This is a genomic window from Bacteroidales bacterium (genome assembly GCA_014860585.1).
Lineage (GTDB): Bacteria > Bacteroidota > Bacteroidia > Bacteroidales > 4484-276 > RZYY01.
The window spans coordinates 1-54,976 of the sequence record JACZJL010000089.1 but is presented as its reverse complement, the minus strand read 5'-3'; the positions used below and the strand labels follow the sequence as shown (position 1 = coordinate 54,976).

The window sequence follows — 54,976 nt, the reverse complement described above, 5'->3', positions numbered from 1 at the left end:
AAAAAAGGAAAACAGATCGCAGTGGAAGGCCGTCTGGAAACCAACACCTACGATGACAAAGAAGGCAACCGGAAGTTCTACACACAGATATTGGTTAATGACCTGATGATGCTGGGAAAAGAGAACAACTAACCCAGACATCCCTGAAAACCAAAGCCCGTTGGAGCAATCCGGTGGGCTTTTTTCATTTTTTTTAATTCTTGTAAATCACCCCGTGAGTAGCTCGCAAGTAACAACCAAAATTGAAAACTCAGTGATTGGCTGAAAAAACTCACGGGGTGATTTGGAAATCTCTCAAGCCCTCGTTAATCAGGGTATTAATTTCATCCCTCAATTTTGGTATATGCTTGATCACAATCCCCCAAATGTTTTCATCAGAAATGCTGTCGTAAGCATGGATGATCTGATTTCTCAAACCAATAATTCGATGCGCATTAGAAATTGAAAAATCCGGATTATCTTTAAGAATGCGATTTGTTGCCTCGCCAATGATTTCAAGATTTCTCTCGATTGCCCGCTTTAGCATTGTGTCATTTGAATAATCCCGGAATGATTTTGGTTTTATGATAAAGAATGAATCAATTTCATCAATTGCAAGTTTCATATCATACAAAGACTTCAGCACTCTTTCCGTCATAGACAAGTATTTTATCGCGATCAACAACCTTCCTGAAAACCGGGTTTTTGATCGCATTATTCTCGACAAGATCAACAGGTCTGCTAAACAAAATTTCCAACTGTTCTTTCAAATCCATGTAGTTATCAAAATAATCTTCCAACTTCACATTTTCAAATGTTATCAGCAAATCAACATCGCTGTTTTCAGCAAGTTTGTTTTTTGAAGCAGAGCCAAATAGATATAATTCGCTGACATTATGATTTTTACATAATTCAACCAGTTTGTCCTTATGTTGCATAATGATATTCATGTCGCAAAAATACTGCAATTTTAATATCCTTTTCAAAAATCCAAATTTCCTTTAAACCTTAATCTCTGCTTTAATCACAATCAAATACCCGTTTACAAACGCTTACACCCGATTAAGTCCGTTTACAAACGCAAGTAAATGTTTATTAACCGAATCACCCCAATCCCCCACCCTATCTTTGCTCCATAATTTTTTACTTAATGTTTAACAATAAATTTTAAATGTCATGAAAAGCTTAAGAAACAGTGTTCAGTTGATTGGAAACCTCGGAATGGATCCGGAAGTAAAGCAAGTATCGAACGGTAACAAGATGGCCCGCTTCTCCCTGGCCACCAGCGAAACTTACAAGAATGAGAAAGGTGAGAAAGTAACCGACACCCAGTGGCACAACCTCATCATCTGGGGCGGGCTGGCCGAAGTAGCCGAGAAGTACCTGAAAAAAGGGAAACAGATCGCCGTGGAAGGCCGTCTCGAAACCAACACCTACGACGACAAGGAAGGCAACCGCAAGTTCTACACACAGATTGTTGTAAACGACCTGGTGATGCTGGACGGAAAGACGAACTGATTCTATGTCCACATTTTTAGCAAAAGCCTGCCTGAAAAATCTCGCAGGCTTTTGTTTTATGCGGCCCGGCTTAACATTTTATTAAGCATATCTTAATATTAAGCTAAATAGTTTGAAAATGCTGAGTTTTACTTTTGCCGCAAATTACAGACTTAAGAATGGCCTTCTACAAAACTATTGTCATTTCTGATGTTCATCTTGGTACAAAAGACTCAAAATCGAAGGAATTATCAAAGTTCTTGAAATATAATCATTGCCGGAGGTTAATTCTCAATGGCGACATTGTTGACGCCTGGAATCTGCAACGCTACGGCAAATGGACAAAAAAGGATACCCGTGTCTTCCGGCGAATCATTCAAATGATCGAGCGTTACGACACCGAAGTGATTTACGTAAGAGGGAACCATGATGATTTTCTGGATAAACTGATACCGTTTTCGTTTGGAAAAATCAAATTTGTAAATCAATTTGAGCTTTTACAAAAAAATATGCGATATCTTGTCATTCACGGAGATATATTCGACATGATCAGTTCTCGATTTATCCTGCTGGCTAAAATCGGAGATATTGGTTATAAAGTTTTACTTTGGATGAGCCGGAAAAGGAACCACCAAAGAGCGATCAGGGGATTGCCTTACCAATCATTCTCGCAGAAAATTAAAAGCAGCGTAAAATTGGCAGTCGGCTATATTTCGGATTACGAACAAACCATGACAAAGTATGCAAGGGAAAATGGTTTTCGCGGGGTGATCTGTGGGCATATTCATGAACCTAAAAACAAATATATCGGTGAAATTCATTATCTCAATTCCGGTGACTGGGTAGAGAGCATGTCAGCCCTGGTTGAACATGAAGATGAATCGTGGGAGGTAGTTTATTATCAGGATCAGGTGCACAACAAATTTCAGAAAATGCAATGCTCAGAAGATTTTTCTAATGAAACTGATGAAGATGATGAAGATGACGACAAAAAAGTTGAAGAATGGGACATTATGAAAACTTTTGTTTAAAAACTTAATATTCAGCTTACTATGGAAAAAGACAAAGTCGTTAAATCACTCAGACAACTGTTTCCCTCAGCGCATAATATTTATGTTGACGAGAGGATGAAGTTGTGCGAAGTAAATATTTTTGTAGATGATTTCAGGGGAATTATTCATGAAAAGTTACTTGAGAAAGAGGTCTTGTTCGAGATGGAGGATTATTGGGACAATTTTCCGTTTAAATATGTTTTTAGTTACAGGATACGGTGACAACAGTTTGGTAAACTGAGCTAAAATAAGAATCGGTTTCCGGAAAAAGGTTTTATGTTTGCACACAAAAACAACCAGTACAATTCGTGAAATCATTTCTTGAGCATCCGGTTTTTGACTTGTTGTCAGCTGTTGCTACCAGTCAAGGGATAAAAGCCTTTGTCATTGGTGGTTATGTTCGTGACCATTTCATGGGCAGGCCGTCAAAGGATGTAGATGTTGTGGTGGAAGGGGAAGGAATTGAATTTGCCAAAGCTGTTGCAAGCCAGGCTGGGATCAGGAACCTCCAGGTTTTTAAAAACTTCGGAACAGCTATGTTGCATTTTGACGATTGGCAGGTGGAGTTTGTCGGGGCCAGACAGGAGTCCTACCGCTCAAATTCACGCAAACCTGTAGTTGAAAACGGAACCATCGAGGATGACCAGAAGCGGCGCGATTTCACCATCAATGCCATGAGCCTGAGCCTGAATAAGGAAGACTTTGGGGAACTAATCGACCCATTTGGCGGTATTCGCGACCTTGACAACAAAATTATCCGGACACCGCAAAATCCTGACATCACATACTCTGATGATCCATTGCGAATGATGCGGGCAATCCGCTTTGCTTCAACATTAAATTTTACCATCGAGGCAGCCAGCTTAGAGGCCATCCGGAAAAATGTTGACAGGATAAAAATCGTATCGCAGGAACGGATCACAGATGAACTGAATAAAATTATTCTGTCTGAAAAGCCTTCAGTGGGGTTTAAACTCCTGCACAGCACGGGGCTGCTTAAAATCATCTTTCCTGAAATGGCTGCCCTCCAGGGCGCTGAATTCAAGGAAGGCAAAGGTCACAAAGACAACTTTTTTCATACGCTGATCGTACTTGACAATATCTCTCAAAACACTGATAATCTTTGGCTGCGATGGGCTGCAATTCTTCACGACATCGGTAAACCGGCAACCAAAAAGTGGGTCGAAGGGATAGGATGGACATTTCATGCTCACGACTATGTGGGTGCTAAAATGCTTCCCGGAATTTTCAGACGACTTAAACTACCTGCCGGTGATACATTAAAATATTTGCAAAAACTCGTGTTGTTGCACCTTCGCCCGATTGTTCTGGCTGAAGAGATTGTGACTGATTCGGCAATCCGTCGTCTGCTGTTTGATGCAGGCGATGATATCGACGACCTGATGACCCTTTGTTCAGCAGATATGTCGTCGAAAATACCGGAAAAAATTAAACGATACAAAGCCAACTTCGAGCTTGTCAAGCAAAAATTGGTGGAGATTGAAGAAAAGGATAAATTACGCAACTGGCAACCTCCCATTACAGGCGAAACAATAATGGGAACTTTTAACCTGCCCCCCTGCAAAGAAGTTGGGGTAATTAAAACGGCTATACGTGAAGCCATTCTGGATGGCGAAATAGCCAATGAATTTGAACCAGCTTACGCTTTTATGCTCGAAGCAGGAAAAAAAATCGGGTTGATGCCAAAAAAATAATGGATTTTTTAATCAGTTTTTTGTTTTAATATAAATTTGACTTTTCAATTTCAAGTAAAAACAAATTAAAGATCAACCACCATGGATGTTTTTAAATTGAGAATAGAGACTGATGAGAACCCCGGTTTCGTGCTTGATGTCGAAATAAGGGCTGACCAGACCTTCTTCGACCTGCATGAGTTCCTTGTCAAAACCCTGAAGTTGAATGATAAAGAGCTGGCTTCATTTTATGTTGCCGACGAAAACTGGGAAAAATATGAAGAAATTACCTTGCTCGACATGTCGGGTGAAGAGGACAATCGGGCGGAAGAGCACGACGACTTCCACACGATCTTCCTGATGTCGTCAACTTCAATTGATAAATTTATCAGCGGTACAAATCAATACCTTGTTTATGAATACGACTTTCTGCAACTGCATACTTTTTTAATTGAATGTATCAGCGTTAAACAAGTTGATAATCGGGTGAATTACCCTCATGTGGCACAGCAAAAAGGAAGCCTGAAAATCACCAATAAAGTGATGGTTGAAAAAGACCCTGAAAAATTGCGTGAGTCATTGCTGAATGAGTTTAACTCGATGGTTAAAGGCGACATGGATGAAGAAGATGATGACAATGATGGAATTGATGATTATTAACCACACATTAACCGGTTGACATGACTAAACCAACTGGTGAACACTCCATTCACACATTAGTGGTTATTGCAGGCCCGACAGCAGTAGGAAAAACCGGAGTGGCTATCGAGATAGCCCGACACTTCAACACGATCATTATTTCCGGAGATTCACGGCAGTTTTATAATGAACTGAAGATTGGAACCGCAGCGCCTACCCCTGAACAAACCGTTTTAGCACCTCATTTTCTCACCGGACATCTTTCGGTGCATGACTATTACAATGTTTCGAGGTTTGAAAACGATGTGCTTTCTATTTTGAATGAGCAATTCCCACAGCACAAGCCTGTAATTCTTGTTGGGGGTTCCGGACTTTATCTGGATGCAGTTTGCAAAGGCATCGACGATTTGCCAGATCCTGATCCTCACCTGAGGAAACAAATTGAGTTATGGCATCAGGAATCAGGGATTGAGTTTTTAACGGAAAAACTGGAATCACTCGATCCTGATTATTATAAATTGGTTGACAAAAGCAATCCCAGCCGTCTCAAGCGCGCTATCGAGGTGTGCATGATGACTGGAAAAACTTACACTTCATTGCGCATCAATAAAAGGAAATCCAGGGATTTTAAAATAATCAAAATTGGCCTCAACCTTCCCCGCGAAGAACTTAATCATCGGATCGCTTTAAGGACGGATCAAATGATCAGCGATGGTTTGGTGGCTGAGGTAACGTCCCTTTTGAAATATCGTCATCTGAATGCATTGAATACTGTCGGATACAAGGAAATATTCGAATATCTCGATGGAAAAACATCATTGGAACAAGCCATTGAAAACATCAAAACCAACACCCGTCGTTATGCCAAGCGCCAGCTAACCTGGTTTAAACGGGATCAGGAGATGAAATGGTTTTCGCCGGAAGATGCCGGGGGGATGATCAAGTATGTGCGGGATAAACTTTAAATGTCATTTTTTGTCCTGCTTAAAATGTCCAGATGGAACTTGACCAATTCATCAACCGGGTTCTGAATGATGCGGGCCACTTTCAGATTGTATCCTGATGCTGTGTCGTATAACAAATCTTTGAACAACATGGCAATCGAACCAACAAAACCTAAATTATACTGGTTATAATCAGGGTACTTGAGTATGATTTCATTAAAAAAATCACCAAAAGCCTTTCTGACCAACGTTTTAATTACCGGTTCATGCTTATGATCAACCAAAAAGGGGACGAAGGAGGCGATCAGGCTGTTGGGTTTGGGATGGGTGTATAATTGGGTAATAAAAGTTGATAGTCCAATATTGAATTGATCTTGAAATTTTGCGGACAGATCTGATGGCAGCTGATTTTTAAAATACGCGTTTAAAAGAAGCCGTCCCAGTTGTAAACCGCTGCCTTCATCAGCCAGCAGGTAGCCCAACGAAGGAATTGCATAAGCTACTTCTCCTTCCCTGAATATGCAACTGCTGGAGCCTGTTCCAAGGATGGAAGCAATTCCGGTTCCCTGGCCAAACAAAGCCCTGGCAGCTCCGGTCAGATCGTGATTGACTTCTACTATTGCTCCCGTGATCACCTGGTTGATAGCAGAGCGGACGATTTCCTTAGAATGATAAGAAGAACAGCCGGAACCATAAAAATAGACCCTTTCTGCCTCCGTTATTTGTATCTTTTCATTTAATTCGTCAACAAAATCTGTAAGCAAACTCCTGGCGTGATAATTTGGGTTGAAACCTTCGGTGTTGAAGGAGTGCTGAGATGTATCGGAACTGACAATTCTCCAGTCAATTTTTGTGGAGCCACTTTCGGCAATAATGATCATAGCCATAGCAATTCAGTAAAACTTTTGGCGCAAAGATAGATTAACCGGTAGAATGAAATCAGTTGAGCGGCTCGGGGCGATAAAACCACAATTTGCCTTTAGAAACATATCCAAAATTAAACTCGCTTAACCCGACTTTCCGACCAGAAAAATCGGTATTTTGATGAGCAATTTCAAAAATCTTTTTCTCCTGATCAATAATGCGGTAAACGATAGCCGTGTGCTGCCCCATCGTTTCGGTGTAGTGAAGGTTTCCTTCAGAATATTTGAGTTCAACGTTTGAAAATTGAATAAGATCACCCGGTAACACCATTTCGGTTTTAGGATTTATTTGCCGGCCAAACTTGAATTTTCCATCCCATTTTGCATTGTTCCGGTCGAGTGCTTCATAGGCAAGGTCCCAACACTCACCCCTGTTGACCTGTGTGCCAATGGTAGCAGAAACATATTCGACAATGGCTGTATTTATTGCAGGAATTTCCTGCTGGGCATTTATCAATAAAGGAATAAACAGTAAAGTGAACAAAATCGAATTTTTCATCATAATATTTTTCTGCTGAAACTAACGTCGAATTGTTGTGACTGTTTTGTTAACATCAAATTTTGACCAGGATAAAAATGGGGAAAAGTGATTGGATAGTTATCCTTTAAAGGACAAATCTTTTTGAATAATGAATCTAACAGCATGGTAAAACCTTTGAACAAAATAAAATTTGGTAAATAATTAGTTGTACTTTTGCCATTCAATAGAATTTATACAATTCATTTATTCATTAACATTCAATTTAATTACTATGAAAAATGTTACTTACAAAGTCCCTGGAGGCAAATACCTGATGAGCCTGGTATTCTTTACCTTTTTGGGATTACTCGTGAACCAGCGTGCTGTAGCGCAGGAGTTTGCCATTGATTTTGGCCGTTCAACTCCCGAGGTTGTCGTTGCTGAAGACAATTTACAGCAGCTCAATCTCCATTTCTCCTACAAAGGAATTCAGACGTTTACAGTTGAAACCGAAAAAGGGCTTCAATTTAACGAGATTTTCATTCCCGGTGCTTACGCAATTGGCGGATTGGGTACACCAAAGTTACCGGCTTCCAAAAAATTGATCGAAATTCCATTTGGCGCCGAAGTAACGGTTTCCGTAAAAAATTATACGATGACCGAATATCAGTTGTCGGAATATGGAATCAACTTTCCAATTATACCTAATCAGCCTTCCATCCGCAAAGATCAGGATGTTTCTGAGGTTCCGTTTGAATATGATGAGCAGATGTATAAAAAGGACTTTTTTATCGAGCATGAAATGGCTTCGGTAGAAGTTCTCGGTGTATTGAGAGGATATCGAATTGCACGTGTAACTGCAGCTCCCGTTAGCTATAATCCTGCAAAGGGGATATTGAGGGTATACAATGATATTGAAGTTGAAATCAGTTATTCCAATGTTGATGCGGCATTGACTGATTATGTCAAAGCATCCACCTGGTCGCCTTATTTCCAGGTTATCGAAAAAAGCCTGATTAACAATTTGACTGGTGGCGGCGGATATCCCAGCCACCCTGATCTTACCAAATACCCGGTGAAGTACCTGATCGTATCGCACAGAATGTTTGAAAATGATCTCCAGCCTTTTATCGAGTGGAAAACCAAAAAAGGATTTGAGGTGATTGTTGCTTACACCGATGTGATCGGCACTACTTACGCTCAAATCCAAACCTGGGTTCATGGCCAGTATAACCAGGGAACCCCAACCGATCCGGCGCCAAGTTTTGTTCTTTTCGTTGGCGACACGCCGCAAATCCCTGCAACCACCGGATCATCGTCAGGTAAGATGACCGACCTTTATTATGCCAGTGTTGACGGCGACTATTTCCCTGAAATGTATTACGGAAGGTTTTCTGCCACCAATTCGGCCCAATTGGTTTCACAAATTGCTAAGACGCTTTATTACGAAAAATACGAATTTACCGATCCTACTTACCTGGATGGCGTTACACTGATTGCCGGCGCCGACGGTACATGGAATCCCCGGGTTGGTCAGCCCACTGTACATTATGGGACGATCAACTATTTCAATGCCGCACATGGCTATACAAATGTCTATCCTTACCTGACAAGCCCTTATACAGGTTGCTACAGTCCTGAAAAAATTGCTGTAAGTATGATTAACTATACAGCACACTGCAGTGAAACTTCCTGGGGTGATCCCAACCTTTCGATCAGTATGGTTAACGCTTTCACCAACAACGGGAAATATCCGATTGCAATAGGTAATTGCTGTCTTGCAGCGGATTTCGGTTACGGTGAATGTATTGGCGAAGTTTGGCAAAGGTCTGCCAATAAAGGATCAGTTGCTTACTTAGGATCATCCCCCAGCAGCTATTGGTTTGAGGATTTTTACTGGGCAGTAGGCGCCTTCCCGATTCAAGGAACAAACAATGGCTATGTTCCCACCTTTGAAGAAACTACGTGGGGTGCTTACGATGCCCCTTTTGTGAGTGATTATGTAACCACCGGATCGACCAATTTTGTAGGTAACCTCGCAGTTACTGAGGTTCATATTCAGGGGTGGCCCAGCCATTCAAGCCCGACCTATTACTGGCAGGCTTATAACGTTTTGGGTGACCCGTCTTTGGTTCCTTATCACACACAGGGATCTGACAACACTGTATCTCACATGGCCATAGTTCCAATTGGGATGGATTATTATGAAGTAACTGCCGAAGCAGGTTCTTATGTAGGTATTTCAAAAGATGGCGTACTTCACGGCTCTGCGCTTGTTGGTGAAACCGGTGTTGTTGAAGTTCCCCTCGAACCCATCCTTTCCGGTGGCATGGTTGACATTGTTGTTACAAAACCTCAACGCATACCTTACATGGTTCAGATACCCGCTGCCGCTCTCGAAGGACCATACGTTGTGCTCGACAGCTACACAATCAGCGATCTTTCAGGAAATAATAACGGGCTGGCCGATTATGGCGAAAACATCAGTGTAAATGTAACCCTGAAAAACGTTGGCGCTGATCCCTCAGCAGCAGTTGTTGCAACAATTTCCGGCACTGACCAGTATATAACACTTACAAGTGCTGCATCACAAAACTTCGGCCCTATAGCAAACGGTGGAACCGCAACTGTTAACAGTGCTTACAGTTTCTCTGTAACCTCTTTCGTCCCAGATCAACACAAAGCACAATTCACGCTGACAATGACAGACGGAAGTGATACATGGACTTCAAACCTGTTTATTACACTTCAGGCGCCTGTTGTTGTAATTGCCGACTCTTTTATCATAGATGATTCTCAATCAGGAAACAATGACGGCATTCTCGACCCGGGTGAAACAGCTCTGGTAAAAATGAATGTCAATAATACAGGTCACAGTAATATCTCCAATGCAATAATCAGCATTGTATCCAATGATCCGATGCTCACCATCAATACTGCAAGTGTAAACATTGCCAGTATTGCTGCCGGTGGTTCTGAAGAAATCTCGATCAGTGTGAGTGCTGATGCTTCATCTCCTATTGGTTACCCTGTAAATGTTAACCTCTCTGCTACTGCAGGCCCTTCAGGTCTATACACAGATGAACAGACGATTACTGTAGTAATTGGTTTAATCCCTGAATACAACATGTCGAACCAGACGGTCACAACTTGTGTAGGTTTATTCTACGATTCAGGCGGCCCAGGTGGAGAATATGGCAACAACGAAAGTTTGACAATGACCTTCCTACCGGCTTCAACCGATGGAGTGATCAAGGTGAACTTCCTGTCATTTGAAACGGAGTCGAATTATGACTATTTATACATCTACAACGGTCCAAACGCCTCCTCACCGCAGGTTCCGGGAAGCCCATTCCATGGAACTACCAACCCGGGTATAATTTTAGCATTGAATGGCTCCGGTGCTTTGACATTCAAATTTACTTCAGATGGATCAATCACAAAAATCGGATGGGAAGCAGAAGTCAGCTGCCATTATATCACCGGTGTACCGGAATGCGCATCCAATCCCAATCCGGCCGACGAAGCTGTTAATGTTCCTATGAACACAACATTGACCTGGGTTTCGCTTGATGCCACTTTATTTGATGTTTATTTTGGGGTTGTACCAAACCCACCTTTTGTCGAAACAGCCACGATCCCGTCTTATTCACCCACAATGATGCCTAACACCACTTATTACTGGAAGATTGTTCCAAAAAATTCAAACGGCCAGGCAACGAATTGCCCTGTATGGTCGTTCACGACCAGCGGTCCCGAATACATGATGGGTAATGGAAACGTAACTGCTGCCAATGGTATGTTCTACGATTCAGGAGGCCCAGGCGCCAATTATGCAAGCAATGAAAACTTTACAATGACTTTTTTCCCAGCAAACACAGGACAGCCCCTTGAATTTACTTTTACCATATTTGATACTGAAGCCAATTATGATTATCTGCATATTCATAATGGCCCGGATATTTCGGCTCCTGCATTCCCCGGCAGTCCTTTCCATGGAACCACAAGTCCTGTCACTGTGACTTCAACACATGCCTCCGGTGCGATTACTTTCAAATTTACCTCTGACAACTCAGTTGTGAAAGCCGGTTGGGCTGCATCTTTCCAAACTATGGGAACATTAACCTGCAATATTACTTCAGAACCTGAAATGATCTGCCAGGGTGGATCTGCAATGCTATTAGCCAATCCTTCGGGCGGTACAGGAACTTACAACTGCACCTGGTCGCCAGCTGGTTCGCTAAGTAATCCCAACAGCCCAAACCCAATTGCTACCCCCGATGTGACAACCACATATACGGTTTCAATTGACGATGGAGAAACCATTGTAACGGATAGCTACACGCTTGTTGTTAATATCCCGCCACAGGTAAATCTTGGCGAAGACCAAACTGTGTGCGCTGATCAAACCATTACCCTAAATGCCACTACTGCTGGCGCAGTTAGCTACCTTTGGACACCAGGTGGTTACACTACCCCAACCATACAGGTTGACTCAACCGGAGTTGGTTTAGGCTCAGTAACCTATTCAGTAGTTGTTACAGATGCTAACGATTGTGAAGGAGAGGATTCTATCGTGATTACCTTCGATCCATGCATTGGCGTTAGCGAAATTAATGACAACCTGAGTTTGATGATTTTTCCAAATCCGGCCACAAACGTCCTGAATATCACCCTTAGAGGTATATCAGAAAAGCTCGGATATACACTGATGAATTACCAGGGTCAGCATGTTTACAGTCGTCAGATTGGCCAGCTTGATGGCTCGGTTACCCACCAAATTGAACTGGGTGATTTTGCCCGCGGTATTTACTACTTGCGCCTTAACACGAGCGATGATGTAATCATCAGAAAAGTTGTGATTCAATAGCATCACAAACCTTGATAAAAAGAAGCCCGGGTCAGTCAAATGATCCGGGCTTTTTTTATCATTAAATCGAAAAGGTTATAAATCCTTGCGCTTCAGATAGAACCAGATGATTCCTGTAAAGAATACAGCATAAGCAAGGCAAACAGCCAGGTCAGTGAGTGCAATACTCTCTTGCAGTGTAAAATTGATTTCAGGTGTTTTAATCGACACACTCGAAGTATTTACTGACCAAACCAGGTGGTTCATTGCATTCAGCGGCAAAAATTTGTCAAACTGATCAGGAGTGTAATATTGGATTATAGGCTCAACCATAATATAAAAAAGCAAGGCAATGATTGCGAATCCAGTTTTTCTGATTAAAATCCTAATCATCATTGCAAACGTCAGGTAGGTGAAAAGTTCTACAAAATATGCCGGCAGAAAATAAATCCTGCTAAATAACTGGCTGAAAGTAATCGTTGGCGTATTAACAAAACCAAGGTATAATCCTGAAAGAAAAAGGACCAGTGTAGAGAGCAGACTGAGCATAAAAACCAATTCGATTTTGGCAAGTAAAAAATGTTTCCTGCTTAAACCGTTTATGATATTTGACCGAATGGTGAGAAAAGAAAATTCGTTTGAGATCAAAATCACGACAAGAATAGCAAGGACTACTTTGATAAATGCCCTCAAACCAGCAAAAAAGGCAATATTTTGCCATACATCAGGGAAACTCAACAGTAACCTGGTAAACAACTTTGTGACCACTGATGCATTGGTTTTATCGGTCATATAGTTGAAGAATGCCGGCAACCCGATGACCGCAGATATCAAAACAAAAAGATAAAGCGCCACCATGAGCCAGAATGCCCTGTAATTGCGAATTTTCTCCCATTCAATCAACAGCAGTTTCATCATTTTCCCTGTTGTAAAATTTCAAAAAAATGCTGCTCCAGCGATTTACGGCGTTTGCTCAGGTGAGTCAGTACTATTCCTTTTTCCATCAGAAATTCGTTAATATCACCAGGTGAAACCCCTGGCTCAACACTGCAAATCAACAATTTATTATCCAATGTGATCGAAGTAATACCCTGATACTCTTTTAGGGCAACTGCAAGCATTTCGAGGTGATTTGAGGCCAGTTCAACTTTTGTGGATTCACTCAGCACTTCCTCAACACTGCCTGAATAGAGTTTTTTACCCTGATGCATTACTGCAAGATGAGAACAAACTTTCTGCACCTCATCCAGAAGATGGCTTGCCAAAATAATCGTCATGCCCTCACTCCCAATCCGAATAATAAGGTTCCTGATTTCGAAAATGCCCTGTGGATCAAGCCCATTGGTAGGCTCATCCAGTATCAGCACTTCCGGCTTTCCGATTAATACGGAAGCAATGGCCAGGCGCTGCTTCATCCCGAGTGAGTAGGTTCTGAACTTATCATCCTTGCGATGATAAAGGTCAACAATCCTGAGTACTCTTTCAAAATCGTTGAAGGGAATATCTTTAATTCTGGCAATAACCTTCAAATTGTTTACAGCCGAAAGGTAGGGATAAAAAACCGGCTGCTCAAGTGTGGCGCCCAGCCGCCTGCGGATTTGTGCTGTAGGTTCCTGCTCAAACCACCGGAAACTTCCTGCAGTTGGCCTGACGATGTCGAGAATTACTCCGAGGGTGGTAGTTTTCCCGCTTCCATTTGGGCCAAGGAGTCCATGAATTTCACCTTTATTAACCGTAAGATCAAAACCATCAACGGCATGAATGCGTCCGTAATGTTTTGAAAGACCGTTTATTTGAAGAATTGTGGGCAAGATTCAGTTTGATTTTCGTAAGACTATAGTAAGTAGATTTCAAAGGGTTTCAATTTTTCTAATCAAAATCCCTATCCGGGTTAGATGCACTGCATGGTAACAGGCCGAAACTGAAATTAACTTCCTATAGACTCATTTAGCCAGATAAAGTTACAGACTACTTTCCGTATTTTTCCAAAATTTCATCAATCACAGCATCTGTCAGCTCGAAACCAGAGAGGAATGGGAAGCCCTGCCATCTGACAATACCTTTTGGATCAATGATTACGACGTGCGGAATCCCGGAAACCTCGTAAATATTTTTCATCCGCTTCTGAGTGTCAATGGCACTGTAATAGTCTTTTTTTGGGTCTTTCAATGCCAATACTTTTGCTTCAGGCTCATCAGAAACGCCAATGACCACCATCCGGTCTTTGTATTTGTTGTGCCATTCGTTGAATTGGGGGATAGCACGCTTGCAGGGACCACACCAGGTAGCCCAAAAGTCAATCATCACAAATTTTCCTTTTGTATTTGGCTCGTCCGAAAGCCATTTTTCAACTACAAAATCCGGGGCTTTCTGATGATAGAAAGACTTCCCGTACATTTTCTTGCTAGGCGTTATATCTTGTGCCTGAGTGGTTTGAAACAAAAAAGCGAATGCTATAAAAAAAGCTAAAACAAATTTTGATGCGAATTTCATAAAGATTAAATTAAAAAGTTAGTGCGGCAAATTTAGGAATTCATCAATAAACACAAAGAAATTGTTGAAGTTCAAATGTTGGTGATGATTTTCCAATATGACTTCTGATTCTTTGGAAGGAAAAATCATCTTTTGCTTATTTTTCAGTGGGTTAAAAGAAAGAATATCAAGCTGGTGGGATAATCAAAAAAACACCTGAAAAGTTTGATAAAGAGTCTGGCCAGACAATCCTTTTTGTTGAGCGATTGATCAACCTTGTTGGTTGGAGTTGAAGAAGTTCATTTTTTTTTCACCAATTCGAATAAAATAATTATTTTGTAAACATTAATCTGATTAATATCTAATCATTTAAATTTTATCGCTTGATTATCAATGCCCATTCATATTACAGCCTGCGCTACGGAACGATTCCGGTGGAAGAACTGGTTGCGGAAGCGGCAAAAAAGGGAATCGAAACACTGGCTTTAACCGACATCAACAACTCGACCGGAACCATCGATTTTGTGAAGGCATGTAAACAGCAAGGTACTAAACCGGTGGCAGGCATCGAGTTCCGGCGGGATGACCGGCTGATTTACATTGGCATTGCCATGAACAATGAGGGTTTCAGGGAACTGAATGAATTTTTGTCGCAGCACAACCTGGAGCAAACTCCCCTACCCGACCGGCCGCCTGATTTTGCAAACGTTTTCGTAATCTGGCCGTTTTCAACCCCTCCGGAGCACAAACTCCGTGATTATGAATTTATCGGGATCAGGCCGGAGGAAGTGAGGAAAATGGTGACTTCAGCGCTCTGTGCCGATCATTCGAAACTGGTTGTTTTTCATCCGGTTACTTTTCTGAATCAAGAAGGCTTCCTGTTGCATCAAAACCTGCGGGCCATTGATAAAAACACGCTGATCACCAAACTGTCACCACAGGACTTTGCCCTTCCGGACGAATTACTCCTCCCCGTTAATCAGGTCATCAAGCCTTTTGCAGATTTTCCTGAAATTATTGAAAACACTCGAAAGTTGCTGGGTTCGTGCAGCATTGATTTTGAATTCAAAACATCCAAAAACAAACAGATTTTCACCGGCAGCCGCTACGATGACAAGGTGTTGCTCGAAAAGCTGGCGCTAGACGGAATGATTTACCGCTACGGGAAAAATGACAAAACCGCCCTGCAGCGGGTGCAACATGAGTTGGAGATCATTGACCGGCTTGGTTTTTCGTCGTATTTCCTGATGGCGTGGGACATCGTGCGCTATTCGATGGCGCGCGGGTTTTACCATGTTGGTCGCGGCAGCGGCGCCAACAGCGTGGTGGCCTACTGCCTCAAGATCACCGACGTTGACCCCATCGAACTCGACCTCTACTTCGAGCGGTTCATCAACCCGATGCGCACCAGTCCGCCCGACTTCGACATTGACTACTCATGGAAAGAACGCGACGAGGTGATTGACTACATTTTTAAGCGCTACGGACGCCGTCACACCGCGCTGATGGGGACAATTCCGACATTTAAAGACCGTTCGCCTCTACGGGAATTGGGCAAAGTGTACGGCCTCCCAAAATCCGAAATTGACGACCTAGTGGATTTTCCCGAAAAACGTCAAAACCGCGATAGCGTGACTTCACAGGTACTTAAGGTAGCTGCGCAGATGACCGACTTCCCAAATATCCGCAGCATTCACGCCGGCGGGGTATTGATTTCCGAGAAGCCCATCACCTGCTACACCGCCCTTGACCTCCCGCCAAAAGGATTCCCGACAACACAATGGGATATGTACGTGGCCGAAGACATTGGTTTTGAGAAGATGGACATCCTAAGCCAGCGTGGCATTGGGCACATAAAGGAATGTGCCGATATCATCAAATCCAACCGCGGCGAAGAGGTGGATGTCCACAATATTCCAAAATTTAAAAAGGATGCGCAGGTAAAGGCACAACTCAAACGCGCTGAAACCATCGGATGCTTCTATATCGAGAGTCCTGCCATGCGTGGCTTGCTTACCAAATTGCGGTGCGACAACTACCTTACGCTGGTGGCTGCCAGTTCCATCGTGAGGCCGGGTGTGGCGCGCTCGGGGATGATGCGGGAGTATATTCACCGTTTCCACCATCCGAACGACTTTGAATACATCCACCCGGTCATGGAAGAACAGTTGAAAGAGACCTTTGGCGTGATGGTTTACCAGGAGGATGTGCTGAAGGTTTGTCACCATTACGGTGGATTGAACCTGGCGGAGTCGGACGTGCTGCGGCGCGCCATGAGCGGTAAGGTACGCGGTAAGAAAGAGTTCCAGCAGATCGTCGACCGCTTTTTTGAAAAATCGCAACAACTCGGACGCGACGAGGCCATCACCAAAGAAGTATGGCGACAAGTGGAGTCATTCGCCGGATATGCCTTTTCCAAAGCCCATTCGGCCTCCTACGCCGTGGAAAGTTACCAGAGCCTTTACCTCAAAGCCCACTATCCGCTCGAATTCATGACAGCAGTGATTAACAACTTCGGGGGATATTACAAAACCTGGGTTTATTTTAATGAGGCCAAACGCTGTGGCGCCAAAATCGAACTGCCCTGCGTGAACCGCAGCGAGTACAAAACCACCATTTACGGCGACCAGATTTTTGTAGGATTTATTCACATCCAGAACCTCGAGAGTAAGCTTGGACTAAGGATCGTGGAAGAACGCCGCATCCACGGCATGTTTGCCGATCTCGAAGACTTTATCCAGCGCGTGCACCCCGGGCTGGACCAGCTTATTCTGCTTATCCGCACGGGAGCGCTGCGCTTCACCGGTATCAGCAAAAGTCGGCTGCTGTGGGATGCCCACCTCTTTTTTGGGAAAAGCAAACGCGACATCACCCAATCAGCGCTCTTTTTACCTCCAAAAAAGAATTTCACCCTGCCGCACCTCGAACACAGCGTGGTGGAAGACGCCTACGACGAAATTGAGCTGATTGGCTTTCCCGTTTCCATCAAATATTTCGACCTGCTCAAAACCCCTTTCCGAGGCGAGGTGATGGCCAGGGAGATGGCGGCCAACACCGGTAAAACAGTAAGGATGCTCGGCGAGCTGGTGACCCGCAAATTCACCAAAACGAAATCCGGACAGATCATGAACTTCGGTACTTTCATCGACGTGCAAGGGGAATTTTTTGACACGACCCATTTCCCCAAAACCCTCGATCAATGGCCATTTCGCGGGCATGGCGTTTATCTCCTTTTAGGAAAAATTGACGAAGAATTTGGCTTCCAGAGCATGATAGTGGAGAAAATGGCCAAGCTGCCGATTGTACCCGACCCGCGGAGCGGGTAATGGTACAGTATGCTTCATAGGACATACCTGAGGCCGAGAAACGAAGAATCACTCCGAGAGTTTAAATTGTTTTCGATTGATCGACGAAAATGGTTAATATTGCATGCTGAATAATAGTTATCTAAACCATCACTTCAGTTTTTGATGAAAGCACCAACATTAACAAGTTTGAATAAGGAAACAAAAGGCTTTGGGACTGCACCGGTTTTTTTTACGGCCATTTCTACTATCCTTGGCGCCATCCTTTTCCTGCGTTTCGGTTTTGCCGTGGGAACACTTGGTTTTATGGGGACATTACTTATTGTAATTCTCGGCCATGCAGTTACCATTCCTACAGCACTAGCCATTTCAGAGATTGCCACCAATTTTAAGGTTGAAGGTGGAGGTGAATATTTTATCATGTCCCGCTCGTTTGGGTTGAATATTGGCGCCACCATAGGGATTGCCCTGTTTTTATCCCAGGCAGTGAGTGTAGCATTTTATGTCATTGCTTTTACGGAGGCTTTTGATCCATTGTTCAAGATTTACGCTGATCGTTTTGGTGTTGAGCTTCCACGGCAGGTGGTGAGTATCCCGGCAATGGGTTTACTTGCCTTGCTGATGCTGACCAAAGGGGCAAATATGGGTGTAAAAGCACTTTACGTAGTGGTGGGTATCTTGTTTTTTTCGTTGGTAATGTTTTTCATTGGAACGACAACCTTTGCTGAAACATTCGATTCATCAGATATCCTTGGGGATTTTAGAAATAGCAATGATTTTTTCTTTGTTTTTGCAGTTATTTTTCCGGCCTTCACAGGTATGACTGCAGGGGTTGGCCTGTCGGGTGATCTTGAAAAACCCCGACGTTCGATACCCATTGGCACTACAGCTGCAACATTCAGCGGCCTGTTGGTTTACATCTTTATTCTTTACAAGTTAGCTGTTTCAGCAAGCCCCGATGATCTTGTCAATGATCAACTCATTATGGCAAAAATTGCCTATTTCGGCGCCTGGATTGTTCCCCTTGGGCTTGCGGCCTCCACTATATCTTCAGCGCTTGGCTCAATAATGGTAGCGCCACGGACACTTCAGGCGCTTTCACTCGACCAGGCTTTCCCATCAAAAAAAGTCAATTACTTCTTCGCCAAGGGTGTCCCAGGTACACATGAGCCCCGAAACGCTTCCATGATGGTAATTGTCATTGCATTTATTTTCATTGCTTTGGGTGATGTAAATGCAGTGGCAAAGATCATTTCGATGTTTTTCATGGTTACGTACGGTTCTCTCAATCTTATTTCATTTTTGAACCATTTCGGCGCTGACCCGTCCTACAGGCCTTCGTTTAAGTCGAGATGGTACTTCTCCCTCATTGGATTTATCCTAAGCGTTTGGCTGATGTTTAAAATGAATACCCCGTATGCCCTTGGTTCGATCATTATCATGGTGCTTATCTATTTGTATATGAACCATTATCATAAAGACCGGAAAGGTCTTGAAACCCTATTCAAGGGTGCTCTTTTCCAACTCAACCGTAATCTCCAGGTGTTTTTGCAAAAATCAAAGAAAAGCCTGTCAGATGATTCCTGGAGACCTTCGGCAATTTGTGTGTCAAAGGATTCACTCAGGCGGGAAGAAGCTTTCGAGTTGCTTGCATGGATTTCGCATAATCATGGCTTTGGAACTTACATCCATCTGATTGAAGGATATTTTTCGAAAGCCACAAATGAAAAATCAAAAGAGATACTTGAAGAACTGATCAGGAAATCCGAAAAACGAAAAAGCAATGTATACATCGACACGATCATTTCGCCCAGTTACACATCAGCCATAGCGCAGATCATTCAATTGCCGGGTATTTCAGGTATGGAAAACAACATGGTAATTTTCGAGTTTTTTAAGGATAATCCGGATAATCTCACACAAATCATTGATAATTTCAACCTGGTAAGGGCAGGAAATTATGATGTTTGCATCCTCGGTAGTTCTTCGCGAAGAATGATTTACGAAAATGGCATTCATGTGTGGATCAGCAGTACAGATGCTGAAAATGCCAATCTGATGATTCTTTTAAGTTACATAATCATCGAACATCCTGACTGGCGTAAAAGTGAAATTAAAATATTCTCCCTGGCAAAAGAAAGCGAAAAACAACAGGTTGAAGCTAATCTGATCCAGTTAATTGACTCTGGCCGTTTGCCAATTTCTCCTTCCAACATTCAGATTATTCAACGCAACGAAAATGAGAATAGGAAAAAACTTATCGCTAAAAAATCTTTCAACGCAGGACTTACAATTATTGGTTTCCACGCCGAACAAATCAACCATGATGGCGAAGAACTATTCAAAGGCTACGATGATTTATTTAATGTGCTTTTCGTATGTGCCAATGACAATAAAACGATTAAGTAGTCTCTGCCAGAAAACTATTAAAGTTGAAAATCAAATTTATGGAGTTTTCTGGCAGAGACTAAGTAGATGAAGTAAAAAATCAATCGCCGGAAAATTACTGCCTTTCCAGGTTCATTGCCTTCTTAAGCGATGAATCTTAATGAATGCCAATGTGGCCAATCAAACTTTATTTATTTTTACAGCTTTAAAGATTCGTTTATGACCAGATCACAGCTCAAAGAAAATATTCGTAAAAAAAAATCTTACCTCTGCATAGGTCTTGATACCGACATAAAAAAAATCCCTTCCTACCTCAACCGTCTTGATGACCCCGTTTTTATTTTCAACAAAGCGATCATTGATGCAACCCATGATTTAGCGGTAGCCTATAAATTGAATTTGGCTTTTTATGAAAGTGAGGGTATCAAAGGCTGGCAGAGTCTCGAAAAAACAATCCGGTACCTCGATGGTCTAAATGGAACTGTGCTTACGATTGCTGATGCCAAGCGGGGTGACATTGGAAATACATCGGAGATGTACGCAAAGGCTTTTCTGGCCGAACCTCCCGAAGGATTTGGATTTGATGCCATCACAGTGGCGCCTTATATGGGCAGTGATTCGGTAAAACCATTTTTCAATTATCACGAAAAATGGGTGATTCTGCTTGCATTGACTTCTAATATTGGTGCAGCCGATTTCCAAAACCAAAAGTTGGTGAATGGAGAGCAGCTTTTTGAGCAGGTCATCAGGCAATCAAAAGCATGGGGCAATGGTGAAAACATGATGTATGTGGTCGGTGCTACCAAAGCCGGAATGATCGGGGGTATCCGAAAATTAATCCCTGATCATTTTTTATTAATTCCGGGGGTCGGCGCCCAGGGCGGCAGCCTGGAAGAGGTATCCAAAGCCGGATTAATCAATGATTGCGGGTTATTGGTCAATTCTTCAAGAGGGATAATTTTCGGTTCGTCAGGGAAAGATTTTGCTGAAAAAGCAAGGGAGGAAGCATTGAAAATTCAGAAGGAAATGGCTGTATTTTTATCAATCAGTTCATTTCGTTAACATTCCAGTGTTTACTTTGTTTATTATCATAAAATTGGCAATTATGAAAATAGGCGACCTGAACCCTCTTGTTGCCGGTATAAATTATCTCATCACTAAAATCTTGAAAAACATTGAATTTCGAATCATTTAACCTGCACCCGCACATCATGGAAGGTGTTGACGCAATCGGTTTTGAAAAGCCTACACCCATCCAGGAGCAAGCCATTCCGGTAATCCTTCAGGGCAGTGACCTGATTGCCTGTGCACAGACCGGAACCGGCAAAACAGCAGCCTATGTGCTCCCCTTGCTTCACAGCATTATTTCCGATACATCAAATCTAAACGACATCAAAGCATTGATTATAGCACCCACAAGAGAACTTGCAATGCAGATTGACCAGCAACTCGAAGGATTCTCCTATTTCGCCGGGGTGAGCTCAATAGCAGTTTACGGTGGCGGCAGCGGCACAGATTTCGAAGTGGAGCGCAAAGCCATCAAAACAGGAACGGGCATCATTGTGGCAACTCCCGGGCGTTTGATCTCCCACCTCAACCTTGGCTATGTGAACCTCAAGCACCTTAAACATTTGATCCTTGACGAAGCTGACCGAATGCTCGACATGGGATTTTTGCCCGACATACAAAGGATAGTAAGTTTTTTACCTAAAAAAAGGCAAACCCTGATGTTTTCGGCCACAATGCCTAAAGAAATAAGAGCACTGGCCCGTAAGGTGATGCACGAGCCTAAAGAAATCACCCTCGAAATTTCAAAACCGCCAGAAAATGTACTCCAGGCTGCCTATTTTGTTTCTGACAACCAAAAAACAGCGCTGCTCAAAAAATTGATCACAGGCAAAGATTTGCCATCAATACTTATTTTTTCTTCTACAAAATCGAGGGTGAAAGACCTTGAGCATGAAATGATTCGGATGAAATTCAATGTAAAGGCTATCCATTCAGATCTCGATCAGAATGAACGCCGGGATGTGCTCAGGCTTTTCAAAAACAGGGAAGTTCAGATTCTGGTGGCTACCGACATCGTTTCACGTGGCATTGACATCGAAAATATCAGCCTTGTAATCAACTTTAATGTTCCTCAGGATGCCGAGGATTACGTTCACCGTGTCGGTCGCACCGCGAGGGCGGAAAAAACAGGAGTTGCACTCACGTTTGTAAACCATCGGGAAACCGGCAGCTTTAAAAGAATTGAGCAATTAATTGGGAATGAAATTAAAAAGTTGCCATTACCTGAGGGACTGGAGCCATCTGCTGAACCGGGAAACATCAATCAGCATAAAAAACACGGGGCATTTCAAAAAAAGAAACCCAGGGAGGGAAGAAGCAAAAATCAACGTCCCTCAAAACCGGCAAAATCTGAATAGATCTTATAATTTTGACAAATGACAAAAAAAGCGATTTGGTTGATTTTACCGGAAATCAACTGAGAAACTTGAATCCGGAAATCCGTTGAAAAGTAAATTAATACTTTTGCCACGGGTTTATTTAACTTGTTTATATGAGTATTCCAATAAAAGAGCTTGATTACGATAAACTTAAGAAGGTTGTTCAGGAAAAGGACCACCGTGTAATTTTCCGTAAAACCAACGTCATCCCGGAGGACGAAGACCTTTTTGAGGAGTTGAAAGCATACATTAATTATGATAATATTCCGAATAAATCGGTACTGGGTTTGGACATTTATCAATACAGCACCGGCTATGGTGTAATTGAACAGGCACTTATGCCATTTCTGGTCCGAAGGCTGATGGAGACTGCTATTGATCAGTGTTTTGCCAATCATAAATATATTTTTCAGAAATACGACCGTAAGCGTATCTACGATCATTTCATCAGCACCGGAGATGGGGGATTTTTCATTTTTGACACGCCTTTGCATTCGCTGTTATTCGCCATCAATTTTGCCATTGTTCTGCGGGTTTACAATGCTTTCCATTTTTACCCAAAACTTCGCCGTATCATTGGAAGTATCAATCTAAGATATGCTATTACCTACGATAAAATTTACAAGTTTGGTGATAATTATTTTGGAAGGGCAATTATTAACAATGCGCGGATTTTGCAACGAGATAATCTTAACCGCTGTTTGATTGACCAAAATGTGAACACCTGGTTCCTGGTTAACATAGGCGGATTGGAAAATATGCAGGTCATCACCATGTCGGAAATTGCAAATATCCACGATTTGCTGGATGATTATGACAGCAGCATCCTCGACGAATACCCTGATGAGATTTTCGGAATCATCGAAAAAAGAACGTACGGAATTATCAACTCCGATATTCTGAAGATTGGAAAAATTCAATCAAAGTCCACTGAATTAAATATTTACCTTCTTCACCTGCAAGTTTCGATTAAGCTTGTAAACGACGATGACCCCAATCAGACAAAAGTTTTTACAATTAGTCTGGGCAACCTGAATACAGCAGGAATCTGATCTGAGATTAACTCATAATTTTGATCCAGCACAGTGATTTACCTCATCCTCGCCGTCCTCACCTCCACCCTGATCATCATCACATTCAGGTTATTTGAACGTTTTCACATCAGCACACTACAGGCCATAACAGTTAATTACCTTGTAGCGTCAGCTTTTGGATACCTTAGTTTTGGCAGGCAACCTGGATTTTCCGAAATTACTTCTCAACCCTGGTTTTTATTTGCCCTGATCATAGGGGTTACATTAATTGTCTCATTTAACTTGTTTGCCCTTTCAGCGCGCTTTGCAGGTGTTTCGGTAACAGCCATCTCCAGCCGCATGTCGGTAATTATTCCGGTGATACTGGGATTTATAGCCTTTGGCGATACAGCCGGATGGATTAAAATCACGGGAATTGTTGTCGCACTTGTAGCCTTTTATTTCACGTCAAAAAAAGATAAAAAAGTACATCTCAATGTAAAATATGCCTATCTGCCTGTCTTTCTATTTGCTGCTGTAGGGCTTAATGATTCGCTGATGAAAGTGGCTGAACATTATTTTATCCATGGTGACTTCGTGTTGTTCCTGGCAACGGCTTTTGGAGTTGCATTGATTTTGGGAGTGGTTGTGCTGATGATTAAAGGCAAAAATGAAAAATTTGCTTTTAGGAATGTGATCGCAGGAATTGTCCTCGGACTACTCAATTGGTATTCAACGCTATATTTCTTAAAGGGGATAAGCCTTTTCCAGGTCTCTTTTTTTGTTCCGGTGTATAATGTAGGAGTAGTGGCACTGGCCTCAGCTACCGGTTTTATCCTTTTCACCGAACGCCCTACAACATCCAAACTTGCAGGAATAGGGCTCGCTTTAATTGCGATATTTTTAATAGCCAACGGCTAATGAGGCCTGCTTTTTCCGCTTCGATAAAGGCTTACTATTTTTTATTCATTTTGTTCAAGGATCGGTTGCCGATGAACAGATCATGATTCATGTGTCTCGGTTGCTTTTTGATTCTGCTCTCCTTCCTTTTCTTTGCCCACAATAGTTTCAATTGCTTTCTGTGCCAGGCGTTCAGAAAAACCGGACACAAAAGCAACGGTGAAATAGTCCAGCGGGTCTTTGATCGAAAAGCTGAAAATTTGAATATTTTCGGCTATCGAAGATCGGAGGATGAGAAAAATAAACACCGAAAAACCAGCGCCGACAAAAATTTTACTTAGGGTAATTACCCTGCTGCTGCCTATTTCTGTTATGCGGGAAGAACTTGAAAGATACCTTGTAAAAAGAATGGCGCTGGTAGTGGCACCAAGCAAGCCAAAAAGCAATACCCCAAGCAGGTACAACCAGATGTTGGCCGGATCATTAAAATCCATCCCGAAACACCTGATTGTATAATAGAAATATAGACCAATTCCTGCAATACCAAATGAAAGCAACGTGAAGAGCAACCTGAATAAGGTTTGTGATAGCCGGTTTTTGTAATACTGATTGTTGTAGTGCTCATCTTTAAGCTCCACAGCCCTTACCAATGCCTGATGCGAAGGGGCGTCGAGCATATCGAATTTTTTCTGGCCAATCAGCTCAAGCACCGCATCTTTACGCCATTCATTCAATTTTGCCGTTTCCATGCGGAGTTCGTTAGCGAGGTTAATTCGTTCTTTGTCGTCCATGCCAAAAATTTCCATTCGTTTGGCCGTATGGAAGGCTTTCCAGGCTTCATCAATTTTGAAATCCTGTAAAAATTCCTCTGATTTCTCAACCAGCTTCTCAGCCTGCTTTGCCCATGGAGCATCCTTGAGATTTTTTTCGGTTACCCTTCTTGTCAGTTGTGGCTTGTAGCATTCAATGTCACCGGCAAGCCGGGAATAACGGGCGTTGTACTCTTTTGTAGAGATTCTTTTCCAAATTGTTTTTAGTCTTGTTTTCATTTTGATTCATGTTTTTTGATGGAAAATTCATCTGTAAGCATCTATTTTGACTACAATTATATACTGATGCCATAGATTACCATCATTCAAGGTTTATGGCAAACGATTATTGGAATAAGTAAGCACCTGGTTGAGTAAATTATCCACATCATCCAATCCGGCCTGAATCTGAGCCTCCTTGTCGGAATTCAGATTTCCCGTTAATGTCGGAAGCGTTAGGGCTTCTAATGTTAACCCGGCAACTCCGGCACTCGAACGCAGAGTTACAAGCAAAGGATTACAAGCAGTCACAAAATTGTTCCATATGTCACGTCCCTGATTGTAATGATTTTCCCACTCAGTAATTACTTGTTCTGTGGCGGCTACGTTCATCCGGTTTTCAATTTCGTAACGTTGCGCCCACCAGGTATTGATAGATGTGTTGAAGTTGTTCTTTGCGGACTGAATATCTAAAGCACCCTGCAACATTGCAGTCAACTCTAGAGATGGTGTAGATTGGCTTTGATTGGCACGCAATGTATCCGTGAGTTCTGCTCCTCTGATTGCATCTGCAAATACCCCTGAATGACAGGCATCGGTATTGATGACCAGGTTAACTAAATTGCTCCTGGCGGTGTCCCTAATCGCAACCATTTGTGCCGGTGTGAAGACAGAACCGTCAATGCCCACCAATCCTTCAATTAACCCATGACCGCTAAAGTAAAAAAAGAGTTCGCTGCCTTGCTGCAGACGATTTATCTGATTGGTCAACTCCTGATTGATCTGAGTAGCATTTTGGTCAGTCAAAAGGGTGACAACATAATTCAAATCTCTCATTCTTGCAGCAACCGACTCAGCATCGGAAATAGTTGTAGTTAAGGGTCTATTTCTCACGGCCATACTGCCCATGTTGGTATTCTCGTCATAGTTGCCATTTCCGATCACCACAGCAACCTTTTCAGCAGTTTCATTTTCTGGTGGCGATGAGGCTTGTCCGAGTGAAACGCCTGCCCTCTCTTCGGCGCTTCCGGCTCTTGATCCGAACCTTCGCTGCCCGCTTCCTACTGCACTTGTGGCTTCACCTGCAGTTTGAGCCCTTTGTAACTGACGGATCAAAGCCTGCGTAAGCAATCCGCCTGATTCATCCGGGTAAGTAGCTCTAAATGCCTGAACCGAGGTTGCTACATCTATCCTTGACCGCCTACTTTCATCATCTTCCTGGGTCATTTGCACTACTCTATTTACACCTTTGGTGACGTGATGCTTAGCCTGACTGTAAGCAGTTCCTCCAGATTTTTTTGATATTGAGGGGGAAGATGAAAAAGTTTGCTGCACAACATGTGTTAGTTCATGAGCAAGCAGATGCTTTCCGGTTTGGGTTTCGGGACTAAATTGATTTTTGGCAAAATAGATATCACTGCCATGTGTGAAAGCTTTGGCATTTATTGCATGGCTTAGGGTTGATGCATTGTTATCGGCGTGAATTTTTACATTGCCAAAGTCGGCCCCAAAACGGCTTTCCATGAATGATCTTGGCGCCTCAGGCAGCGGTTTACCATTACTCTTTGAATGGGTTAGCTGGTTCCCGAGCCAGGATGTCTCCTCAACTGCATGATCCGATCTGGCTTGCAGTATTTCTCTATTCCCAAAGCGCTGCAACCATGGAGTTACCTCAGTTCTCTGAGATTTCATCTGAATTTTATCCTCTTCTTCATCGCTTTTTCGAATGACATTATTTTCTGGCATTTGCATGATGCGGTCTGCAACCTGATCGGCCTCCTGTTCATAACGGTCGCCGGACTGGCCAACTTCCAACTTGGGCATGATTGCTACCGGATGACGCTCAGAAACTGCAAATTCTGCTGCTGCTCTTGCCATATTTCTGTCTTTGTCCAGGGTTTGTTCTGCTTTCTTTTTCATAGTGTTGTGTTCTATAGTGTTCTTCCTTCTTTCGTTAGTTCTTTCCTGATTCCGTCGGTGATAAACTGCGCAGTGATCAGGTTTTGTCCTTTGCGTAAGGCTGACAGGGAGGCAAACCTGATGATGTTCATGATAGCGCCCCCTGAGATTTCGAATCTTTCTGCAATTTGTTCAAGATTCACATCTTTGGCCAATTGAGATTTTTCAGAAAACCCATTTGTCCAGATTTTCAGGCGCTCTTTAGCGTCAGGCATTGGAAAGTGAATGATGGACTCGAAACGCCGTGTAAAAGCATCATCCATATTTTCTTTTTGGTTGGATGCCAGAATCACCACGCCGTCGTGATCTTCTATTCGTTGTAGCAGGTAGGAAACCTCTTGGTTGGCATAACGATCGTGGGCATCAGCTACTTTGGTACGTTTTCCAAAAAGGGCGTCTGCTTCATCAAAAAAGAGAATCCAATTCTTGTTTTCAGCCTGGTTGAAGATTTTAGACAAATTTTTCTCTGTTTCACCAATATATTTGGAAACAACCAGCGAAAGATCAATGCGATAAACATCTTTTCCTGAGGTTTTTCCAAGCAAACTAGCCGTTAATGATTTGCCGGTTCCCGGCGGTCCGTAGAACAAGCAGCGGTATCCTTTACGAAATTTTCGTGCAAAACCCCATTCCTCAAGCAATGTCTGTCCATGTATCATCCATCCTTTGATTTCTTCGAGTTGCTCGTGCGTACGGTCATTGAGCACAAGATCATTCCAGGTGAGATGAGTGGTAATGCGTTTTGCAGGAAAATCCATACTTAGGTTAGGTTTATGAGTTGTTCCAATAGTAATTAAGTCAATAAAATCGCGTGACACAGACAAAGCACCACTTAGAGCAGGTTCCCCTTGCAATGCTGGTTCGAGTGTCAAAATCTGGTGTTTGGCAAAGAAATGATCGGCACTGAAAAGATGAAAGCACTCACTGCGTTTTTCAAGATCATTACCACCCAGCAGAAACATCACTGTTTCGCCAGTGGGAAGGAATCCACCGTGTTGTCTGCCCTTTATCCCGCCTATTTCAGTAAAACCCCGTCCTGTTTTCTCATTGACAGCCCAGAAAATATCGAGCAATTGTGGCCTGAGATGCGGTGTCAGTGCAAGAACAAGCAGCAAACGTTCTTCAAAAGTCAGGTTGTAATAGCTGATAAAACTTGCGTAAAGCGAATATTCCGGATTGAATGCCGGAGGTTGGATTTCAGCAATGGTAGCAATACGGCTTTCTTTTCCATATAAAAATTGCATCCGGGCGTCGAGCACTTCAGCAAACCATCTGAGTTCCATCTCAAGATCGTCAGCGTTGGTTTTTATTGTTGTTTCTTTTACCATTCAACATAAAGTATTTCACTCATCCAGGGTTCTTTAATTGTACTGATTGGCCACGGGAGGTTGTCGCGTAAAATATCTACTCCTTTTCGTTCAACTTTCAGGTGGTAACTCCGGTCTCCAGAGCGAAGAATTCCATGGCGTTGCAGAAAAGTCTCGCGAAGGGACTCAATAGAAGTGTTTTTCAACACTGTCCAGTTTTTGCACATTTCCATTAAAAACTCATTGAGCTCAGCCTTTTCATCTTTACTCAGTCTGATGGACTTTCGAACGGGTTGGATTAAAGGCCAGCCTGTAAGTATTTTATTCAATTGCAACTCGTGTTCTTCAGCTTTTGCATATCCGGTAACAAGGTATTGAAGAAATAATAAAGCCTTTTCCTGATGTTTCTGACTGATGAAATTGACACCTGACAGCAATTTCAGATTTTCGAAAAGTGTTTTCAGGTAAGGCCAGAAAATTACCAGTCCGCTATTCGTGATGACCATTTCCTTTTTTGTTTGTAAATCCCTTTCAACCTCCTCATTTTTGATTGTTATAGCAGGTGTTGTGACTTTTCTTAAATTTTGATTTTCTGTTAAAACTGATTTTATGGGTTCGGGCAATTGCATTAGTAAATGTTTCGGATTCAGTTTATTTTCAATGCAGATCAGTGAAAAAAGCTGCGATGAAAATCTTTCTTTAAAGTCATTAACATCGTCAGTTTGAATGAGAATCAACCATACCAGGTCCGTCCATTCGCTGAATGTTTCTTTATCGGTAGCAATATTTTTAATAAAAATATCGCTGATCATTCCGGTTGTTTGGAAAATAAATTCTGCCAGTTTCGGATAAAAATTACTGATCAACTGCCGGTTGAACCGGGGTGAAAATTGAATCTTCAAACGATACCTGGTTCCCGTTAAAGCCAGAGTGCTTTTCAATTTGGATAAAATATAGGGGTTTCCGGTTGCTGTTTCTTTCAGAACAGCATCCTCCAGTTCATTAATTGTCAATTGTCCGGCCCACCATGGGTAATGGCCTTTTTGTAAAAAATATATCAGAACTTCGCTCCAGTATTCAGATGATGAAATTTTGGTCATATTTCTCCTGTCGCCATCTTTCTCTCTGCCATTTATCCGGTTTAACAGGGCCTTGGTCAATTGTTTCCGAAGTGCCTCGTAAAGTTCACCATGGGTGACTACTCCCAGGTTTAATTCTAACCGGTCGATGATTATCGACTCATTATTTATCGGGATTTGGGAAAATGACGATGACAATTCTTCTTTTAAACGATTTTCAAAAGTAGTTGGAAATATCAGTTGCAGCTCTTTGACCACTGTTTCCGAATCCAACTCAAGGTTGAAAATCAATTTTCCGATGCGATGTTGACGAGGTTCCATGTCATTAGCAGTTAAAGATCAGGTTCTTCGGGTACTATGACCATAGCTCCTTCAAGTTCAAACAACGCATGGTTAAGCTTTTTAAGGTGAACAACCTTTTCGGCAGGATTAGTTGGGACAGGAAGTACGTTCAATTCAAGCCAGTTCTTGTAAGCATGTTCAAGACGGCTCAACTGCAGATTGTTAAGAAAATAAACCTGTGGCATGACATGCGCAGGTGTTTCCAGCCGCAGCGTTCGCTCTGCCAATTCCCTGAAATTCTTGTCCCGGAATTTCTCCAATTGAGCTGGAAAAACTGCTGTTATTCTGAACGAATAAGGATCTTTTCCCTCCTTGGTGATGTTGCCGTAATCGTTACGCAATCGTGGCAGCAAAGTATCCCTGATCACCTCAGCTTCGATGGTTTCGTTGTACTTCGGGCGCAACAACAAGTGCTCGATCACCAGTAACCCTTCTTCCGGTTCGTCATCCACGCCAATAAAGTGTTGGGTAATGAAAGCGGCCACTTCATCTATGGCAGCCTGAGCATCCTCCATATTATCAAAAAGTTGGATGCGGCGGGCTAAAATGTTATCATTTTCATCATATAGATTGAAATAAAATTTCCCATTCTTTGATGGAAGAATTTTAAAGTTGGCAGAATTTTTACCAAATTCCAATACCTTAAAAACCACATCATATCCTTTGTCAATCACCCGGTAATGTTTGTAGCTGCTGAGCAATATCCTATTTTCGCTGGAAAGAATTCTGAACCGGAACTCATCAATCACATCCACATCTATTTCCTGATAAAACTGGATATTCCCAAACGGACCTTTGGCCAGGAATCGTCTTCGGTAATCAGAGAAACCAAGCATACGTGATACTCTTTTTTCTAGCCCTGTGACATTTTCCGTATCCCAAACCTCAGCACCAGAGATTGTATTGAAAGCTTTTGCCCGCTGACTGCTAAGCAACGGATACATGCTCAGATAGTTCGCCTTTTGATCAATCAAATGGTTGGGCGCCTGCTGATTGTTTCCTGCAAACATCAGCAATGAATAATCGGTAAACTGATCATTGAAGCGTGCCATCAGGTGATCAAGGAACCGGTTCCGGCGATCGAGAAAAGTTTCACTATCCTCATTCATCGAACGCAAAGAGCTGAGGTAGTCATTATCCGGGTCAGCCTTAAATAACTCCCAGGCTTCATCAAGCAACGATTGTTTGGTTTCTTCAGCCTGACTTCCTGTAAACCCGGTCAGCAGGTGCATCACATCCGGAACCTGATAAATTGACTGCTCGAAATAAGTCCTGGCAATAGCATGGTCAACCGAAAAGAGGTTTTTCACATGGGCTAACTGTGCATGAAAATTTGCCAGCAATTGATCAAAAAACAGCAGGTAACCTTTCAATTGGCGAGCCAGTGCTTTACGCTCTGTACTGACATCTGAGGGCAAGCCCTGCCAGCCCGTGCCGTAAGTCAGCGGCAGGTCTTCCTGAATTGAAACAAAATCTGCAGTTTTCCTGTCACGTCCGACAGGAACAGAAAGCCTGCTTACGACCTCTTCCGTCTTGTCTGGCTGGGCAGTTCTGACCAAATCTTCGAACAACTCCTCGACAACTTTCCAATCAATGGTTTGATAAACATCACCCTTCTTGCAATTAATTCTTGATTTGCTGATACTTGCCACTGGCTTGTACTCCTCGTGGAGGTGCAATTGCACCAGATTACCAGAGGGCTGGCTTATCTGAATATTTTCGGTGTAATTGCTTAGTTTGAAATCGGTTACATACTTAATTTTATCAGGATTGCTGCTCATAAATACATTCAGTATGTCCGAAACAAAAATTACTGAACTTTGCCTCAGCGGGGTCAGGTTCTCATCTTTGATAAACCCATGCTTCAAGAGCGGGCCATCAAAAATATCTTCCGGTGAAATCTTCTGATCGAGTAACTCTTCCAGCGTAAAAAATTTCACTGCGGGACTAAGGTGTTGGTGCACGGCGAATAGCGCACTGGCAAGCACCTGGTGAGAATCGCTGTCGAGGCTGAGGCCAATCTCACCCTGAATGGCTATCTCCTGCGTTCGGACAACTTTAATTGAAAAGAAATCTTCACACAGGTTGCGGTGTTGATTGAGAAAACCGCTAACATAATCAAGATAGTGACAGATTAAAATCTGTTTATGGTTGAAGAAGGAAAAAATTCCCTCATCAGAAATTTCTTTCAGACGATCAGCAATCTTTTTCTTTAACTGCTGCTTTTTTGATTTCCAGTTAAACTTGTCTGAATTCACTGAAATCCTGAGACTGAGGTCATCAATTAATGCATTGTCGTGCGAAATTTTGGCTTTTACATCAAAATCGTACCAGGGGTCGGGGTTCTCCGTCATTAAAAGTGATACCTGTTCCAGTATGATCTCATTCTTCCAGACATCCGGGACTTCCTGGTAGTTTGGAAAATAAACAGAAATCTCAGCAGGATGCCTTGCCTGTCCATCCACAATATCGATATCAAAACGAACGACCTCCGAATTCAGATTGCCCAGAACTGGGTCTTCGGCAAACTCAAGCCAGACATCATAAAGTCCTTTTAATTTGATCTCTTCGTTTGGTCTGCCGTTTTCATCGGACTGGTTGTATGTAAGTTCTTGATTGTTCTCATCATAGAACACCCTTTGCTCGGCATTTTTTGAAGTTTCAAGCCAGGCATTCCGGATAAAAGGCAGGTCAATCAATATCTTTCTGAAGTCGAGAATGGTCAATGGATGTGAAGGGAGTATCTGATGAGCTTCGAAAAAATCGGGTGAATTACCAATTTTGTTTTCCGGGTGGCTGGCAAGAAGGTCTTCAATAGTAAAATCGCAACGGTAACTCAGGTCGGTTATGGCATAGCAAAGCAGTTCAAGTAATGTAACCCCGGGGTCATGGGTGTTGTAGTCGCTCCACAACTTTCCCGACAACTGCTGGAGATGGGCGATTCCGGCCTCTCTCAGTTGTTTGAAATCGAGCGATTTTCTGAATTTCTTCTGCTTATTGATGTAATTTTCTAATAACATTCCTTCATACCGGTTTTAAATCTTTGTTTTACCTAAAAATTAACCTTCCGAATTTGAATATTCTTTGATTAAAAGAAAGGGGAGCCGAACCGTCCAAACCAGCGAAGGATGCCCTATTACAATTACTTATGCCGTGAACGCCGTATGCCGTTGGAGTCATGCGTCTAAAGATATCCGGAACAAACCCTGAGACAAAGTGCAGCAGATGTCTGACAGAAACTAAACCCAAGTGTACGCCCGTTTCTCCGTTGTCGCTTTTCTCTTTTGCTTTCAGCTAAAAACATCGACTCAACCTCCATTGCCGAAGGCTCCATCTTGCGATAGATTTAAACTTTGCCGCCAGCAAACCTTTCAACAACCACCGTAGCGGTTCCCTACTCAATGTTGCCGCAGGGCAAAGCCCAACCCCCAGCAGGCAGGATGCCTTATTGCAATGCACTGTCTTTTAAAACATTACTTATCAGAGCCTCTAAGTGCGCTGAATTGTCCTATTTCTACTTCTAACAACAACCTTTTTAAACCTCTATACTAAAGGATGCCTTTTTTCAGTGCCTTTTTACAACGAACGATCAGCAGTTGCCCGCCTGTGCTTTCCGAAGTCAGCCAAACAGTACTTCTACCTTCATCCTATGCTCAACCTTTTACACGCCGCGACCGCGTTCGGACTCCCCTTTCCCTTAAACAAAGAACTTGATAATAATAAGTTTAAATTTTAATGTCTGATTTCATCGTTTCAATTTCTAAAATCTGCAATCTTACATCGCTACCTTGCCATTCCCCTCGATGGCTGTACCAGTTCAAACACCGGTTTGTATCTTTTTACCTTCGAATTGCTGAAATAACGCCTTCTGTAACCAAGTGAAAATGTTTCGGAAAATGGCCCAAAAATCCTTTTCCCATTTACATTTAACACAATCCGTAGCCTGAAATATTCGAACCGGCGGTTAAAATAAGTTCTTGCCGGAACTGGATTAACCCCTTGCCCTTTTGGAATCCAAAACCCGTCAGTGATGTTGTTTGGTATTGGCTTAAACCACTTTACGGGCTCCATATCAATCAGTTGCTTGCTCCCTGGAATTCGGTTCAACGGGAATTCAGTGCGCCTGGGTGCATTGTGCGATTTGGTGTCGTTGTGTGCAGTATGAGCCCAGCGCTTAGATCTGAGTCTTGTGCGCTTTGCCTTATTTTTATAAGTCTGTTTGATTCTGCTTTTGTACCTGTATACCCAGATTTGTGGTGCATGATCCAGGAAGTGCTTATCGGAACAATCCTCCCAGTAAGCATAAAGCCGATCAGCCGTGCACTCTATTCTTGGAGCAGGGATAAACACTTCGTGGGTTGCCGCAGAGTCTTTGGTTAGTGATCGCCAGGCTTCACCGTCGAAACCTTCAAAGTCGGTCCCAGTCCACCTGATCACCCCTCCAATCCGTTCACCGGAATTGCTAATCTTAATTCCCCCTTTGACATCGAGCTTAGCCTGAGGCCTGTTTTCCCCAATTCCTACCCGCTTTTCGCGGTTGCCGCCAGGAATAATGATGTAAATTTCGTCATCCAGTTTGTTGATGAACGAATCAATCAGATCCCTGAAATGCTCCTCAGTAGGGCGATCGCCGTTCTCAAAGTAGGTTTTGATATTTCTTCTTGTATTTTCACTCATGACAGTAAGTTTTTAATTTTCATCAACATACAACTTTAGCCTGGTTTGAAACCCCTGCATTTTCGATAATTTCGATCCGATGCTCCTGAGCCGACACAAGGATTGAACGGGAAGTTCGAGGCTCAGCTTTGTCAACATCAATCAACGTTTCGTCGACGCCTACATAAAAATCCTCCAGAATTTCCATACAACCGATACCCCAATTGGGTTTGATATGCGACATCCGGAAATCCATCACATAATCAACGTAATCACGTTTTTCGACAAAATAGTAGATGGCTGATTTGTAAATCGTATTGCCAAAAACAATGTCCTCTCCCTCCTCATAAGCCCACGGCGACAGGAAATGCTTAATATCTTCGTTCAGTTTTGTTTTGTAATAACCCGGGTCAAATCCTGGCTTAAAAGCTACTTTAAAATCCACCTGAACCTCTTCATAAATTGGATTTTGAACAAACACTTCAACAAACGGCGAAACATATTTCGAAGCACAGTCTTTGATCTCAAGTAGGGTATTCCTGCCCGTTCGGGGTTGTAATGGGTTCACAGCATTTTGATTGCGAACTTTTTCGATCACTACAATGGTGATATGCCCAGGCGCCGTGTCAGTAGTTGCACTGGCATGGTTTAAAGCTTTTACTTTATAAATGTTTGGAAAATGGCCAAGTACTATCCTTTCGATATCCCATACTGTGACTCCGCGGTTTTTATGCCGTAGCCGCTCACTAACCCTGGTATAATAAGGCACAGGATAATTGTTTCCCTCTTCCGGCTTCTGACCGCCAAAGGAAGCAAATGGCTGAGTTATTTTCTTAATCGAAGAATCCTGTACCAGCAGTTTACTGATTGTTTCAGCTTTCAACGGATTATCGTAGTGTGACGAATCATTTCCCTGATCATTAAAAACTGCACTAATAGCTTGCGGGTAGAGCCCTATCATTTTATTTATTCCACGAACATCGCCATCGTATGAGGCACACAGCCAGTGAAGTTTAAGTGGCATTGAGGGGTTAGCAGAAACAGCTTCTTTTGGAATATTGAACAGGATAATCCCGGTTCTCAGCAAACCATGAGTAGAATCCGAAATGATGTTGGCAGCAATAAATTCTTTCCAGCCATCAGTTCCAAGGTAACTCCAGGTAATTTTCTTCTGGTCGTCGATCAACTCAGGATCGGCACTGTCCTCAGCCACCTGGAAAAGAAGGGATAGGTTTTGTGGTGGATTCAAGTCTTTCAGCCCGATAAAGAAATAGCCTTGCTTATCAAAATTGGGCAGAAGGAATTGGTTTGCAACCTGTTGACTCATTTTAATCTCTACTTCGCCAAATGGATAAACATGAAAGAAGGCGTTTCCCTGAGCATCTGCTGTTCCAGTCAGATCAATAACCGACTCGCATGTATAATCAAGGGTCAGGTATTCCATAACCGGCGTATAGGGCGGGTTTGGCAATGAAGGCGCAGTTTTGTCATCTAAAATAGCCTTGCTAACTACCACCGATTGTTTGGCATAGGCCGTTGGAAATTCCATGTGACCAAAATCCTGACCGGAAATTTCCATTTTCAGGAATCCCGATTTAGTTGTGTGACTGAATCTGGAATTTGTTAAAGGTTGGTCAATTTGATCAAACCGGAAATTTGCGGTATTTAGTGTGTGGCTTAACTCATTGTTTCCCAAATGAGTAAATCTGAAAGTTCTCTTTTTATACCTTTTGGAAATTTCTAACACCTGGAAGAGTTTTCGCTGAGCGCTGATTTTTTCTTCCTCCCAGGCAGCCCTGTTCAGTGCAGCGACCTTAAAAGTGAAGCCATCATTGGTATAGGATCCATTGTAATAACTGTAGTAAGAATTGAATCCGAATAATGAGGTCGGCAGGTCTTTCCATTTATAGCGCAATTTCAGTGCAGTTAGCTTTTTATTGAAAGCCTCATTACATCCGATATAAAAAACTGAACCTTTTACCGGGGCCGGTCCGAATGGCTGGAAGGGTTTTTCCCCATCTACCAGCCCCAGTTCATTTTGCAGTATAAGACTTTTAACTCCATTTACATTCACACTTAAATTGATCTGTCTGAAGGAAAGCGATCGCAGCCAGTTATAAGGATGATTGGCCAGTTTACTGTTGGTTAGGATTTTTAACACCGGCTGTCTTGTATCAAAATTCCCTTGGTGAATTTCTTTATCATAACCATTTACCGATGGTTGATCTGCTTCAACGACTATCGAAAGGATAAGCAACCGTTCGTCAGGATTCCATGATATTCCAACATTCAAATCCTCTATCCACCCCTTTTCGCCAGTGAGTTGTGCAACCAGTGAATTATCCAAATTCCTGTTTAGCAAGGAAGCCAGCTTCAGGTTGATAGTGGCAGGCAACTCATTAAGATGCGAATTGAGGGTAATGATTCGCTGTCCTTCATTTAGCAAAAATACCGGTGAGGCGATTGCAAAACCGATACTGGCTTCGGTCATTGTGCGTTCTGTAACGGACAATCCCGATTGTGATTGACCAAAAGCTGACCATTTGGGCTCTTCTGATTCAAAGTCAGCTCCCTTTCCATCTGCTGAATTGGCTGCATCAGCTGAGTAAACAGCAAACTGGCGGGCACGATCCACAAAAACAGAACGCAGACTTTCAATTGAAGCCTTGTTCAGGATAATTTCCCGTTCACTTTCATACATGATCGGTTTACCGGATTTGTCCTTACCTCCGGAGAATTTTGTTCCTTTTGCCAACTTGTGATCAACAACGTGCTTAGCTGTCTCGATTAATAAGTGAACCTTATCCGGCACTGCAGCACGTTGCTGAATCTGTAAAAACCGTTGGTAATAGTGATCTATATGTCGCTGACCAATTTCATTCAGGTGATCGCGGGCTTCCTGGAATAACTTCAGAAACGTGAGTACCAGCGCAATATGAGGCTCATGCTGCCGGCTGAAATCAGTAAAAAAAGGTTGCCAGTCTCCATCCCTGCGGCACTCGCGGTTGTAAAACTGGATCTGTCCGGCAAATTCGCTGATGAGTTGCAACAAATCGTCGGTAGTCTTTTCATCAATCTGCACATACGAAGGATCGAAAGCCGCAGGCAGACGGTCGAACCGGTTCGTACCGTCGCGCCTCAAAATGTGTCGTATGTTTGTTATGCAAGCCATCTATTGTTTTTCGATCAGGTAAACAAAATTATATCTCGAATTGGTGGTTCGGATTGTGTAATCGACAATTAACGTTATCTGTCCTTGAACACCTTCTCGTTCATCGATTTCAATTGCATCCACAGTAATCCGCGGTTCATGATACAAAATGGCGGTTTTCACCATTTCCTCCATATAAGTTCTCAGGGCTAAATCCATCGGCTCAAACAACAGCCTGTCGAGGTTACAGCCGTAGTCGGGCTGCATTACCCGCTCGCCTGGACGGGTACTTAGGAGGATTTCGAGGCTCCGTTCAATATCTTCACGCCCCGAAGTCATTTCCACTGAACGGGAAACTTTATCGAAAGCGGGTGGGAAGGACCATCCCGTGCCTAAAAATGCTATGTTATTATCGCTATTCATGTTATCCTCCGATCATTACAGTTGGAAAACCGGCAACAATATTTCCTCCATGAGCTGTTGTATCTCCCTGTCGTGCAGCAGGTTTTCCGCCAAACATCACAGTGGCTGAACCTGCAACAATTGTATCGGGCGGTCCAGTGCAAACGGCCATGTCGCCGACTACAGCTGCCGGCATCCCTCCAATCAGCACGGTCGCGCAGCCCGGACCCGTTACCGGTCCGCCAACATGCGGAACGGGCGGCGTACCCGGTGTCTGCATCGGGCAGAGGTGCATATCTCCTATCCTTGCTGCTGCCGGCATAATCAATTAATTTGTACCAATGAACCTTTTATAACAGTTGTTCCTGAACTTGTAACTTCAAGTCCGGCGCTCCCCTGCGCGTTCAATTGCGCCGAAGCCTCTATCCCAAGATTTATGCCTTGAATCTTTAAATCCCCTGTGGCTTTAATCATAATATCTTTTCCGCTTTCGATTTCAATACCGTCTGCATTTAGTTTAACAAAGTTATTATTAGCATCTTCCAATAAAATCTCCTTTTCGGATTCATCAATTTTCATTGTATAACCACCAGGGGTTGAAACTTCGATGACTTTTTTATCCTCATCAAAGGCGATTTTCATACCACTGCGTGTGATCAGTGCTTTTTCGTGATTATCGTCAGAACCCTCAATAGATGAAGGTTTGGCGCTGCTATGCATACTCCCGATGATTACCGGATTTCTTGGGTCGTCGTTCATAAAACCAATTACCACTTCATCCCCAATCTCAGGACGGAAGAGAAATCCACGGTTGCTCCCTGCATACGGTAATGCCAATCTTGCCCAAATGCCTTCATCCATGAGATGTATTGCAGGTAATTTTACTTTTACACGGAATTCACCTTTGGGATCATTTTCTATTGCGGTAACGATACCCACATGGAGACCGTAAACTGATGGAGTTAAACCTGACGCAGGAATTTCCTGCAAGTTTTCCATAAATCTCCTGGCAAATGTTTCAAATGATAAACCGTAAGAAAGATGAGTAATCCAACTGCCCCCATCAATTACATGACGCACGCCCGAAACAGGAACATTACCGTTGAATCGCTCGCCTAAACCGTTTAGCGTAATCATCAGGCCGGGTATCATCTCAGAATTCCCATGGATGGCAATGTTTCCGGTGTTAGCTGCCATGCGGCTTCTGTTAAGCATAGCATCCGACCACGCTTTCAACTCTTTATCGCTAACCTGACCAGAATGGCGGAGAGTGAGAAAATCAATTCCTGCCGATGCTGCGAGTGCTTCTGCACTTAGGTTGCCAGGCTGTGCAGTTGTTGCACCTGCGCCTTCTATCTCAACAATATCCTGAACTGCACTATCCCAAGATTGTGCATGAATACCGGAAACCTGTGTTCGTGCATCAATTTCAGCGTCAAAACTGATCAGGTTGGCGCCGTATGAAATGGCTAAAGAAGGCGGCAGGGTGGTTTCAATCTTTTTTACCGATATATTTCCATCATTCACAAATACAAATAGGCTGTTCATTTCAGCACGCATGTTGATAAAATCCCAATCGGTGACGTTGTACTGGACAGTTTTTTCATGAATGTCCGGAGTTGCTGTCACATCATTTGAAAGTCCATATTCTGAAAAGATACCCGAAATCACATCACTGTCAGTGCTTTCGTCAAACATCCTGTTCTTCCTTCCAAGGCTCATTTTGTAAACTTTATCCCGACATTCAACAATCAGAGCAGAAGCCTGCGTACTGCTTATTTTTATTCCATGTTTAATGATAACACCCTTAAATACAGGTTTGATATCACTGTGAAAACCAGCCATTATTTCGAGTTCCTTTCCGGGAATAAACATATCGGAACTACTTGCAGCAAAAGTCTGAGCCGATGGATCGCCGTCAACAATAACTAATTTAGCTGATGGGATGCGGTTCACCTCGCGATTTATTTCAATCCGCAAAAACCGGAAATCACGATGAACTTCCTGTCCGTCAACTTTAACAACGAAAGTAACCAGATCAGTGTTTGGGGCGATATTTGGCATGAGAAAACTCATCAATCGTTTGAAGTTAAAGGTGGAAAATATATCTCATCACCAATTTTCAGTTTCCTGAAATTGTCAATTCCATTAACCCTGGCTACTTCGGGATAATAAGAGGCATCGCCATAGATTTCATGGGCAAGTAAGGGAAGCGTATCACCCTCGCGGACAACCCTGGTATGGGTTAAGTCTGGTGAGGATCGATTTGCCAGAAGGCTTTCGAGCATACTTTCGACATGCTCAATGAATGTTGCAGAGATTGTAGCGCGTAAAGGGGTTCCATCCTGTCGGAACAAATCGTACTTGACATCCATTTGCGAAAGAACACATCTTGCAATGAAAGTACCCCATTGAATGATCAGGTAATGAGGTCGGTGAATTTCGCCAAGGTAACCCACTGTATATTTAAATAAAAGAACATCAGCGAAAACCTCGCGTGATTCACCTGAAGCACCGGTTCCGTCAACCAGGAAATCAAATTTATAAACCTGCGCCTGGTAACCCCTGAAAGCTGGCTCGCCGGATGTGATTCCCGGTGCGTGAAGCAGATCGTAGAGCACCTTTTGGCTCACACTGAACGACTCCGGATTAAACATGGCAAGGTAGCCTCCAACCGGCGGTCCACCGAGCATAAACTTCGGGGTCTTGAATGCAATGATTTTCAGTTTACCAATGACGTCAAGCATTTAACGTTCGTTTTTATTTTGGATAATGGTTAAAATTTTCTCCAGACTTTCAGCCAAAACATCCTTTTTGAAATTGTCAGATTGCTCTGGCGTTGATTTGTCACTTTGCCCCGTTTGGGGCTGATTCCGCACGCTGGCAGTAATCACCAGTTCCCTGATTTCAATTGAATCTCTCGACTTTAACGGCAAAGTACCCATAATCAAATGCGTTTAAAATATTGATAAGCCAATTCAAGCGTTTCTACCACAATGGCACTCTTGTCGGCATCAAGCGTTGAGATGCTCCATTTTACCGGCCAGGCATTGATGAAATTAAACCCAGCCAGCGGTTCGTGCTGGTCATTAAGCAAAAGCACCTGGACTGAAGACGGTTTTATGGCCAGGTTTTCAATTGCATCCTGACACCATTTAGCTATCGCAGAGTCTGTTATCATCCCCCTTTTTAACACAAGATTTGAATATTTTGCCCTCACTGGAAGTGTGTGATGAAAACGGTTTTCGCCACCCTCTTTTACTGTGATGGTTTCGAGCAATGAATCAATACCTGATACTTCCATAAAAGACGCATCAGAGCCGCTTACCTCGAAACTGACCAAAAAGTGAAATGCTACCGGTGGATATTTCATTATACTTCGTTTTCCAGCGTTTTCTCAGCAAATTATATCATTTCAATAGTCAACCCTTCATGCGCTATTTCAAGGGTTTCTATTGCCACCTCGTTGCCATCAGATTTAAGGTCAGTGCTCTGGATTTTTACCGGCCAGGCATTTCGAACTTTCCATACAACCCTCGGGTTGTGCTCAGAATCGAGCAATGAAATGATTAGGTCCCTGCGTTCTATTTCATTCAGCTTCACAGTATTCCACCATTTAAAGAAGTCATTATCTGTTTGAAAAACCCCTCTTTTAAGTGTAATGTTGCCAAATTTCTGCATACCGGGCATCTTAGTTTTGGCGTAGTCTTTCATATCGCCGCTGCGATACTCAATCACTTCGGTTTCTACACCCAAGCCGGTAACTTCTGAAAATCCGATTTTTGAACCACCCCATTCGACCTGGAAATGGAATTTTGGTAATGGATATTGAGCCATGATTTATAACATTTAGATTTTTAATTCTGTTGTTTGTATCAGGATTGCTGCATTTTATGCGAGAACCTGAGTATGATAAATTCGGCAGGTCTTACCACAGCCATGCCGATTTCGATGATTAGCTTTCCATCAAGGATATCCTGTGCGGTCATAGTTTGGCCTAAACCAACCTTTACAAAGAATGCATCCTCTGGTTTTGCACCGGCCAGTGCACCACCTCGCCATTGATTGGTGAGGAAGTTTTCGATCATAGCCTTCACCTTAACCCAGGTGTTGGCATCATTTGGTTCGAATACGAAACGTTCAGTTCCTTTCTTGATTGACTCTTCGGCGAAATTGAAGAACCTGCGCACGTTCACATATTTCCATTCATTGTCATTGCCGGCCAATGTCCTTGCTCCCCATACCAGTACTCCTTTTCCGGTAAAAAAGCGGATTGCATTTACTGACTTCCCGCTTCCCGGATCAACATTCATAAAGTTGTTATCGTCATTGGTGATCCCGGTTAACAGCTTTTTCACACCATTAAGACTTACATTAGCAGGGGCTTTCCATACTCCGCGCTCGTTATCCACACGGGCATAAACTCCGGCAACAAATGGTGATGGAGGAAGTTGAACTGTGTTTTTCCTGATTTCGGCAAATAGCTGATTGTACAATTGGGGGTTCTGGGTTTTCAGCACAGCAAGCGTGGTGTAGGCTCCTGTTAATGGGTCATCCGCACCCTCTTTGTTAACAACGTGGGTGATGGCCAGCGCCGGATTCACGTTCAGAGAAAGGTAAGTGTCAATAAAAGGGAAATAAGCAGCGCCATATTTAATTTGAGCAAGGTCATTGGAAATAGAGTTTCTCAATGTTTCGATGTCATCGCGCAAATCTCCTTCTTCCGGGTAAACATCCATGATCACAAAGCGGTCGCCCAGCTTGTTGCATTGTGCCAGGGCGCTGTTGATTAATCCATAGTATTGTCCGGCCTCTGCTACATTTGTCCCTTCCGGAAAAACGATCAATGTAGGTTCGTCCACCTCTTCGAGTAAGTTCAGTCCATCCTCAAGATCATCCGGGTCAATATTCCCGTCTTCAGGATAGCTGCCGGCTGAAACAATATAACAAGGGCCTCCACCATTGTTAAAGTACTGTTGAAGAGCATAGTACATGTTGAATTTAGACACAGAGTTCCTTGTAAACGTGACAACGGCATCGCGGTTCAAGAGATGATCGTCGGCATCCGTTTCGTCGGTGATCTGGATAGCAAATGCACTGTTTTCGGGATAAGCGCCTCCAAAAAACTGCTCATTCTCGAGAAGCGATGTGATCCTGAAAGGTTTGGTGATCGGTTCCTCGCCTTTCATAGCAGTTTGTGTATATCCTATGAAGGCGGGAATTGCTGTTTCTACAGCAGCAATGGAGGGTGGAAACTTTGATATTTCTTCCACATACACTCCTGGTGTTCTGTATTCTTTTGACATGAGAATTATGGTGTTGGTTTATAGTTTAAAACAGAATTCTTCATTATTTCTCCTCCATTTCTTTGGTATTAACAAACACGTCTTCAATTGGAGGACCGGTGGAAATCATCACATCCCGTACAATCTCAACAAGCCTTAATTTATAGATGACCGACGGCAGGTATTTACCACCGAGCGATGCCCACAGGTTGTTTTGTTGCTCAAAAGTGAGGGATACCAATTCTACAAGTACTTTCTCAATTTCAGGATCGAGGCCTGCGCTGTTTTGATGATTAAATAATGGCTTGGCCTGGAAAAACCTAATAACCCGTGAAAGGTTTTTCAGTGCTTCCTTGTAGTTTTCTTCCGTATCTCCAAAGTAAGCAGATATGAGCACATATAAATTCAGGTAAATGGGCGGGTGAACCTTTGAAATTTCATCATCAGAAATCCGCCGGTAAGGATTGGTGTTTTTGAGTGAGGATTCTTGTTCAATATTGATCAGCGTCAATCCTATTTCACTCACATTGGTTTGACCATTCATGTTGACCAGGTGACCCAATACAACTTTCTCCGATTGGATGGTTTCCATCAGAAAAGAATTAATTTGATCGCGCAGGAAAATTAATGTTTGGTCTATCATATCAAACAAAGGTTTTACCAGTATAACAAAGGCGTTAAAAACAATCTCAGGCATCAAAAATTCCTGAATTTTGAAAGTGTAAAAATAATACACCTTTCATTAGAAGTCAAATAATTTTTGAATTATTCACATACTTTAACCTCATGTTAACAAATGAATATTGGCAGGAAATGGATGTATTAACCCTTATTATATTGGTTAGCAGTGATAAACGGGTAATTTTTAGAAGAGGTAAGTAAAAACCAAACAGCTTGAATTAACCAGGTAAAACGAAGATAAAAATTAGCCCGCGATAATTCGTTTGTGAATATCAATCACCTGTGGGATCAATAAATCATCCTCATTGTTCTGAATCATGTAATCGGCGTAAGGGATCTTCCTTTCTTCTTCCCACTGGTTGGCCATTCGTTGAATAACCTGGGTTCTGGTTGAATTGTCACGCTTCATCACTCTGCTAATCCTTAGTTCTTTGTCCGCTGACACCATAATGATTTGATCGAGTTGCTTATGAAACCCGGTTTCGATGAGGATTGCTGCCTCATAGATCAGATAGGGAGAATCTTTTTGCTGTGCCATCCAGATTTCGAAGGCATTTCTGACAGCAGGATGAATGATGTTGGTGAGTTGCTTTAGCCGTTCTTTATCTTTGAAAACGACTGCTGCCAGCATCTTCCGGTTAATTTCACCTGAATCAAAAATCTCGGAGCCGAAAAAGGAGCGGATTTGCTGTTTCACCTTTTCAGTTGTCAGGATATTTTTAGATTCCAAATCAGCATCAAAAACAGGAATTGAAAGCATCCTGAAGATGCTGGACACCATTGATTTACCACTTCCAATATTTCCTGTTAATCCAACTTTTAACATCATTTCAGGATGATATATTCAACATCTGAAGGTACGATTCTGACAATCTTTGCGTACGAGGGATAGTCGCGAATGATAACATTTATCCTTTTACCCGAAAATTCCTTTACACCCAAAAGGTCAACCTGACAGGAAAACATGCTTGGCTCAATCCTTTTGAAATCCTTAAGTGCAACCATATAGTATACTTTTACCTTTTCAGGAAAAAGTTTTACCCTTGGGCTCCCCGGGGCAATAATTTGTTCGATTTGTACTTCAATCTCAGCTTCAGTATATTTCTCAACCTGCAAGGTAATAAGGGCTTCCTTTGGTTCGATTTCATAAAAATCTTTACTGGCAGGCATCAGGATGGTCACTGTTTGATGTATGCTCTCAGTAAGATTTTCATATTTTAGTGGGGCAGTTTTTACAAAATAAATTTTTTCAATTGCAGCTGCAGTTCCGCTTAATTTAACATATTTAGGATCAACTGATAATGAGTCATAAGCAAAATATTGTTTTGTTAAAGTGTATTCTACATCAGGGATTACAGGCACCGATTTTGATTGCTTGTCTTCAAAGTGCAGCACTATATTTTCAGGAACCACATATTCAATTTGCCCTGGAAGGTTGTACCGCTCGACAATCTGCTGAGCAAGTGGAGTGGTTCCAAGCGTAAGCTCAGAAAATCCTTCAGGCATTTGCATCCTGTAGTTGATTAAATTGATTTCAAAAGGCTTCTTTTTCAAAAAGTAATTGTACCTCAGCAGCCCGAATCCAGAAGCCCTCACATTAATTCTAAGTAAGCTATCGGGCTTACTAACCATCACCTTGTCATCAGGAATGCTGATAAATTGTATGGGTAATTCAATGTCAGCCGTGTATTGATAAGCGAACTTTGTTAAGATCCACAACAAAGTAGAAATAACCAGGCAAATGAAAAACACCGTTGTTTTAGAACGGTAGTTTTGATCTTCAGGGCTTATCAGGCGTTTAAAGATATTCATGCCGTGGCATTATGCATTTGTTTCAAACAAATTCAAAATCCAGTATTTGCACCATAAATCGTAACCTGGCAAAAGACGACCATTTGTCAGAGACAGGTCACACCATTTCCGGCTACTTCTGCTGAATAGCAGTCTGCTCGTCAAGTTGTGAGCTGCTGTCTACAGCAGCGGCGCTCTTCTCAATCCGCAAGCGGCCCTCACCTTCAGTCTGGATGATCAGTGTAGTTTCTTTCACTTCTAAAATCCTTCCATGAATACCTCCAATAGTGATGATCTTATCCCCTTTTTTCAGGTTTTCACGGAACTTTTTCTGTTCTTTGGCTTTGCGTGCCTGTGGCCTGATCATGAAAAAGTAAAAAACTACGATCATTAGCAGGATCATGATGAGAAATGATGCTCCACCTCCTTCGGAGCCTTCGGTGCCCTGCATCAGAAGAACAAAATTCAACATTTGATTGGTCATAAAAATTGTGTATTTTAAATTTGATAAATGTGTTTAGCGTTAATTTTTTTCAGGAGTAACCACCATCGCTTTGATGTTCAAAGTTGTTGTATTTGGAATTGTGTTTGTCATCACAGTAATGGTCTTATGCTGAAACCCTTTTCTGTTTTCACTGTCAAAAGCAACAGATATAATACCTTTTTCACCTACTTTTATCGGAGTTTTAGTAAATGTAGGAACAGTGCAACCACAACTTGAACTGACATTGGAAATGATTAGTTCGGACTGACCTGTATTGGTAAATTTAAAAGAGTAGGTTACCTTTTCGCCAAGGATTATCCTTCCGAAATCATGGGTATCCTTTTCAAAGGAAATTACCGGTCCGCTGTTCCCAGATACCTTATCCGAGGCAGATTTTGGGTTATTCACCAGGTCAGGCGGAAGATGATCAACACTCCTTTGGTTACATGCAACATTAATACTTAACAGGAAAATGAAAAAAAATAATAATCTCATGATTTGTTCACTCTTTCCAACAATTTAAGTGGCAAAAATAGTACATTTATGGTTCATGGAGCTTACCAACTAAATAACCGCTCACATTGTTGCAAATTGCACAACCAATCTGCCTTCCAATTGTTATAAAGTGACCAATTCCATCACAATGAAAGTTCTCCTCACAGGCGCCACCGGGTACATCGGTAAAAGATTACTCATGGTTTTACTCAGTAAAGGTCATCAGGTTGTTTGTTGTGTAAGGGATACGCAGCGTTTCCCTGCTGAGTTACTCTTAACACATTCTGACCTCTCGTTGCTAGAGGTTGATTTCCTGAAAGAGGCGCCTGATGCTGGTGAAATCAAGGATGTTGATGTGGCTTACTATCTGATCCACTCCATGAGTGCCAATATCAACGATTTTGAAAAGCTGGAGGCCACCACAGCTTACAACTTTATCCAACTAATTGAGAAAACATCAGCGCGACAGATCATATATTTAGGGGGAATTACAAACGAAGAAAAGTTATCAAAGCACCTTGCATCAAGGAAAAAAGTAGAGGATATACTCGGGCAAAGTCATATTCCACTTACTGCCATCAGGGCAGGGATTATAGTTGGTTCAGGAAGCGCGTCTTTTGAAATTATCCGCGACCTGGTCGAAAAACTTCCGATAATGGTGGCGCCGAGATGGCTAAATACAAAAAACCAGCCCCTTGCTGTCCGGAATGTGATTGAGTACCTTACTGGAGTATTGCTCAGAAGTGAGACCTTCAACAAGTCCTTTGATGTGGGTGGACCTGAAGTTTTGACCTATAAGGAAATGCTACTGCAATATGCCGATGCGCGCGGATTAAAACGGTTCATTTACACCGTGCCGGTCATGACACCCCGGCTATCTTCCTATTGGCTTTATTTTGTCACTTCCACTTCCTACAAACTTGCTATTAATCTGGTTAACAGCATGAAAGTTGAAGTGATAGCAAGGGACAATCAACTCGAGAAACTTCTCGGTATTCACCCAATCCCTTACAAGGAAGCCGTTCTTATGGCATTTCAGCGAATTGAACAAAATATGGTTATTTCGAGCTGGAAAGATGCACTCGCTTCGAGTTTTGCTGACAACTCTTTGCTTGACCATATAAAAGTACCTTCATTCGGCTGTTATAGTGACAAACGAGAAAAACCAATTACCTGTGAGGTGAACCAGGTTCTGGACAATATCTGGTCAATCGGCGGGGATCGTGGGTGGTACTATGGTGACTGGCTTTGGAGACTCAGAGGCTTCATTGACAAATTGTCCGGTGGAGTCGGGCTGAGGCGTGGAAGAACGAATCCCAGCAATGTACAAACGGGAGATACGCTTGATTTCTGGCGTGTACTGGCTGCTGACCGGCAAAATAAACGTTTGCTGCTGTATGCTGAAATGAAACTTCCGGGTGAAGCCTGGCTAGAGTTTAAAATTATCGAGAAAGATGGGGGGCAGTTTCTTCAGCAGACTGCAACCTTTCGCCCCACCGGCCTTGCAGGACGGCTATATTGGTATGCCGTTATGCCTTTCCACTTTTTTGTGTTCAACGGGATGGCCACCAACATCATACGGTATAGAGTCAATTCGTCTAAACAATGAGTTAATCTGTCAACAGAAATATTCATCCGGATGAAAATCAGTTGTAAGCTGCCGGTACTCTTTAGAAAATTCCCCTGAATGCATTCTTAAAGTAATCTCACTGAAAACTTGATTTTCAGGTTTTTCTCTTGAAAATAGCATCACTTTCCTGTTAGGATTTTTATCTGTAACAGGGATAATCGAGTAACAGTGCATCAGGTAAAAATTCATCGAAACAGCCCGTTCAAGAAATTGATCAGCTTCGTACACCGGCAAAATGATAGCGATCAGCCCCCGGGGGGTTAAAAGTTTATCCGATGATCCGATAAAGCTTTTAAAGTCCAGCTGATGGTTATGTTTTGCCAGACTTAGTCGTTCATTCACAGGTAACAGGCTATTCTGAAAAAAGGGTGGATTGCTTACAATCAGGTCGTAACTGCTTTCAATATTACCAGCAAAATGCTGAAAAGATACATTGATGGCATTGAGCCTGCTACTCCAGGGAGACTGCCTGAAATTTTCTCTGGCTTCGGCTACTGATGGTGCATCAATATCAATTGCATCAACACGTGAAGATGATCGTTGTGCGAGCATTAGTGCAATGATTCCGCAGCCTGTTCCTACATCGAGTATTTTTTCACAATTTTGGCGAACAGGCGCCAATGTTCCCAACAATACTGCATCAGTACCAACTTTCATTGCAGACCGATGATGTGAAACACTGAATTGTTTAAATCTGAACCTTTCCATGGAAACAATTCTCACTTTGAATTAAAGATCAATTAATCCGTCGGGCAGATCCATAAAAAGCTGCTTTTTGCGCTTGTTAATACGAACGATAAAATCGTCAACGAGGGGAATAAGAACTTCCTTTTTGTGATAAAAAACCTGCAGCAAGTTCTGCTCTGGCGCTTCAAGTACCTGGTTGATTGGACCTAACTCTCCTATCTTGACATCGATGACCATAAATTCCAAAATTTCATGAAAGTAAAATTGATCCGAAGCAAGTTCCGTCAACTGTTCCGACGGTAGAAATACGCTCAGTCCAACAAGATGTTGTGCCTTCTCCGGAAAATCATAGTCTTCAAACAGAACCTGAAAGCCATCCTGACCTTTCAACTTTAAATCCCGAACAAAAAAAGGTACTAATCCGCCATCGATTTCGAGGAACAACACTCCAGAATTGATGTAAGTTTCCGGGGAATCGGTAACCGCTAAGATGGTTACATCACCAGATTTTTTGTTGAACTTTGTGATTTTACCAAGTAAGAAAAAATCTTCTTTTTGCATAATTGATACAAAAAAACCGAAGAAAATCCGCTAATGCTTATTTTCTCCGGCCTTCTTAAATTTATGAACTAATCTGAAGCTATCTATCTGATTAATCCCGGTTTATTCTTCTGCATCCGTTGCTGCATCAGCATTCTCAGCCATTGCAGCTTGTTCTTTGGCTGCTTTCTTTTCCTGTGCGGCTCTAACCTGTTTTTCGATTTCGTCAGCACGTTTTTTAGCGATTTCAGCAGCGCGTTCTTCCTTGATTTTTACCTCTTCTTCGTGGGCTTTCTTCAAATCTGTACGTTTCTTGTTTTCAGCTTCTTTGATTGAATTGAGCAATCTTTGTTGCTTGGCATCCATCCACTCCTGAAATTTCACTTCGGCTTCATCGGCTGAAAAAGCCCCTTTTGCAACCCCCTTCAGCAGGTGATTTTTGTAAATAACACCCCTCATCGAAAGGAGTGCGCGGACTGTGTCAGTAGGTTGAGCGCCGACCTGGAGCCAATACAAGGCTTTGTCGAAGTCAAGGTTGATCTCTGCCGGATTTGCAACCGGGTTGTAAGTACCAATCCTTTCGGTAAATCTTCCGTCACGTGGTGCCCGACCATCCGCAATAACAATATGGTAGAAGGGACGCCCCTTTTTACCATGTCTCTGCAATCTGATTTTTGTTGGCATTTTACTTAATTAAATGATTAATAAACAATTGAAAATTGGGCGGCAAAGATCATACTTTTTCACGAACTAAAAAATATTCTTTGTAAAAAGTTGAGTATTTTTTAGTCATGAGACAGTTATGAAGACCTTTCAATAAATGAAGTTATGATTGAATTTAACCTTTATTATAGAAATCGGTACTTTCGAAAATCTTATCCGCTGACTTGGCAATGAAACCTGAGTAAAGTTCACCATTTGCGTCGGGATAACGCCGGGCAAATTCGTAATAACAACCAGGAATTTCGAATGATCCTTCTTCAAAATCAACAGGTATCATCTCCGATTTGATACTCGACTGTTCTAATAATTCCGCCGGTGTTCCTTTGACCTCACCACCAGAATCGTTGATCTGAAAACCGTTTTTCTTCAGGAAACTATTCACTTTTTCCACTGAATGTAGAGTTCCAAGCCCATTAACACTCACCGTGAAATGATTGGCGCAAAAGCCATACACATAAAGCCAGCCGGCATATTCAGATTCCTGACGCAACTGCTCATATGTCTCATAGGATGGCGAGCCCCATAGGTTACCGGCGTATATCAGTTCGTCAGAATTTAACATATCAGCAGGTATCATATCAATAGCTGCCTTAATGGTTTCCTGCAAGTAATCGCTGAACTCTTCAACTTTCAGCTCGCTGATAAACACGCGTGGAGCCTTTGAGTCTGATTTGTGTTCATAATGTTTTGCAAAAAGTTTCTTGGCTTCAAAAACATATTGCCCTTTTTCTTCATAACCGGCTTTAATGAAAGGTTTTGCCAACACTTCGATATTTATTCGCGGATCATTGAACGTCCTGAAAGCAATATGATCGTTATAAACTACTTCACCTGCCTGGACAAACAAATCGTGAATCCGCTGCACGGAAGGATTTTGCCTGGCGTAAATATCCCATAGTTTTTCAAAAATTACTTCTTTAGTCATTGTCATTTACGTTTACTGTTTATGTTTGTGATTTAAAATAATCCTGACATGAATTCTTCCAGATCAACATTGCTGAAATAGAGATCAAGGTTGACCGGGCTAAAAACCTCCCTGAGCCTTTCGGGAAGATGCGGCTCGTTAATCAATAATTGTTCAATTTCTACGGTATCCCGCACCCCAAAATAATCTCCATAAATCTTTGCCTGTTGAATAATACCGTTTTGAACATCGAGCAAGAACTCGAGGCTTCCCCCATTGGCTTTGAGCATTTTCCTGAAAGTGTATTGAGGGGAATACCCAAAATTCCATGACCAGGTGTTGTATTTTCCTTTCACCAATGCATCGATTGCAATGATGTCCTGATCAGAGAAATCTATAACCCTTACATCAGCGTATTTGCCTGTGATATGATCATGGATGAGTGTTTTAAAATCCATCACATCCATCTTTGAAGTCAGGTGTTCGCTGATGTTTGTAACCCTGCTTCGGACCGATTTCACTGCTTTATCCAGAAACTTTGCCGGGCTCACTTTTAAGGCATCCGAAAGGTCAGTTAACTTGGACGAAAACAACAAGGTACCATGGTGTAGCACGCGGTTTTTGTAAACATGCTCGGCATTGCCAGAAACCTTTCTGCCATTAACGGTGATGTCATTTCGGCCCTCAAACTTAGCATCAAGTCCGAGTGATTGCAGAACTTCAATGATTGGATCGGTAAACTGCCTGAAATTGACCAGCTTTTCATGATCACCATTGCGGATAAATGTAAAATTGAGGTTGCCCAGGTCATGAAAAACTGTTCCTCCACCGGAAATCCTGCGCACTACCGGAATGTTGTTTTCTCTGACGAAATCCAGGTTAATCTCAGCCAATGTATTTTGATGCTTACCTATTATGATTGATGGATGATTGCGCCATAACATAAAAATATCCTCAGTAAATGACTTCAGGACATACTCCTCGGCTGCGAGGTTGAAGTAAGGATCGGTTTGATTGCGCTGGATAAGGAGCATTTTGCAAGGTTAATGATAAAAAAACTTACCCAATTAACCCCAAAGTTGATACTTTGATCGCATATTTGAAAAATTTAACACAGAAAAAAGAGATGAGGTTGATTCCAAGTTAGGTAAATTATTCCTCCGTTGTATCTTCAACATCCGGAACATCTTCAGTTGTATCTTCGGCAGTGTTGTCAATATCATCACCCGAGTCCACCTGTTTGGTAAACTTTTCAACTTCCTCTATTGAATCCACTTTCACTTTCACCTTAATCAAATAGGAAGCATCCGCAGTGTCCACCGTGATGACATGCATAAAATCGTTGTTGCCTTTGTTTATGCGCTGCACGTGATTCGACCATCCGTCGGGATACTTTTTCTTGATCGCCTCCATTACATCCTCGGTAATGTTTTCGATACTTTTGATAACACGTTTTTTCTCCATCAGGATAAAATATTTTTTGTTATATTTTTGATTTTCAATAAATAATAATTAAAAACTCAATTAATTCCGAGGGGCAAATTAACTAACTCCCTCGGATAAAAACAAGCCTTTTAACAAAAGAATTTAAAAAAAATTGCCTGACAATTCCTTTCGAAAGTCGTGTACAAATTAAATGTTGGAAAAATAATTTTGTAAATGTCTATTATTTAATTATTTAAATAAATTTCGATCAATAAAATCCTTTACAAAATTTTGGACCAGTCATACTCAACCCGATCGAGAAATAGAGCATTTGCCGGTACAGAAATGCCGGCATTTTGACGGTTTTTACTTTCGACAATTTTTTTGAATCCGTCAATGGATATTTTTCCACGACCAACATCGATTAATGTACCCACAATTGCGCGAACCATGTTGCGCAGAAAGCGGTCAGCTGTGATCGAAAAAGTAATTGTGTTATCCTGTTCAGTCCATTGAGCATGCGTAATCCTGCAGGTATTGGTTTTTACATCGGTGTGCAACTTAGAAAAACTGGTAAAATCATAATAATCCAGAAGGATTGAAGCGGCTTCGTTCATCAAATTGAGATCAGGTCTGACGTACCAGTACCAGACATAAAGCCTGTTAAAAGGATTTTTTGAAACAGCAATATGGTAGGTGTACGTTCTTGAAACGGCATCAAAACGTGCATGTGCGCCAGTATTAACGGTAAAAATCCGGTTGATAACAATGTCTTTGTTCAAAAAATTATTCAACTCTTTAACTACATCATCAAGACCAGCGACATCCAATTCAATCTCTAAATCAAAATGTGCATAAAACTGCCTTGCATGCACACCGGCATCCGTTCGGCCACACCCTGTAATCCGGCCTGGAAGTCCTGCTTTATACTTTAGTCCAAGCTCCACCTGTTCCTGTACAGACCGCGATCCGGGCTGAGCCTGCCATCCATGATATGCCGAGCCATCGTAAGCAAGTTCGATAAAATATCGCATCAAATCATTGTTAAAAATGCAAAATTAAGCCAATATTCGAAAAAATTGATGAACAGTCAATTTTAGCTGTGGCCAATCAAAAAATTATCTAATTTTGCCCCAATCAAACGAAAATTATTGTCGATAAACACCTCGCAAGTTTTAACCAAAATCACCAAAATCTTTCGCAATTTATTCGAATTTAGCTATTTCCAAAATAAAGTGAGTTAAAAAATTAAGAAAAATCTGTCATGGAAAAAAAGAAAAAAATTTTGATTGTTGATGATGACATTGATGTGATCACAGTGCTGGAGACGATTTTATTCAAAAACGGTTACGAAGTGCATTCGGCAATGAACAAAGTCGAAGGCATTGAGAAATTGCGGAGCGTCCAACCTGACCTGGCTATCCTTGATGTGATGATGACCACCCAGTTTGAAGGATTTGAACTTGCTCAACAAATGCTCAACAGCAAGGAGTTCAGCCATATTCCATTCCTGATTCAATCGTCAATTGACATCCTGATGACAAATAAGCCAAGCATCCAGGAGATGGCCCGCGAGTTCAGAAAAGATCCGAACTTCAAGGATCTTCAGGTAATCCTGGTAAAAAATATCGAAGATGGGTCAGCAGGGATTGATTACAAAGGTGAAGATGGGGTTTCGCATTGGTTTCCGGTGCGTGGTTTTATCAGAAAACCGGTGGATGCTCATAAAATCCTCCCTGAGATCGAAAAACATATCAAATAGCAAGTTAAATGATGATCGCTCATAAAGGGGGCTGTCTCAAAAATTTGGATTTAACCCGAAATGTTGAAAATCAGGAATTGCCC

At 42.3% G+C, this 54,976-nt stretch carries 50 protein-coding genes; 16 read left to right on the top strand and 34 right to left on the bottom strand.

Features of this window, described 5'->3' with window-relative positions; translation table 11 throughout:
* A partial coding sequence (locus IH598_09025; protein ID MBE0638651.1) for a single-stranded DNA-binding protein occupies positions 1-132 on the top strand: 132 nt, incomplete at its 5' end.
* A gap of 139 nt (positions 133-271) precedes the next feature.
* On the opposite strand, the gene IH598_09020 is transcribed toward IH598_09025, so the two are convergent.
* Complete coding sequence (locus tag IH598_09020) at positions 272-637, bottom strand: DUF86 domain-containing protein (GenBank protein ID MBE0638650.1); 366 nt, start codon at positions 635-637, stop codon at positions 272-274.
* The gene (locus tag IH598_09015; protein MBE0638649.1) at positions 606-965 is read right to left on the bottom strand and encodes a nucleotidyltransferase domain-containing protein; all 360 of its coding nucleotides are present in this window, start codon (positions 963-965) and stop codon (positions 606-608) included. The genes IH598_09020 and IH598_09015 overlap by 32 nt, the downstream gene beginning before the upstream one ends.
* Before the next feature lie 190 nt (positions 966-1,155).
* Here IH598_09015 and ssb point away from each other — a divergent pair, with 190 nt between their 5' ends.
* The 6 genes from ssb (at position 1,156) to miaA (ending at position 5,826) form a co-directional block, all read left to right on the top strand.
* Positions 1,156-1,497 carry a single-stranded DNA-binding protein gene (gene ssb / locus IH598_09010; protein ID MBE0638648.1) on the top strand — a complete coding sequence of 114 codons (342 nt, stop codon included), beginning with the start codon at positions 1,156-1,158 and terminating at the stop codon, positions 1,495-1,497.
* A gap of 158 nt (positions 1,498-1,655) precedes the next feature.
* Positions 1,656-2,507, top strand: coding sequence for a UDP-2,3-diacylglucosamine diphosphatase (locus IH598_09005; GenBank protein MBE0638647.1), 852 nt, complete (start codon positions 1,656-1,658; stop codon positions 2,505-2,507).
* 21 nt (positions 2,508-2,528) lie between these two features.
* On the top strand, positions 2,529-2,750 hold the full coding sequence (locus tag IH598_09000; protein ID MBE0638646.1) for a hypothetical protein: 222 nt from the start codon (positions 2,529-2,531) through the stop codon (positions 2,748-2,750).
* 86 nt (positions 2,751-2,836) lie between these two features.
* Positions 2,837-4,243, top strand: a complete 1,407-nt coding sequence (locus tag IH598_08995; protein MBE0638645.1) for an HD domain-containing protein — start codon at positions 2,837-2,839, stop codon at positions 4,241-4,243.
* Between the two features lie 81 nt (positions 4,244-4,324).
* Positions 4,325-4,882, top strand: coding sequence for a hypothetical protein (locus IH598_08990; protein MBE0638644.1), 558 nt, complete (start codon positions 4,325-4,327; stop codon positions 4,880-4,882).
* 47 nt (positions 4,883-4,929) lie between these two features.
* On the top strand, positions 4,930-5,826 hold the full coding sequence (miaA, locus tag IH598_08985; GenBank protein MBE0638643.1) for a tRNA (adenosine(37)-N6)-dimethylallyltransferase MiaA: 897 nt from the start codon (positions 4,930-4,932) through the stop codon (positions 5,824-5,826).
* On the opposite strand, the gene IH598_08980 is transcribed toward miaA, so the two are convergent.
* Both IH598_08980 and IH598_08975 read right to left on the bottom strand, forming a co-directional pair.
* The gene (locus IH598_08980) at positions 5,823-6,686 is read right to left on the bottom strand and encodes a hypothetical protein (protein MBE0638642.1); all 864 of its coding nucleotides are present in this window, start codon (positions 6,684-6,686) and stop codon (positions 5,823-5,825) included. The two genes, miaA and IH598_08980, sit on opposite strands and share 4 nt — an antisense overlap.
* Positions 6,687-6,744: 58 nt before the next feature.
* A complete protein-coding gene (locus IH598_08975; GenBank protein ID MBE0638641.1) occupies positions 6,745-7,227 on the bottom strand; it encodes a hypothetical protein in 483 nt (160 codons plus the stop codon).
* A 253-nt stretch (positions 7,228-7,480) separates the two neighbouring features.
* Here IH598_08975 and IH598_08970 point away from each other — a divergent pair, with 253 nt between their 5' ends.
* Positions 7,481-12,058 (top strand): T9SS type A sorting domain-containing protein, encoded by a 4,578-nt coding sequence (locus tag IH598_08970; protein MBE0638640.1) that lies wholly within the window; start codon positions 7,481-7,483, stop codon positions 12,056-12,058.
* A 75-nt stretch (positions 12,059-12,133) separates the two neighbouring features.
* On the opposite strand, the gene IH598_08965 is transcribed toward IH598_08970, so the two are convergent.
* The 3 genes from IH598_08965 to IH598_08955 all read right to left on the bottom strand — a co-directional run bounded on the left by IH598_08965 (position 12,134) and on the right by IH598_08955 (position 14,530).
* Complete coding sequence (locus IH598_08965) at positions 12,134-12,952, bottom strand: hypothetical protein (protein MBE0638639.1); 819 nt, start codon at positions 12,950-12,952, stop codon at positions 12,134-12,136.
* Entirely contained in the window at positions 12,952-13,848 is an 897-nt protein-coding gene (locus IH598_08960; GenBank protein MBE0638638.1) for an ATP-binding cassette domain-containing protein, read from the bottom strand. Before IH598_08960 ends, IH598_08965 begins: the two co-directional genes overlap by 1 nt.
* Positions 13,849-14,005: 157 nt before the next feature.
* The gene (locus tag IH598_08955; protein MBE0638637.1) at positions 14,006-14,530 is read right to left on the bottom strand and encodes a TlpA family protein disulfide reductase; all 525 of its coding nucleotides are present in this window, start codon (positions 14,528-14,530) and stop codon (positions 14,006-14,008) included.
* 365 nt (positions 14,531-14,895) lie between these two features.
* On the opposite strand from IH598_08955, the gene IH598_08950 reads away from it, so the two are divergent.
* From IH598_08950 to IH598_08925, 6 genes are all read left to right on the top strand, one after another.
* Positions 14,896-17,835, top strand: a complete 2,940-nt coding sequence (locus IH598_08950) for a DNA polymerase III subunit alpha (GenBank protein MBE0638636.1) — start codon at positions 14,896-14,898, stop codon at positions 17,833-17,835.
* A 144-nt stretch (positions 17,836-17,979) separates the two neighbouring features.
* The gene (locus IH598_08945; protein ID MBE0638635.1) at positions 17,980-20,223 is read left to right on the top strand and encodes an amino acid permease; all 2,244 of its coding nucleotides are present in this window, start codon (positions 17,980-17,982) and stop codon (positions 20,221-20,223) included.
* 198 nt (positions 20,224-20,421) lie between these two features.
* The gene (gene pyrF, locus IH598_08940; GenBank protein MBE0638634.1) at positions 20,422-21,264 is read left to right on the top strand and encodes an orotidine-5'-phosphate decarboxylase; all 843 of its coding nucleotides are present in this window, start codon (positions 20,422-20,424) and stop codon (positions 21,262-21,264) included.
* 149 nt (positions 21,265-21,413) lie between these two features.
* Entirely contained in the window at positions 21,414-22,628 is a 1,215-nt protein-coding gene (locus IH598_08935) for a DEAD/DEAH box helicase (protein MBE0638633.1), read from the top strand.
* A 134-nt stretch (positions 22,629-22,762) separates the two neighbouring features.
* The gene (locus tag IH598_08930) at positions 22,763-23,701 is read left to right on the top strand and encodes a hypothetical protein (protein MBE0638632.1); all 939 of its coding nucleotides are present in this window, start codon (positions 22,763-22,765) and stop codon (positions 23,699-23,701) included.
* Between the two features lie 33 nt (positions 23,702-23,734).
* Entirely contained in the window at positions 23,735-24,583 is an 849-nt protein-coding gene (locus tag IH598_08925) for a DMT family transporter (protein MBE0638631.1), read from the top strand.
* An 80-nt stretch (positions 24,584-24,663) separates the two neighbouring features.
* On the opposite strand, the gene IH598_08920 is transcribed toward IH598_08925, so the two are convergent.
* The 20 genes from IH598_08920 to IH598_08825 all read right to left on the bottom strand — a co-directional run bounded on the left by IH598_08920 (position 24,664) and on the right by IH598_08825 (position 47,222).
* A complete protein-coding gene (locus IH598_08920; GenBank protein MBE0638630.1) occupies positions 24,664-25,611 on the bottom strand; it encodes a hypothetical protein in 948 nt (315 codons plus the stop codon).
* Positions 25,612-25,704: 93 nt separating this feature from the next.
* Positions 25,705-27,510 carry a DUF4157 domain-containing protein gene (locus tag IH598_08915; GenBank protein ID MBE0638629.1) on the bottom strand — a complete coding sequence of 602 codons (1,806 nt, stop codon included), beginning with the start codon at positions 27,508-27,510 and terminating at the stop codon, positions 25,705-25,707.
* Between the two features lie 11 nt (positions 27,511-27,521).
* Positions 27,522-28,877, bottom strand: a complete 1,356-nt coding sequence (locus IH598_08910) for an ATP-binding protein (GenBank protein MBE0638628.1) — start codon at positions 28,875-28,877, stop codon at positions 27,522-27,524.
* Positions 28,871-30,256 (bottom strand): hypothetical protein, encoded by a 1,386-nt coding sequence (locus IH598_08905; protein ID MBE0638627.1) that lies wholly within the window; start codon positions 30,254-30,256, stop codon positions 28,871-28,873. The genes IH598_08910 and IH598_08905 overlap by 7 nt, the downstream gene beginning before the upstream one ends.
* An 11-nt stretch (positions 30,257-30,267) precedes the next feature.
* Positions 30,268-33,297: a DUF1508 domain-containing protein gene (locus IH598_08900; protein ID MBE0638626.1), complete on the bottom strand. Its 3,030-nt coding sequence runs from the start codon at positions 33,295-33,297 to the stop codon at positions 30,268-30,270.
* A gap of 763 nt (positions 33,298-34,060) precedes the next feature.
* Entirely contained in the window at positions 34,061-34,954 is an 894-nt protein-coding gene (locus IH598_08895) for a hypothetical protein (GenBank protein ID MBE0638625.1), read from the bottom strand.
* A gap of 22 nt (positions 34,955-34,976) precedes the next feature.
* Complete coding sequence (locus IH598_08890) at positions 34,977-38,105, bottom strand: hypothetical protein (GenBank protein MBE0638624.1); 3,129 nt, start codon at positions 38,103-38,105, stop codon at positions 34,977-34,979.
* Positions 38,106-38,507 (bottom strand): GPW/gp25 family protein, encoded by a 402-nt coding sequence (locus IH598_08885; GenBank protein MBE0638623.1) that lies wholly within the window; start codon positions 38,505-38,507, stop codon positions 38,106-38,108.
* A gap of 1 nt (position 38,508) precedes the next feature.
* Positions 38,509-38,808, bottom strand: a complete 300-nt coding sequence (locus IH598_08880; GenBank protein ID MBE0638622.1) for a PAAR domain-containing protein — start codon at positions 38,806-38,808, stop codon at positions 38,509-38,511.
* Between the two features lie 2 nt (positions 38,809-38,810).
* Positions 38,811-40,562, bottom strand: a complete 1,752-nt coding sequence (gene vgrG, locus IH598_08875) for a type VI secretion system tip protein VgrG (GenBank protein ID MBE0638621.1) — start codon at positions 40,560-40,562, stop codon at positions 38,811-38,813.
* Positions 40,562-41,233 carry a hypothetical protein gene (locus tag IH598_08870; GenBank protein ID MBE0638620.1) on the bottom strand — a complete coding sequence of 224 codons (672 nt, stop codon included), beginning with the start codon at positions 41,231-41,233 and terminating at the stop codon, positions 40,562-40,564. Before IH598_08870 ends, vgrG begins: the two co-directional genes overlap by 1 nt.
* A complete protein-coding gene (locus IH598_08865; protein ID MBE0638619.1) occupies positions 41,234-41,431 on the bottom strand; it encodes a hypothetical protein in 198 nt (65 codons plus the stop codon).
* 2 nt (positions 41,432-41,433) lie between these two features.
* Positions 41,434-41,859 (bottom strand): phage tail protein, encoded by a 426-nt coding sequence (locus IH598_08860; protein MBE0638618.1) that lies wholly within the window; start codon positions 41,857-41,859, stop codon positions 41,434-41,436.
* A 32-nt stretch (positions 41,860-41,891) separates the two neighbouring features.
* Positions 41,892-42,323 carry a phage tail protein gene (locus IH598_08855; GenBank protein MBE0638617.1) on the bottom strand — a complete coding sequence of 144 codons (432 nt, stop codon included), beginning with the start codon at positions 42,321-42,323 and terminating at the stop codon, positions 41,892-41,894.
* Positions 42,324-42,361: 38 nt separating this feature from the next.
* Entirely contained in the window at positions 42,362-43,792 is a 1,431-nt protein-coding gene (locus IH598_08850) for a phage tail sheath family protein (GenBank protein MBE0638616.1), read from the bottom strand.
* A gap of 43 nt (positions 43,793-43,835) precedes the next feature.
* A complete protein-coding gene (locus IH598_08845; GenBank protein MBE0638615.1) occupies positions 43,836-44,414 on the bottom strand; it encodes a DUF4255 domain-containing protein in 579 nt (192 codons plus the stop codon).
* 282 nt (positions 44,415-44,696) lie between these two features.
* Positions 44,697-45,281 carry a dephospho-CoA kinase gene (locus IH598_08840; protein ID MBE0638614.1) on the bottom strand — a complete coding sequence of 195 codons (585 nt, stop codon included), beginning with the start codon at positions 45,279-45,281 and terminating at the stop codon, positions 44,697-44,699.
* A complete protein-coding gene (locus IH598_08835) occupies positions 45,278-46,264 on the bottom strand; it encodes a hypothetical protein (protein MBE0638613.1) in 987 nt (328 codons plus the stop codon). The genes IH598_08840 and IH598_08835 overlap by 4 nt, the downstream gene beginning before the upstream one ends.
* Before the next feature lie 112 nt (positions 46,265-46,376).
* Positions 46,377-46,715 carry a preprotein translocase subunit YajC gene (gene yajC / locus IH598_08830; GenBank protein ID MBE0638612.1) on the bottom strand — a complete coding sequence of 113 codons (339 nt, stop codon included), beginning with the start codon at positions 46,713-46,715 and terminating at the stop codon, positions 46,377-46,379.
* A 51-nt stretch (positions 46,716-46,766) separates the two neighbouring features.
* Complete coding sequence (locus tag IH598_08825) at positions 46,767-47,222, bottom strand: DUF1573 domain-containing protein (GenBank protein ID MBE0638611.1); 456 nt, start codon at positions 47,220-47,222, stop codon at positions 46,767-46,769.
* 148 nt (positions 47,223-47,370) lie between these two features.
* Here IH598_08825 and IH598_08820 point away from each other — a divergent pair, with 148 nt between their 5' ends.
* Complete coding sequence (locus tag IH598_08820; GenBank protein MBE0638610.1) at positions 47,371-48,831, top strand: SDR family oxidoreductase; 1,461 nt, start codon at positions 47,371-47,373, stop codon at positions 48,829-48,831.
* A 9-nt stretch (positions 48,832-48,840) separates the two neighbouring features.
* Here the strand turns inward: IH598_08820 and IH598_08815 are convergent, their stop codons facing one another.
* From IH598_08815 to truA, 7 genes are all read right to left on the bottom strand, one after another.
* Positions 48,841-49,560, bottom strand: coding sequence for a methyltransferase (locus IH598_08815; GenBank protein MBE0638609.1), 720 nt, complete (start codon positions 49,558-49,560; stop codon positions 48,841-48,843).
* A gap of 21 nt (positions 49,561-49,581) precedes the next feature.
* The gene (gene rimM / locus IH598_08810) at positions 49,582-50,100 is read right to left on the bottom strand and encodes a 16S rRNA processing protein RimM (GenBank protein ID MBE0638608.1); all 519 of its coding nucleotides are present in this window, start codon (positions 50,098-50,100) and stop codon (positions 49,582-49,584) included.
* A gap of 102 nt (positions 50,101-50,202) precedes the next feature.
* On the bottom strand, positions 50,203-50,763 hold the full coding sequence (locus tag IH598_08805) for a 30S ribosomal protein S16 (GenBank protein MBE0638607.1): 561 nt from the start codon (positions 50,761-50,763) through the stop codon (positions 50,203-50,205).
* A 154-nt stretch (positions 50,764-50,917) separates the two neighbouring features.
* Positions 50,918-51,727: a DUF1338 domain-containing protein gene (locus tag IH598_08800; GenBank protein ID MBE0638606.1), complete on the bottom strand. Its 810-nt coding sequence runs from the start codon at positions 51,725-51,727 to the stop codon at positions 50,918-50,920.
* A 32-nt stretch (positions 51,728-51,759) separates the two neighbouring features.
* Positions 51,760-52,740 carry a lipoate--protein ligase gene (locus IH598_08795; protein ID MBE0638605.1) on the bottom strand — a complete coding sequence of 327 codons (981 nt, stop codon included), beginning with the start codon at positions 52,738-52,740 and terminating at the stop codon, positions 51,760-51,762.
* 118 nt (positions 52,741-52,858) lie between these two features.
* Complete coding sequence (locus IH598_08790; GenBank protein MBE0638604.1) at positions 52,859-53,170, bottom strand: hypothetical protein; 312 nt, start codon at positions 53,168-53,170, stop codon at positions 52,859-52,861.
* Between the two features lie 242 nt (positions 53,171-53,412).
* Positions 53,413-54,168: a tRNA pseudouridine(38-40) synthase TruA gene (gene truA, locus IH598_08785; protein MBE0638603.1), complete on the bottom strand. Its 756-nt coding sequence runs from the start codon at positions 54,166-54,168 to the stop codon at positions 53,413-53,415.
* Between the two features lie 227 nt (positions 54,169-54,395).
* Between truA and IH598_08780 the strand changes: the two genes are divergently transcribed.
* A complete protein-coding gene (locus tag IH598_08780) occupies positions 54,396-54,893 on the top strand; it encodes a response regulator (protein MBE0638602.1) in 498 nt (165 codons plus the stop codon).
* Positions 54,894-54,976: the final 83 nt, after the last annotated feature.

Excerpts from the sequence above, each read along its gene's own strand:
- rimM (MBE0638608.1), bottom strand. The coding sequence starts at position 50,100 with ATGCAAAAAGAAGATTTTTTCTTACTTGGTAAAATCACAAAGTTCAAC.
- IH598_08945 (MBE0638635.1), top strand. The coding sequence starts at position 17,980 with ATGAAAGCACCAACATTAACAAGTTTGAATAAGGAAACAAAAGGCTTT.
- IH598_08885 (MBE0638623.1), bottom strand. The coding sequence starts at position 38,507 with ATGAATAGCGATAATAACATAGCATTTTTAGGCACGGGATGGTCCTTC.
- IH598_08955 (MBE0638637.1), bottom strand. The coding sequence starts at position 14,530 with ATGAAATTCGCATCAAAATTTGTTTTAGCTTTTTTTATAGCATTCGCT.
- IH598_08865 (MBE0638619.1), bottom strand. The coding sequence starts at position 41,431 with ATGGGTACTTTGCCGTTAAAGTCGAGAGATTCAATTGAAATCAGGGAA.
- IH598_08795 (MBE0638605.1), bottom strand. The coding sequence starts at position 52,740 with ATGCTCCTTATCCAGCGCAATCAAACCGATCCTTACTTCAACCTCGCA.
- IH598_09020 (MBE0638650.1), bottom strand. The coding sequence starts at position 637 with ATGACGGAAAGAGTGCTGAAGTCTTTGTATGATATGAAACTTGCAATT.
- IH598_08900 (MBE0638626.1), bottom strand. The coding sequence starts at position 33,297 with ATGTTATTAGAAAATTACATCAATAAGCAGAAGAAATTCAGAAAATCG.
- IH598_08990 (MBE0638644.1), top strand. The coding sequence starts at position 4,325 with ATGGATGTTTTTAAATTGAGAATAGAGACTGATGAGAACCCCGGTTTC.
- IH598_08835 (MBE0638613.1), bottom strand. The coding sequence starts at position 46,264 with ATGAATATCTTTAAACGCCTGATAAGCCCTGAAGATCAAAACTACCGT.
- IH598_09005 (MBE0638647.1), top strand. The coding sequence starts at position 1,656 with ATGGCCTTCTACAAAACTATTGTCATTTCTGATGTTCATCTTGGTACA.
- IH598_08870 (MBE0638620.1), bottom strand. The coding sequence starts at position 41,233 with ATGCTTGACGTCATTGGTAAACTGAAAATCATTGCATTCAAGACCCCG.
- IH598_08915 (MBE0638629.1), bottom strand. The coding sequence starts at position 27,510 with ATGAAAAAGAAAGCAGAACAAACCCTGGACAAAGACAGAAATATGGCA.
- IH598_08910 (MBE0638628.1), bottom strand. The coding sequence starts at position 28,877 with ATGGTAAAAGAAACAACAATAAAAACCAACGCTGACGATCTTGAGATG.
- vgrG (MBE0638621.1), bottom strand. The coding sequence starts at position 40,562 with ATGAGTTTTCTCATGCCAAATATCGCCCCAAACACTGATCTGGTTACT.
- yajC (MBE0638612.1), bottom strand. The coding sequence starts at position 46,715 with ATGTTGAATTTTGTTCTTCTGATGCAGGGCACCGAAGGCTCCGAAGGA.
- IH598_08880 (MBE0638622.1), bottom strand. The coding sequence starts at position 38,808 with ATGCCGGCAGCAGCAAGGATAGGAGATATGCACCTCTGCCCGATGCAG.
- IH598_08905 (MBE0638627.1), bottom strand. The coding sequence starts at position 30,256 with ATGGAACCTCGTCAACATCGCATCGGAAAATTGATTTTCAACCTTGAG.
- IH598_08860 (MBE0638618.1), bottom strand. The coding sequence starts at position 41,859 with ATGAAATATCCACCGGTAGCATTTCACTTTTTGGTCAGTTTCGAGGTA.
- IH598_08970 (MBE0638640.1), top strand. The coding sequence starts at position 7,481 with ATGAAAAATGTTACTTACAAAGTCCCTGGAGGCAAATACCTGATGAGC.
- IH598_08965 (MBE0638639.1), bottom strand. The coding sequence starts at position 12,952 with ATGAAACTGCTGTTGATTGAATGGGAGAAAATTCGCAATTACAGGGCA.
- IH598_08805 (MBE0638607.1), bottom strand. The coding sequence starts at position 50,763 with ATGCCAACAAAAATCAGATTGCAGAGACATGGTAAAAAGGGGCGTCCC.
- IH598_08820 (MBE0638610.1), top strand. The coding sequence starts at position 47,371 with ATGAAAGTTCTCCTCACAGGCGCCACCGGGTACATCGGTAAAAGATTA.
- IH598_08980 (MBE0638642.1), bottom strand. The coding sequence starts at position 6,686 with ATGATCATTATTGCCGAAAGTGGCTCCACAAAAATTGACTGGAGAATT.
- IH598_08895 (MBE0638625.1), bottom strand. The coding sequence starts at position 34,954 with ATGAGTGAAAATACAAGAAGAAATATCAAAACCTACTTTGAGAACGGC.
- IH598_08935 (MBE0638633.1), top strand. The coding sequence starts at position 21,414 with ATGGAAGGTGTTGACGCAATCGGTTTTGAAAAGCCTACACCCATCCAG.
- IH598_08815 (MBE0638609.1), bottom strand. The coding sequence starts at position 49,560 with ATGGAAAGGTTCAGATTTAAACAATTCAGTGTTTCACATCATCGGTCT.
- IH598_08800 (MBE0638606.1), bottom strand. The coding sequence starts at position 51,727 with ATGACTAAAGAAGTAATTTTTGAAAAACTATGGGATATTTACGCCAGG.
- IH598_08850 (MBE0638616.1), bottom strand. The coding sequence starts at position 43,792 with ATGTCAAAAGAATACAGAACACCAGGAGTGTATGTGGAAGAAATATCA.
- IH598_09000 (MBE0638646.1), top strand. The coding sequence starts at position 2,529 with ATGGAAAAAGACAAAGTCGTTAAATCACTCAGACAACTGTTTCCCTCA.
- IH598_08855 (MBE0638617.1), bottom strand. The coding sequence starts at position 42,323 with ATGGCTCAATATCCATTACCAAAATTCCATTTCCAGGTCGAATGGGGT.
- IH598_08890 (MBE0638624.1), bottom strand. The coding sequence starts at position 38,105 with ATGGCTTGCATAACAAACATACGACACATTTTGAGGCGCGACGGTACG.
- IH598_08975 (MBE0638641.1), bottom strand. The coding sequence starts at position 7,227 with ATGAAAAATTCGATTTTGTTCACTTTACTGTTTATTCCTTTATTGATA.
- IH598_08930 (MBE0638632.1), top strand. The coding sequence starts at position 22,763 with ATGAGTATTCCAATAAAAGAGCTTGATTACGATAAACTTAAGAAGGTT.
- IH598_08825 (MBE0638611.1), bottom strand. The coding sequence starts at position 47,222 with ATGAGATTATTATTTTTTTTCATTTTCCTGTTAAGTATTAATGTTGCA.
- IH598_08790 (MBE0638604.1), bottom strand. The coding sequence starts at position 53,170 with ATGGAGAAAAAACGTGTTATCAAAAGTATCGAAAACATTACCGAGGAT.
- IH598_08840 (MBE0638614.1), bottom strand. The coding sequence starts at position 45,281 with ATGATGTTAAAAGTTGGATTAACAGGAAATATTGGAAGTGGTAAATCA.
- ssb (MBE0638648.1), top strand. The coding sequence starts at position 1,156 with ATGAAAAGCTTAAGAAACAGTGTTCAGTTGATTGGAAACCTCGGAATG.
- IH598_08920 (MBE0638630.1), bottom strand. The coding sequence starts at position 25,611 with ATGAAAACAAGACTAAAAACAATTTGGAAAAGAATCTCTACAAAAGAG.
- IH598_08845 (MBE0638615.1), bottom strand. The coding sequence starts at position 44,414 with ATGATAGACCAAACATTAATTTTCCTGCGCGATCAAATTAATTCTTTT.
- pyrF (MBE0638634.1), top strand. The coding sequence starts at position 20,422 with ATGACCAGATCACAGCTCAAAGAAAATATTCGTAAAAAAAAATCTTAC.
- IH598_08780 (MBE0638602.1), top strand. The coding sequence starts at position 54,396 with ATGGAAAAAAAGAAAAAAATTTTGATTGTTGATGATGACATTGATGTG.